The following is a 55719-nucleotide window of genomic DNA, read 5'->3' as shown; positions in this document are numbered from 1 at the left end:
GATATTTCCCGCCACCCCGTATGGCTTTCGAGAAAGCGGTCGGTCTGGTCGCCGCCCTCTGCATCAAGAAGCGAGCACACGGCGTAAATCAGGCGTCCGCCCGGTTTTACCAGCGCGCTGCCGAGCGCGAACAACCTTTGCTGCAGTTCTGTCGTATGTTCCAGTCGCTTCGGCGTCATCCGCCAGCGCAGTTCGGGATTGCGCCTCCAGGTTCCTGTCCCGCTGCAAGGGGCATCGACCAGAACCAGATCACAGCGGCCTTTCAGATGGTCCAGCGATTCCATTTCCTTGCCCGGACCGAGCAAAATCGTCTCGATATTGCGCGCGCTGGCCCGCCGCTTGCGGGGTTCGATCCGGCTAAGCCGATTGCGATCGGTATCCGCCGCGATCAGCTTGCTTTCGGCCGGCAGCATGGCCGCCAGCGCCAATGTTTTTCCACCGGCACCGGCACAGAGGTCCAGCGTCAGCGCCGGTTTCGCAGCGGCGCCCGCCATTGCAATCGCCTGACTGCCGAGATCCTGGATTTCCACGGTCCCTTCGCGGAACAGCGCCTTGTCTTCCAGCTGGGTCCCGGCGGGCAGTTCATAGGCGTGCGGCAGCGCCAGGCCGACGGCTTCCGGCCACGCGGCCTCGACGTCTCCATCCGCGGCGCGCTGCCCATTGATCCGGATATGCAACGGCGCGCGGTCAAACAGCGCCTTGCGTTCATTCTCGTCGATCGGACCGGCAAACCGGTCGGTCAACCACGACGGAACCTGTGGGCCGCTGGCGACCGGTTCGTCCGCTGAGATCACTGCGGGACCATAATGGGCTCCGCTAAAGAACTCCCGTAATTCCGGCTGTTCATCGACCAGTCCCAGCATCGCCTGCCTGCCGCTTTCCGGCCGGTCGCCCCAGCGCCGGATGGCGGAATAGACCAGCTCGCGAATGGCCCGGCGGTCACCCGATCCGGCATAGCGCCGTTCCTTGAAGAATTTCTTGGCGATATTGTCCGCCGACGCTCCATTGTCCCGCGCGGCGGCGATGATCCAGTCCAGCATCTCTATCGCTGCCTGCAGTCTCGCTGCCGGGGTCATGCGTCCACCCGATCGTCCAGATGCATGCAATGATGCTCCATCCGGGTGGCCGGTCCGTATTTCGCGCCAATTCTGGTCTTCAGCACCACAGCATCCTCTTCGCAGCTTGCAACGGTCAGATAGGCGTCGCTTGTCCAACGCGGCGTATCGGGCCCCGGCCCCGCAGGCCAGATGAATATCATCAGGATTATCTTGGCCCCGATCATGAGAGACCGCCCGAGGCGCTATCGGGTGGGATAATTGGGCGCTTCCCGGGTGATCGCAACATCATGGACATGGCTTTCCTGCAGACCGGCATTGGTGATCCGGACGAATTCGGCCCGTTCGCGCAAATCCTCGAGCGTGGCCGAGCCGGTATAACCCATCGCCGCTTTCACGCCGCCAACCAGCTGGTGAATGACATCGCGTGCCGGCCCCTTGAACGGCACCTGCCCCTCGATCCCTTCCGGCACCAGCTTCATCTGGTCCTTGATATCCTGCTGGAAATAGCGGTCCGCCGAGCCGCGCGCCATCGCGCCGACCGATCCCATGCCGCGATAGCTTTTATAGGCGCGGCCCTGATAGAGAAAGGTTTCGCCCGGGGCTTCTTCGGTTCCTGCCAGCAAGGACCCGATCATTACCGCCGACGCGCCGGCCGCCAGCGCCTTGGCGACGTCGCCCGATGTCCGCAGGCCACCATCGGCGATCACCGGGATGCCGGATTTCTCTGCTTCTTCCGCACAATCCATGATCGCGGTCAGCTGCGGGACACCCACACCGGCGACCACCCGCGTGGTGCAGATCGAACCCGGCCCAATGCCGACCTTGATACCGTCTGCGCCTGCATCAATCAGCGCGCGCGTGGCCGCGGCTGTCGCCACATTACCGGCAATGATCTGCGCGCTGTTCGAGCGTTTTTTCACTTCTTCGACGGCCCGCGCGACCATCGCGCTGTGGCCGTGAGCGGTGTCGATGACGATCAGATCGCATTCCGCATCGATCAACGCCTGCGTCCGCTCCAGTCCGCTGTCGCCGACGGTCGAAGCCGCGGCGACCCGCAGCCGGCCGGATTCATCCTTGGTCGCGTTCGGATAGGTCACGGCTTTCTCGATATCCTTGACCGTGATCAGCCCGACGCAGCGATAATCATTATCAACGACGAGAAGTTTCTCGATCCGCCGCTGGTGCAGCGTCCGCCGCGCCTCTTCCTGGCTGACGCCCGCCGGGACCGTCGCCAGATTGTCCTTCGTCATCAATTCCGAAACCGGCTGCTGCGGATTTTCGGCAAAGCGGACATCGCGGTTGGTCAATATGCCGACCAGCTTGCCCGACTTCTCGACCACCGGAATGCCCGATATCCGGTTCTGTTCCATTGTCGCCTGTGCTTCGGCCAGCGTTGCATCGGGCGCGATGGTGATCGGATTGACCACCATGCCGGATTCAAAACGCTTCACCTGTCGAACCGCGGCGATCTGCTGTTCAACGGTAAGATTCCGGTGCAAGACGCCGATTCCGCCCATTTGCGCCATGACAATGGCCATGTCGGACTCCGTCACCGTATCCATGGCAGAGGACAGGATCGGGATATTCAGGCCGATAAGCTTCGACAAGCTGGTCTTGGTATTGGCCTGACTGGGCACGATTTCGGACGCCGCAGGCTGCAGCAGGACATCGTCAAAGGTCAGTCCCAACCGAATTTCTTTATGCTTGCCTGACCTGCTCATGATCGCCACTTTCCGATGTCGTGAATTTGATTCTGTGGCGGCCCATGTAATCAGTTATCCGGCTCGCCGCTAGAGGCTTTTCCCGGATATGTCGCCGTCGAGGCAAAATAACGGCCCAGCGCCACGTGGAAATCGGCATCTGCCGCCGCCCCCGCGAGCAAAAGACTGTCGTTCACTTCGTCGCTAACGTCATGATAAGGCCCGTTGATGAAGGCTGTGACCCGCTCTTCGTCGGCGAAGGCACTGGTGATCATATAGGCGGGAATGCCTCGCTCCAGAAAAACATAGCCGTCCTGCCGCTCGAGATAGACATCCGCCTTGCCGCTACGGTCGATTTCGCGTCCCTCTTGCGCGGCGACGATCTCGATATCCCGGTCCAGCTCATTTTCGCCCAGCCCGATCACCGCAATTCGCTTGCGATTATCGGAAAGGGCGACGCTATCCGCATTGAAGGCAACGACAAATTTATCGAGCGCAACCGGCGGGTCCCGGACAAAGGCCCGCGCGCCCAGAAGTCCCTTTTCCTCTGCAGTTGTGGCGAGAAAATAGATATCGCGATCCGGGCGCTGACCCGCCAGGCGCGCGGCGGTTTCAATGAGCAGCGATATGCCGCTCGCATTGTCGACGGCGCCATTGCAGATCCGGTCCCGCTCCAATTCCTTCGGGTCTTCGGTCCGGCAGATGCCGAAATGATCCCAGTGCCCGAGATACAATATGGCTCCGCGCGCCGGATTGCTGCCGGCAATCTTTCCGATGACATTGTGCGATAGATAGCTGCGGAGAGCGGTATCGACCGCGGCATTTGCCTGCAGGTCGAGATCAATAAGGTCGATGCCACCGCTCGTTAACAGCAGCTTTTCGGCATCCCGGCCAGAGCGCAGGAGCAGTTTCCGGAACTGGTCGTATCGCATTAACCCCTCGACCGCCGCGTGTTGCTCCGGGCCGGCCAGCATCGTCGTGCCGCGCTCGAAGGACCGTCGATATCTCGGCCATAGCCACTCATCCGCAACGATGCCGATCACCCCGATTGCACCCTCGCGAATCAGTTGCAGCTTGCGGTCGCGATAATCCGGCAGTTCCTCAGCGGACTCCGGTGGATTACGCGGCAGGAACACCAGTTTACCGGCAATCGAAACGCTACCCTGACCGGAATCCGGACCGGCATAGCCGGCGAAGACCATCGGCATATCCAGCTTGCGGAACGACGCATCGCGGCTGCGCAAGATGATCTCATCCTGCGCCACGCGCACGAACTGTCGGGAACGGCTATCAGCGACCTGAAGGCGATAGATTTCCGGCGTGCGCTCGACCAGAGACACCGGCGCGTACCACGAGCCCTCGTCGCCTGCGGACACCAGCCCGGCCGCTGACCATTGGCTGGCGATATAGTTGACGGTCTTGTTTTCGCCGGTCGTCCCCGGTTCTCGTCCCTCGAACTTATCGCTGGCCAGTATCTCGATATGCCGGAGCAGATCAGCCTCGCCGATCGGCTGCGCGCCGGCACTACCTGCGGAAAAAATAGCCGACAAAAGCAGAACTGCAACAAAACGCATCGCAACCACAATCCCTATATTAACCTGAACAATTCGCTTTTTCCTTGGCAATATACCGCAATTAATCAATGATAATGCGACGGTTTGCGGAGGAGAATGGAAATGGACGTTTCACTATTGTTATTGGTGCTGCTGGTCACCATCATCTATCTGTTTGCAAGCATCAAGATCGTCCGGCAGGGCTATCATTATACAATCGAATATTTTGGTCGCTTCACGACGATCGCCCAGCCGGGGTTCAACTTCTATCCGGCTTTTCTTTACCGCGTCGGCCGCAAGGTCAACATGATGGAGCAGGTGCTGGACATTCCGGGCCAGGAAATCATCACCAAGGACAATGCGATGATTTCCACCGACGGCGTGGTATTCTTTCAGGTCCTTGAAGCGGCCAAGGCGGCCTATGAAGTCAATGACCTGTATAATGCGATTCTCAATCTCGTCACCACCAACCTGCGCACGGTCATGGGCTCGATGGATCTCGACGAGACCCTGTCGAAACGCGACGAGATCAACGCACGGCTGCTGACCGTGATCGACGATGCGACCACGCCCTGGGGGATCAAGATCACCCGCGTCGAGATCAAGGACATCCGTCCGCCGCAGGATATCGTCAATGCGATGGCGCGGCAAATGAAGGCCGAGCGCGAGAAACGCGCCAATATCCTCGATGCAGAAGGCGCCCGCGCCTCAGAAATCCTGCGCTCGGAAGGCGAGAAACAGGGTCAGATCCTGCAGGCCGAAGGTCGCAAGGAATCAGCCTTCCTCGATGCCGAAGCCCGCGAACGGGAAGCCCAGGCCGAAGCCAAGGCGACCCAGATGGTGTCCGAAGCCATTGCCGGAGGCAACGCACAGGCGATCAACTATTTCATCGCCCAGGACTATGTGAAAGCGGTTGAAAAATTTGCCACCTCGCCCAATGCAAAAACCATATTATTCCCGGTAGAGGCAACCCAGCTGATCGGATCACTCGGAGGCATCGGCGCGCTCGCCAAGGAAGCGTTGGGCGAAGATGGCCACGCCATCACGCCACCTCCCCGGCGCAAGGGACCGTTCGACAATCAGGATCAGTGAGACCGGCAACCGGCGGAGCAAGAGCCATGGATGATATCGCACTGAACAACCCGGAATATCTCTGGCTCGGACTGGCCGCCTTGCTGGCGCTGGCGGAATTGTTCGTGCCGGGCGTTTTCCTGATCTGGGTGGCCGCTGCGGCCGCGTTGACCGGCGTCCTGTCGCTCTTTATCGATATGACTGTCGCCGGTCAGCTTACCGTATTCGGACTTGCCACCATTGCCGCTGTGCTCGGCGGGCGGCGCTGGTATCTGGCGCACAAGGTCGAAAGCGAAAATCCGCTGCTCAACAATCGCGCGGCGCAGCTGGTAGGCAGAACCGTGACCGTTGTGGAAGCGGTTTCAGCGACCAGCGGGCGCGCAAAAGTCGCCGATGGCGTATGGCCGGCGCGAGGCCCGGATATGGAAGAAGGCACGGTCGCCAAAGTCATATCCGTAGAAGGCGGGGTTCTGGTGCTGGAAGCGCGGGAGAGCCCCGTTCAACTGGAAAACAAAACTATTTCCTGAAGAAACCCTTCGCCATATCGGTGAGGTCATTGATCGGATTGCCATCACCGTCGCGATCCAGAAAGCCGGAAACCTTGCCGAGCAGCCCCTCGTCACCGCCCAACTTGTCCATCAGACCACCCTCGCCATCCAGGCCTGCTTTTTCGGCCATGGCGGGCAACAGCCCCTTCAGCTTTTCGGGATCGACACCGGCTTCGGCAGCGGCTTCCTTGATCGCGGTCATATTGTCGGTGCTGCCGTCGCGCAATTTTGCGAACAGCGCTTCCCCGCCTTTTTTCGCTTCGTCCGCCGACATTCCGGCCTTTTCGGCGATTTCCTCAATGCTGAAATTCTCGGGCAGCATCGCCATCACTTTATCAAGCATGCTCATAATCCTTTTCCTTCCAATCAGATAGATTCTAGCGGACCAGTTTGCCGGCCATGCCAATGATATCATCCAGCGGGTTGCCGTCACCGTTCAGGTCGAGCAGCGAACCGATGCCGCCCATCCCACCGGAAGAGGCATTGTTGCCGCCGCCAAGCAGACCGCCGATCAGTCCACCAAGTCCGCCGCCATTGCTGGCACCGCCTGTGCTGTCCCCGCTTTGCTTGGCCATATATCCGGCCACCATCATCGCCACGACCGGCAGCATCTTCTTCAGCAGGTCGCTGCTGATCCCGGTCTGTTGTTCCGCGCCTGCGGCAACCGTCCGGCTGACTTCCTTGGAACCGAATATCTGGCCGAGCACTTCATTGCCCTTGCTAACAGGGGTCGGCTGGGTGCCAAGCACGCTGTCGAGCAGTCCGCCCCCGCCGAGCTGACCGAGCAATCCGCCCAACCCGTCCAGACCGGCTGGCTGGGCCTGGGTTGTTTTCTTGAACCCGCCCAAAATGGCGGGCAGCAATGCTGCGGCTCCGGCTTCGGCGACATTTTCGTTGATGCCCAGTTCCTTGGCCATAGTTCCGATGCCGCCCGACTGTTGCAACGCATCCATGATATTCATCGTCGATCTCCTTGTTCGCCACATTGGCACGTTCTGATTCTTCGCTTGCGAAGTCCCTAGCATATTTTCCGGCCAGAAACCGACTAAACGGAGGCGTTACCAGTGTTTACAAGGAATTGGCGGCTTATAAGCGTGCCAACAGAAGAAGGACAATTGACTCGCAGAACACTTGCTCCGAAACGATTAGCAAGGGTGTGGCTGGACATAGCCAAATTTAAAGTCCCCGCAAAAGTATAGAGGAGCATAATATGAGTATTTTCGGAAAGATTAAGAACGCGATTTTCGGTGGCGAAGCCAAGGCCGCAGAACCGGAAGTCAAGCCGGCGGCTGAACCCGTTGCAGCCGCGCCGGCCAAACGCGCCGCAATCAGCGAAGTAGACGTGGCATCCCGGCTCGACAGCATCCCGGGCTCCGACAAGCTCAACTGGCGCACGTCGATTGTCGACCTGATGAAGCTGGTCCAGATCGATGCCAGCTATGGCAACCGCAAGGAACTGGCGCAGGAACTCGGCAACAGCGATTACAGCGGTTCTGCCGAAGACAATATCCTGCTGCACAAGCAGGTCATGAACAAGATTGCCGCCGCTGGCGGGATCGTTCCGGCTGATCTGAAAGACTAAGCCGCTGGACGATATGTCCGTTTGAATTTAGGCGGGGGCTGTGAGCGATCATCGCCCCCTTCTTTTTGCCCCGCTTCCCGCTGCGGAAGCCCCGAAAGGCTGCCGGCGCTGTCCGCGACTGGTCGGCCTGCGCAAATCCTTGCGCAAGGACCATCCGGACTGGTGGAACGCCCCGGTTCCGGCCTTTGGCGACCCGGAAGCATGGCTGGCCATCGTCGGCCTCGCGCCGGGCACGGAGGGCGCCAACCGGACCGGCAGGCCGTTTACCGGCGACGCATCGGGCGAAACGCTGTTTGCCACTCTCACCAAATATGGCTTTGTCGACGGTGTGTTCGCCAATGACCCCGCCGACGGGATCACATTGAACGGCGCGATAATCCTTAACGCGGTCAAATGCCTGCCCCCGGAAAACAAGCCGACCGGGGCAGAGATCAACAATTGCCGCGATTATCTCAAGAAATCCATCCGCGCCCTGCCCAAACTACGCACGATATTGGCTCTGGGAAAAATCGCTCATGACAGCATCATCCGGATGGAAGGGCTCAGACTAGCGGATCACAGGTTCGCGCATGGCGCGGAGCATAAGCTTTCTGGTGGCCGTGTGCTGATCGACAGCTATCATTGCAGCCGCTATAATCTGAATACGCGGCGCCTTACCGTGGCAATGTTTGAAGAAATATTCGACATGGCCATCGATATGCCGCCTGATCAATAAACCTCCGGCCGCCAGTTTCGCGTCACCAAAACCTTGTCGCCCTTCCGCACATTGGCAAACAGCTTGCGCGCAAAGTCCAGTGGTACGCCGATGCAACCGTGGGTCGCCGAGACGCTGTCCACCTCTGCGCCATGGATCGCGACACCCTTCCAGGTGAGCCGCAGATTATAAGGCATCGGAGCATTGTCATACGTGCTGCTATAATGGTCCGCGTCTTTTTCGAGGATCGGAAAAATGCCGGTAGGCGTGTCATATTCTTCCCATCCGCGAGTAATTCTCGTGCGGGCAATCTCGATGCCCTCGCGATAGACATAGAGCTGCTCCGCCTCCAGATCGACGACGATCTGTGCAGAACCGCGTGCGTTGTTCGCCCGGGCAAAACTTTCGTCCCAGAAATGTTCACCAAAATCGAGCGGCCGGTCGAGTTCGATATAATGCTTCACAGCAAACAGCGAGCGCGGTTCTTCCGGAGCAGCAGCGCGGGGCGTCGTTACCAAGCTCCCGGACTCATATTCAATAATAAATTCAGTCTGCGCGAAGGACGGCGCAGAAAGGGCGATCATGGCAAGAATGAGGGCTGCGACCAGACCATGAAGCCGTATCCGGGCGCGCATGCCTATATATCCTCGGCCAGCCGCCCATAGAGCTCCGGCCGCCGGTCCCGGAAAAATCCCATGCCGGCGCGATGCTTGCGCGCCTGTTCCAGATCGAGTGATGCCGTCAGAACGCCCGTATCCTGCGAGCCATATTCGGTTACCAGATCGCCCCATTCATTGGTGATGAAACTGTGGCCGTAGAAAGCCTGCCCCGCTTCGACGCCGATGCGGTTGCTGGCGACCACCGGCATGCAGTTGCTCACCGCGTGGCCCTGCATCGCCCGGCGCCACATGCGGCTGGTGTCGAGGTCCGCGTCATAGGGTTCGGACCCGATTGCGGTGGGATAGAAGAGCACTTCCGCGCCCATCAGCGCCATTGCCCGCGCGGTTTCCGGATACCATTGGTCCCAGCAGATGCCGACGCCGATCCGCGTGCCGCACACATCCCAGACCTTGAAGCCGGTATTGCCGGGGCGGAAATAGAATTTCTCCTCATAACCGGGTCCGTCGGGAATATGGCTTTTGCGATAGACGCCCATGATCTCGCCATTGGGATCAATCATTGCGAGACTATTGTAATAATGCTGGCCGTCGCGCTCGAAAAAGCTGGCCGGGATCGCCACTCCATATTGCTTGGCGAGCTTCTGCATCGCCAGCACCGGCGCACTCTCGCCAACCGGCTGCGCCAGCGCGAACAGCGCTTCTTCCTCGGTCTTGCAGAAATAGGGACCGGCAAACAGTTCCGGCGGCAGGATGATCTGCGCGCCCTGTTCCGCTGCCTCGGCAACGAGGCCGCTGACGGCAAAAATATTCGTCTGTTCATCGCCGCCCAGAGGCAGCTGCAGGGCCGCTACGCTTAAATCGGTCATAGCGGCCCTGATAGCGGTTTAAGGAAGCTTCTTAAACAATAATGTCATCCGGTCGGATTCGCCGATCGCTTCATATTTCGCTTTGTCGGCATCACCCTCGGCAAAGCGCGGCGGCAGGGTCCAGACGCCTTTGGGGTAATCCGCGCTATCCTCGGGATTAGCGTTCACCTCGGACTGTTTGACCAGTTCAAAGCCATGCGCTTCCATGAAATTTACCACCGTATCGGTCCGGAGATAGCCGCGACTGCCATTGGCATAGCTGAATGGTGCATCATCCTTGGCCCGGTGCTGGACAATGCCGATTGTGCCATCCTCTTTCAGCAATCGGCGCAGCGCCTTGATCTCGCTGTCGGCGACATTCCAGCGCATCAAATTATGCATCATCCGCGGGATGAAGACAAAATCGACACTGCCCGCCAGTTCGTCGCTAATCTCGCCCGTGGTCAGGCCCTTGAATTTGTCTGCCGGGATCCCGGTCATTTCGGCAACCTTGACCGGGAATTCCGCTCCCCATTTGGTCATTTCCGCCTTGCGGTCTTCCGGAAAGGGAAGCGGAGCCGGATCATAGTTGATGCCGATATATTGTCCTTTATCGGCCAGATAAGGCGCGAGAATTTTCGTATACCAGCCGCCGCCCGGAGCATATTCCGCGACCGTCTGATCCGCTGTGACACCAAAGAAAGCGAGCGTCTCGGCCGGGTGACGATAGATATCACGGGCCTTGTCGTCCGCGCGCCGTTCATGATCCAGAACTGCCTGCAGGCTGGCGTCGGTCATTGCAGCGCTGTCTTTTTCATGATCATTGGCGACAGCCGGAGCAGCGGCGCCCAGCATCGCCAGTGCCGCGCTTGCCATCAGTAAGTTCTTCATTTTGTCATTCCTCTCTGATTTCCGATACATTTCCCAGCCTTCAATCCTAAGCGAGGCCGATCAGGACACAATATATATTAACCGGTATTTTCCATAGACCGCCTGTATTGCGGCAAAATGTCGGGTCGCGGATAGAGCTCGTCATAGGGCACCGACCTGCCGGTATCCTGGACGATCCGGACATGCTTCCGGCCCAGCTTCCGCGGCTCGTCGACACCGCAGCTATGGGCAATCACTTCGACCTCGTGAACGATATTTCTGCAGTAATTGGCCACCTTGACTTTCTTGTCCTGCGGATCGAGCCCGCGCTGCAGCCGGGGATTGTGCGTGGTCACACCGGTCGGACAAGTGTTCATATTGCATTTCAGCGACTGGATACAGCCGAGCGAGAACATGAAACCCCGGGCGGTGTTGACGAAATCGGCGCCCGCACAAATCGCCCATGCCACACTGGACGGAGTGATCCGCTTGCCCGAAGCGATAATCTTTATCCGGTCGCGCAGTCCATAGCGGTGGAAAATATCGGAGAGCATCGGCAGGCTTTCCTTTAACTGCAAGCCGACATTGTCCATCAGCGGCATCGGGGCAGCGCCGGTTCCGCCATCCCCGCCGTCCAGCGTGAAGAAATCCGGCGCGCTCTCGATTCCGCGCCTGTGGATCGCCGCGCACAAGTCTTCCAACCAGCCATAGGCGCCAACCACCGCCTTGATCCCGGTCGGCTTTCCGGTCACCTCGCGAACATGATGGATGAAGTTGAGGAGATCATCGACATTCTTCACTTCGGGATGGCGATTGGGCGAGATGCTCGGCTGCCCTTCAGTGATCCCACGGATTTCCGCGATCATCCGGTTTACTTTCTCACCGGGCAGTATCCCGCCCTTGCCCGGCTTGGCCCCTTGCGACAATTTTATCTCGAACATCCTGACCTGCTCGTGCGCCGCCACGGCGCGCAGTTTCTCGTCGCTCAGACTGCCGTCGGTATCGCGCACGCCATATTTCGCGGTGCCGATCTGGAAGACGATATCGCAGCCTCCCTCGAGGTGGAAAGGCGAAAGGCCACCTTCCCCGGTGTTCAGCCAGCATCCGGCCAGTTTGGCTCCGTGCGACAGGGCCCGGACCGCGGGTACCGACAAGGCGCCGAAACTCATCGCGGAAATATTGAAAAAGGAGCGTGCCTCGTAGGGGTTGCGCGAGTGAGGCCCGATCGTGGATGTTGTGGTGGCAGCAGCATCGCTGTCCAGTTTCGGGAACGGGGCATTGACAAAAATCGCCGTGCCCGGAGGGTCGAGATTCTTGGTTGAACCAAAGGCAATCGTATTGTCGATGCCCTTGCCGGCGCGCTCGACCCACTCCCGCTCGGCCCGGTTGAAGGGCATTTCCTCGCGATCCATGGCAAAGAAATACTGCCGGAAAAACTCGCCCTGTTCGGAGAATATGTGCCGGAAACGTCCGATTACCGGATAATTGCGGCGCACCGCGTCCTGCTTCTGGTTGATGTCGATGATGAACATGATGACCACAGCGGCCAGCCCCAGCCCGAGCAGCAGGATGAATATATAGGTCAGTGCGCTCAATACGCCCAAAATTCCGTCGGTCATCAAACATCCCTTCGCTAGGCGTCCGAGACTAGCATCTTGCACCGCCCCGACAAGGGTTCGTACAAATTGGAGCTAGGGTTACACGGACAGCGGAATCTGTTGCGAGATGCAGTGAAAACTGCCTCCTCCGCGCAGCAACGCCTGACTGGACAGGCCAGCAACCTTGCGGTCGGGAAATAGCGCCGCAATCTGTTCGACCGCCCTGGCGTCATTTTCGGCCCCATATTGCGGCACCGCCACTATTTTGTTGCCGATATAGAAGTTCATATAGCTGGCAGGCGCAATATCGCCATCCACCTCATATCTGCCGGCCGAGGGCAAGCGGATCACCTCGAGACCGGATGAGCGGGCGCGCCGCGCCGCATCTTCGAATATCACCCTGTTCGGATCGTCGGCGCTATCGGCCTCGGGAATGACCACCGTGCCAGGGGCAACAAAACGGGCGAGATTATCGACATGGCCATCGGTGTGATCGGCGACCAGCCCGTCTCCCAGCCAGCAGATATCCGCCGCCGCCAGAGCTTTGCGCAACCGCTCGGCGACCTGCTCCCTGATCAGATTGGCATTGCGATTGGGATTGAGCACGCATTGTTCGGTGGTTATCAGACGCCCCGCACCGTCGCCATCGATCGCGCCACCTTCCAATATCCAGTCCTCGTCACTGATCGGCAGATTGAAGCGCTGCGCCAGCCGCTCCGCGATATCCTGGTCGCCCGCCATGTCGAATTTTCCGCCCCAGCCATTGAAACCGAAATTGCGGCCCTCAGGACCACCCGGACCCATGACAAAAATCGCTGCCGTATCGCGCAGCCAGACATCGCCGAAAGGCTCGACCACGACCTCCACACAGGATGGCACCAGATCGCGCGCGATCTCCGCGTCGGCAGCGTCCCGGCACACCAGAACCACTTGCTCTCCAGCGCCCTCGGCAGCGACGGCATCGGCAAAGGCAGCCACTTCCTGCTGCGCTGCAGCCCTGCCCACCGGCCATTCCGCCGGATCACCGGGAAAGCCGATCCAGACCGCCTGATGCGGTTCCCACTCTGCGGGCCATCTTGTCATGCGTGGCGTCCGGAATCAGTTGCCAGCGCGGCTTTCGTCCCGCGCTGCGCGGAATTCGTCGCCTTCATTCCAGTTCGGCCAGTCTTCGGTCATCGCCAGCATCCGCGCGACCGTATAATAGATTTTCAGATCGCTCATCACGCCGTCCCAGTTCCAGTTCGGATCATATTCGTCCTTCGGACCGTGATAACGGTTCTCGCCATAATCTTTCGAAATGGCTTCCCCGGCTTCCCGGCCACCATCGACCAGATCCTCGCCGCCTTCGAAATAGATCATTGGCACGCCCAGTTTGGCGAAGCTGAAGTGATCCGAGCGGTAATAGAATCCCTTTTCAGGTGTCGGCTCGGCTTCGGCCACCCGGCCATCACCGGTCAGCGCCGCTTCGAGATAACGGTCCAGTTCCGATTTGCCTTTTCCGACTACGATCACATTCTTGGCGGGGCCTGCCATGCCGAACGCGTCCATGTTCACACCGCCAACGGTCTGGCTGAGCGGATAAATCGGATTTTCCGCATAATATTTGGAACCCAACAGGCCCGATTCCTCGGCCGTCACGGCGAGGAAGATGAGGCTGCGGTCCGGTGCGCCGGCTTTCACATGGGCTTCGGCCAGAGCGACCAGAGCAGCCGTGCCGGTAGCATTATCGACAGCCCCGTTGCAGATATCATCCCCGTCGGGTGCCGGCTTGCAGCGGCCAAGATGGTCCCAGTGCGCGGTGTAAAGCACATATTCGTCGGGTCGGGTCTTGCCCTTCAAGATGCCGACGACATTCTTGCTGTCCATCTTGCTGATCGTATTTTCAAGCGACGTCGAGACTTTCAGACCGAGGTCGATCGCCTTGAATCCCTTTTTCTTGGCCGCTTTCATCTGTGCTTCGAGATCCTTGCCGGCAGCGGCAAAAATCTTAGCCGCGACATCCTTCTGGATCCAGCCGTTGATTTTCGTCTGGTCGGCTCCGCCATTGGCCGACTGCGCGTAGAATTGCGGCCCGCTCCAACTCGATTCGACCACGTTCCAGCCATAGGCTGCGGGGTCGGTATCGTGAATGATCAGGGCCGCCGCGGCACCCTGGCGCGCCGCTTCTTCATATTTATAGGTCCAGCGTCCATAATAGGTCATCGCCCGGCCACCGAATTCGCCTTCGAGACTTTCGGTACCGAAATCGGGGTCATTGACGAGAATGACGACGGTCTTGCCCTTGACATCGACGCCCTCATAATCGTTCCAGCCGCGCTCCGGCGCGTTCACGCCATAGCCGACAAAGACCATATCGCTGTTGGCAATGTCTATTTTCGGTTGCTCCTGATAGCTGGTGACCACCATCTCGGAGCCGTAGGCAAAACTGAGATCCTCGGTTCCGCCGGTCACCGTCAAAGGAGAAACATTCTTGGCTTCAATTGATACAAGCGGCACATCCTGAAACCAGCTCTCGCCATTGCCCGGCGACAATCCGGCCTCTTCGAACTTGCTGGTCAGCAGCGCCAGCGTCTTTTCCTCACCCGGCGTACCGGGTGCACGGCCTTCAAAGGCATCGGAAGAAAGCTCTTCGGTGATAGATTTCATCGTCTCGACCGACAATTCCGGCGCTGCGACTTCGGGGATTGCTACCCCGCTATTGCCCTCTTCAATCTTCGTGCAACCGGACAGTACCAGCGACGGTACCAGCAGCATCCAAAGAGACCGTTTCAACATCATGCTTTTCCTTCTGAAATCTTCAGTTCCGAAAATCCTTCTGTACTCAATGGCAGACGATATTCGGCAAGGCAAGGAGCGTTAGGATGCGCGCTCTTGGGCTGGCACTAGAACCGACATGTCACCAAAACGCCGGGCAAAAAAAAGGCGGCTGTTAAAAGCCGCCTTTTTTGAAACTGGTTTGAAACCAATCAGCGCGAATAGAATTCGACGACCAGATTGGGCTCCATGGTCACCGGATAAGGCACTTCGTCCAGGGTCGGAACACGGACATAAGATACTTTGTCGGTACCTTCAGGGTTCACATATTCTGGAATTTCACGCTCTGGCAGGCTCTGTGCCTCGATGACCAGCAGCATTTCTTTGGCCTTGTCGCTGAGCGAAATCTCGTCGCCCGGAACAACTTTGCGCGATGCGACATTACATTTGACACCGTTCACGCGAATATGGCCGTGGCTGACAAGCTGACGGGCAGCAAAAATGGTCGGCGCAAATTTTGCGCGATAGACTACCATATCGAGACGCTGCTCGAGCAGGCCGATCAGATTCTGGCTGGTATCGCCTTTCATCGCAGCGGCTTCTTTATAAGCGCGACGGAACTGTTTTTCCGTCACGTCGCCATAGTAGCCTTTCAGCTTCTGCTTGGCGCGCAGCTGGATACCGAAGTCGGACAATTTGCCCTTGCGGCGCTGACCGTGCTGGCCCGGACCATAGTCGCGGCGATTGACGGGAGATTTGGGACGACCCCAGATATTCTCGCCCATACGGCGATCAAGCTTATATTTGGAACTGGTACGTTTGGTCATATCAATGACTCCTAAATTTGCTGTTTCTAAGTCTTCCCGGAGCGCACCATCAAAACCTCTTGTCGTCCGGAGGTATGATGCGGCCGCCGCTTCACCGGGATGCGGGGCCAATTGCTGACGCGCCTTGATCAGATTTTTTCAAATCTGTCAAGGCGCGTGAATCTATATAGTCTGGAAAAGCCGAAGCTGACCAGATAACCTGTCAGGGGTCGTTGCGGTTCTGCGTGCCACGGCTGTAGCTTGAACGGTTCTCCAGCTGACGGGCACTTTCCTCTTCATACTGCTTCCATTCCCGCGTCGTACGACAAATACGCTCGGGAATCTTTGAACCGAGAACCGCCTCAGAACGGCAAACAACTTTATCTTCTTTTGCAGACCGCTCATCGCTCGCCGCTGCCGACGCATCGCCAGCCAAGGCCAGTGATAAAAATAGTGTAAGCATGATTACTCCAAAAATATGAATGTTGGCCAGAATATAGCCAGCGGCGCTCTGAAAAGCTACTTGAAACAGCCTTCCTGCTCGACATTTTGATCATAGTAAATTATCGGCCCTGCCATGACCATAAGCAGTGAATCCATCAGGACAATCGACGATATGACGCAATTGCGGGAGTCTGTCGACCGACTCGACGCCGAGTTGATTGATCTTTTCCGGCTCCGCTTTGCCTGCATGGATGCAGCTGCGCGAATCAAGCAAGACCGCGGGGCAGTCAGGGACGAAAAACGCAAGGCTGAGGTTCTGGCGAATGTGAAACGCCTGTCAGAAAAGGCGTCGATCCCGGCACCAACCATGGCGGCGATCTGGGAATTGCTGGTGGAAACGTCGATCAGTTATGAACTGCAGAAATGGGACCAGCTGCGCAAATAGCATATTTGTGGAAATAGCAGTTTTATGGGCTATTTTTCCGCCTTGTCTTTACGCGGCGGACGTTCGAGCGACGAGACAATCCCGCGCCATGTCTTCACCTCTTCATTGGTCCATGCCGGCTTGGTCAACATGTTGCGCAGAGTGACCTTCGTCGCTGCGGCGCGCTCTGGCGGATAGAAATAGCCGTTCTTGTCCAGCGCCTGCTCGAGATGTTCGTAGAACATATCCAGCTCTTTCTGCGGTGCCGGTTCGGCCTTTTTCTTTTCCAGTGTCGGCTGGACATTGGCGGCGCTGTCCATTTTCGATATTTCATAGGCCACCAGAATGACCGCCTGCGCCAGATTCAGCGACCCGAACTCGGGGTTGATCGGCACCGTGATGATCTTGCGCGCCAACTCGACATCGGAAACTTCGAGACCGGACCGCTCCGGGCCGAACAATATCGCGCATTTGCCGCTGGCCTGCGCCATATCTTCCGCCGCTTCCCACGGTGCCAGCACCGGTTTGGTCATGCCGCGTTTGCGCACGGTAGTGGCGTAGACATGGGCACAATCCGCAACCGCTTCGGCTGTGGTCTCGAACACCTGCGCCTCTTCCAAAATCTGATCCGCACCGGACGCCGCCGGTCCGGCATCGGGATTGGGCCAGCCATCGCGCGGCTTGACGAGACGCATTTCCGTTAGCCCGAAATTCAGCATCGCGCGCGCCGCCTTGCCGATATTCTGACCGAGCTGCGGGTTTACCAATATGATGGCGGGCTGGTTGCTCACGCGCCGCCGACGTCTTTGACGCTGCCGGCAAATTCCTTGAAATCCTTGGCTTCGGTGAAATCTTTATAGACTGACGCAAAGCGGATATAGGCGACGCTATCGAGCGTCTTCAGGCCTTCCATCACCATCTCGCCAATTCTCTGCGAGGGAATCTCGCTCTCGCCGCTGGTTTCCAGCTGACGCTGGATTCCGGACACGAGCTGATCCATCTGCTCCTGCGCCAGACCGCGCTTGCGACAGGCGAGCGCCACCGACAGATCAATTTTCGACCGGTCGAACGGTTCCTTGCGATCCTCGCTCTTGACCACCGTGATCTCGCGCAGCTGCACCCGTTCAAAGGTCGTGAAGCGCGCGCCGCAGCTTTCGCACTGCCGCCGGCGCCGGATCGTCGTATTGTCCTCGGTCGGACGGCTGTCCTTCACCTGGCTATCGTCATGGGCACAAAAGGGGCAACGCATGGCCTGGCTTTCCGATCAATCCTGATAAATCGGGAAACGGTCGCAAAGCTCCTGCACCCGTTCACGAACATCGGCTTCCACAGCCGGGTCGCCGGCCTCGCCCTTTTCGCGCAGTCCGTCGAGCACATCCGCGACCATGTCACCGATCAGCCGGAATTCCGCCGGGCCGAAGCCGCGGGTGGTGCCGGCAGGGGACCCAACGCGTATGCCGCTGGTCTTCATCGGCGGCTGCGGATCATTGGGGATGCTGTTCTTGTTGCAAGTGATGCCGGCCCGCTCCAGCGCTTCATCTGCATCACGGCCGGTGATACCCAGCGGCGACAGATCGATCAGCGCCAGATGAGTGTCGGTGCCACCGGCGACCACATCGGCGCCGCGTTCCTTGAGCGTCGCCGCCAGTACTTTCGCATTTTCAATGACCGCCGCACAATAGCTCTTGAACTCTGGGCGCAACGCTTCGCCAAAGGCAACCGCCTTGGCCGCGATCACGTGCATCAGCGGACCGCCTTGCAGTCCGGGGAAAACCGCGGAGTTGATCTTCTTGGCAATGGCTTCGTCATTGGTCAAAATCATGCCGCCACGGGGCCCGCGCAATGTTTTGTGCGTGGTGGTGGTAACAACATGGGCGTGATCCAGCGGGCTGGGGTGCAGGCCAGCAGCGACCAGACCGGCGAAATGCGCCATGTCGACCATGAAGATCGCACCGACAGCGTCGGCAATCGCGCGGAACTTGGCGAAGTCAATCTCGCGCGGATAGGCAGAGCCACCGGCGATGATCAGTTTCGGCTGATGTTCCTTGGCCAGCGCTTCGACTTCCTCATAATTGATCAGATGATCATCATCATTGACGCCATATTGGATAGCGTTGAACCATTTGCCCGATTGCGCCGGTTTCGCGCCATGGGTCAGGTGACCGCCCGCATCCAGCGACATGCCGAGGATCGTATCGCCCGGCTTGACCAGCGCCAGCATCACCGCGCCATTGGCCTGCGCGCCCGAATGCGGCTGGACATTGGCGAAGCCGCAATCGAACAATTGCTTGGCGCGTTCGATCGCCAGCGTCTCGACATCGTCGGATGGCGCACAGCCCTGATAATAGCGGCGGCCGGGATAGCCTTCGGCATATTTGTTGGTGAAGACCGACCCCTGCGCCTGCAGCACCGCCCGGGAGACGATATTTTCAGAAGCAATCAGCTCGATCTGGTTCTGCTGCCGGGCCAGTTCGGCGTTGATTGCTCCGGCAACCGCAGGATCGCTCTCGTCCACCGAAAAGTCGAAGAAACCGGTCTGGCGGATATCCTGAATATCGGCGACGTTGCTCATGCGCTTGCTCCTTGGGCTTGGGGGGCGGACAATTTATCGACCCGGCGCTGATGCCGGTCGCCGCCAAATGGGGTATTCAGAAAGATGTCGAGACAGTCTTTCGCGATTTCGATGCCGACGAGCCGCGCGCCCATGGCGATGACATTGGCATCATTATGTTCCCGAGCCAGCTTAGCCGACAGGCCTTCGGAGACCAGTGCACAGCGGCAAGCAGGATTGCGGTTGACCGCCATCGAGATGCCGATGCCCGAACCGCACAGCGCGACGCCGCGCTCGACCCGGCCGGAAGCCACTTCATCAGCCAGCTTATAGCCAAAATCGGGATAGTCCACGCTGTCGGCGGTCATCGGTCCGAGATCGCTGACTTCGTGCCCTGCTTCCTGCAACCAATCCACCAGCGTGGCCTTCATATCGAGGGCGGCGTGATCGGAGGCAATGGCAACGCGCATGGGCTGTTCCTGTCGTTAGAATCGAATGGCCGCTATTTAGTAGAGACTTCCCGGATAGGCCACCAAATATTTGACACGCCGCGTCTTGCGCAGCGTGACGAAGCGTCAACCCCGGCGAAGGCTGGGGTCCCTTTCCGGCAGAAAAATATATGCGGCCTTAATCACGTCCAATAACGTCCTGAAATAGCATCAGGATACCGGTCTATCCACCGGTCAGATTTCCATCTGGCTGCCAAGTTCCACCACGCGGTTGCTGGGCAGTTTGAAAAATTCCATCGCAGTCGCGGCGTTGCGCAGCAGCCATGCGAAGAGTTTTTCTCGCCAGATCATCATCTCCGGTTTCTTTGACGGCAACAAGGTCTGCCGCGACAGGAAGAAGCTGGTGGTCATCATGTCAAATTCCATGCCACACTCCTTGACCTGTTTCAGCGCCTCGGGAACGTCGGTTTCCTGCATAAATCCGAAATGGAGGATGAGGCGATAGAAGCCATGACCCAGATCCTTCACCTCGCAGCGCTTGTGAGCCGCAACGGTCGGCACATCCTTGATATTGACGGTCAGGATCACGACCCGCTCGTGGATGACTTTGTTATGCTTGATATTGTGGAGCAGCGCCGAGGGCACGCCTGCGGAAGAGGAGGCCATGAAAATGGCTGTGCCCGGCACGCGCGTCGCGCTATTTGCGGCTGATTTTGTAAAGATTTCGATCGGCATCGCCGCTTCCGCCATATTCTTCCGCATGATCTGGCGCCCCTTGGCCCAGGTCGTCAGGATGATGAAGGCAACGCCGCCAACTGCCAGCGGGAACCAGCCGCCATCGGGAACCTTGGTCAGATTGGCGGCAAAATAGGCACCGTCGACGATGAAGAATACCGCCAGCAACGGGATGGTGAACCATAATTTCCATTTCCACAGCACGATCATCACGATGGCCAGCAGGCAGGTGTCGATGAACATCGCGCCGGTGACCGCAATGCCATAAGCCGAAGCCAGATTGCTCGAGCTCTGGAAGGTCAATACCAGCAGGATCACCGCAATCATGATCGCCCAGTTGACGAACGGAATGTAAATCTGCCCGGCTTCCGACGCGCTGGTATGCTTGATCGTCAGACGGGGAATGAAACCGAGCTGGATGGCCTGATGGGTGACCGAAAAGGATCCGGATATGACCGCCTGGCTGGCAATGAATGTCGCCATGGTCGCAAGGATGACAAGCGGCAGGCGAAGCACTTCGGGCGCCATGATGAAGAATGGGCTTTGAATAGCGGCGGCCGCTCCGGCGGGATCGAGCGAAAGGATCATCGCGCCCTGCCCGAAATAATTGCACAGCAAAGCCGGCATGACGAAGCCATACCATGCAACGCGCATCGGCTTTTTGCCGAAATGGCCCATATCGGCAAACAGCGCTTCCGAACCGGTAACAGCCAGCACCACTGAACCGAGCGCCAGAAAGGCCTTGATACCGTCGGTGATGAAAAACTGCACCGCGTACCAGGGGTTAAACGCCATCAGGATCGAGGGGTGGCCGATAATCTGGATGACCCCCAATGTGCCGATCACGGTGAAATAGACGAACATCACCGGCGCGAACAAAGCTCCTATTTTGGCGGTTCCCCGCGACTGCAGCAGGAACAGGAAGATCAGCAAAGCAAGCGCGATCGGAATGACCAGATGGCCAAGACCCGGCTGCACTACCGTCAGCCCCTCGACCGCCGAAAGCACCGAAATGGCCGGGGTAATCATGCTGTCGCCGTAGAACAAGGCGGTTGCGAAAACGCCGAGCAGAATCGCCAGCCAGCCGAATTTCGATCGTCGCATGGCGCCGGAAATCAGCGCCACCAGTGCCAGACTGCCGCCCTGCCCCTTGTTGTCCGCGCGCATCGTGATGCTGACATATTGGATCGTCACCACGAGGGTCATCGACCAGAATATCAGGCTGACGACGCCCAGTACATGGATACGGTCCAGCTCGAGCGGATGGGCGCCGACAAATGTTTCCCGGAAAGCATAAAGCGGACTTGTGCCGATATCGCCGAACACAATGCCGATTGCACCGGCCGCAAGCTTGGCAATCGCCGTGTTGCGCTGGGGTGAGCCATGGGTCTGCACCGTGTTCGGGGCATCTGGATTTTCGGTTGCTTCTGCGGACATTGGTGGGCCGGTCAGGCTTCCCCGTTCATAATGGACACAATAGTCTGTTTACTGACATTGCTTTCAGCAAGCGCGTGCGCTTAGCACCAGCATTTAGCAGGTGCAACAAAGCGACAAGTCCGGAATATCAACCCATTCATATTGCAAGACTTTTACTCGGCTTCCGGCTGATCTGGTACCATCGGCAGCGATGGTTGAGCCCGTTCCATGGCCGCCAGCCGCGACTCGAGATCGGCACGCCATGGAGCGTCCTCGCTGCTTCTTTCCAGCAATTCTTTCCAGATCGCCCGGGCCTGATCGATCTTGCCCGACTGTGCATAGGCCAGGCCGAGAAAAAACGGCGGACCGGGATGCTCGGGCGACAGGTCAGCTGCTTTCTGGAAGGCGAACTGAGCGGCGGGCGTGATCACGCCATCGGCGTGGACGACCAACGCGTTGCCCAGCCCGACCCACAAATCGGGATCTTCGGGATGTTCTTTCACCCCGTTGCGCAGATAATTGGCGGCCGCACCGTGCTTCCCGGCGCGATTAAGAGAATCGGAAAAGACCAGCCAGTCGCGTGCGGTGCCGAAACGCTCGCCCATCTCGTTGCGCGCCTCGATGCTGTCCCCATCAAAACTAATGGGTTTTTCCGTCGGCTCGACCGACACGCCCGCCATGCCGGGATGGCCCTGCCAGGCATAGCCGGCGACGCCGAGCAACAGCGCGGCAGCGGTAATTTCAAAGGTTTGCCGGGACAATTTGCCCAAAATGATCAACGCACCAGCGCAAAGCAGCACCAGCAAAAGAAGGATGATCCAGCCCATTATTGCTCACCCCGATATTTGCGAAAACGCCCGCGCGCCAGCCACAGGGCCGCCAGCAACAAAATAATGGGAGCAATCCACAGCGGCCAAGTAACCGCAGAGGATATCGGCGGGTCATAGGATACCCAGTTGCCATAACGCTCGATCAGCCAGCTTCTAACCTCTTCCGGCGTTTCGCCGGCGGCGATGCGTTCCCGCACCTGGCTGCGCATGTCACCGGCCATCGGCGCATTGCTGTCGGCAATCGACTGGCTCTGGCATTTCAGGCAACGCAATTCTTCCATCAGGTCGCGGGCGGCCGCTTCCTGCTGCGGATCGTCCAGTTGCCGGTCGGCATAAGGAGCAGGCGGCAGGCCGGTTTGCGCCGCGGCAGGAGCAGCAAGACATACAAGCAGAAAGACCAGAACTCTCTTCATTCCGCATCCTCCAGCAGTTTCAGCAGCATATCGACATCTTCCTGCCGGATATCGCCAATATGTTGATGTACGATAATGCCATTGCCATCGATGACGAAGGTTTCCGGCACCCCGGAAGATCCCAGTTCGAGTTGCACCTTGCTGGTCGTGTCGGTGCCGATCCGTGCATAGGGGTTGCCCCAGCGGTTCAGGAAGTTGGCGATATCTTCCGGTGTGTCGCGGCTGGCGATCGCGTTGATTTCGACACCGGCCTGCTGCAGCGCCAGCAATTGCGGCGCCTCAGCGATACAGGGCAGGCACCAGCTGGCGAAAATGTTGAGCAAGGTCGGCTTGCCCTTCGCCAGATCGGCGCTACTCAAGCCGGGTCGTTGTTCGATGGCCGCTGGCAGGGCAAAATCCGGCATCGGCTTGCCGACCATCTTGCTCTCGATAATATTGTCTTTCGGCAGGATAAGGCCGGTCGCGAAGGTGGCGAAAAGCAGGCCGAACAGCGCAAGCGGCAACCAGAGCAACCAGCGGTTCATAGCATCATCTCGGCATATTCGCGTTGTTTGCGCTGCTTGTAGCCACGCTGCAACCGGCCGATCATCGCCAGAAAGCCACCCAACGCAACCAATATGCCACCAAACCAGATCAGGGTAACGAACGGCTTCCACCAGACGCGTATCTGCCAGCGTCCTTCGCTGTCGCCTTCACCGAGTACGACATAGAGTTGCCCGTTCCAGCGGGTCAGCAGCGCGGCTTCGCTGGTCTGCGTCTGGGCCGCGGCAAACATCCTGTTCTGCGGGGTGATTTCGTGAATCACACCATCGCCATATTGCGCGGTCATCCGGCTTTCAAGCGCGGTCCAGTTGGGTCCTGCCATCGGTTCGATCGCCTCGAACTGCAATCGCCAGTTGTTGACGACAATCTCGTCACCCGGCTTTGCTGCCACAAGCTTCTCCTCGGTAAAGCTGCTTTCGCACGCCATGCCGACAAGCGCGACGGCAATGCCGAAATGGGCAAAGACCATGCCATAGATATGCAATGGCGTCCGGCGCAGATTGCGCTTCCACAGCGGCGCGAAACTGGCGATGGCGACACCGACCGCCAGCGCCAGGCCGAGCAGGGCCAGAATCGACATGCCGGTTGTGAACAACACCAGTACGAAAAGCGTTGCGGCCGTGAGGAGGATCGGGATCGATATGCGGTTCAGCAGCGCCTTCGCATTATCGCGCCGCCAGCGCAGCAGGGGCCCGGCCGCCATGACCGCGACCAGCAGCAGCGCCAAGGGTCCGGTTGCCAGATTGAAATAGGGCGGCCCGACCGACAGCTTGTCCCCGGTTACCGCTTCGACCAGCAACGGATAAAGCGTGCCGATAAAGACCAAAGCCAGGATCACGGACAGCAGCAGATTATTGGCCACCAGCGCGCCTTCCCGGCTGACCAGTTCGAACCTCTTGCCTTCTTTAACCGTGCCAACCCGCAGCGCGAACAAGGCCATCGCACCGCCGATATAGAGGGCGAGCAGGGCCAGAATGAAGCTGCCGCGTTCGGGATCTACAGCGAAGGCATGAACGCTCGTCAAAATGCCGGAGCGGACCAGAAAGGTACCGATCATTGACATGGAGAATGCGACCACCGCCAGCATCAATGTCCAGGCGCGCAGGCTGTCGCGCGTCGCCAGGACTGTTACAGAGTGCAGCAATGCCGTCGCCGCCAGCCAGGGCATTAGCGAGGCATTTTCAACCGGATCCCAGAACCACCAGCCGCCCCAGCCGAGCTCGTAATAGGCCCAGTAGCTGCCCGCCGTGATACCCAGTGTCAGGAATATCCACGCGCCCAGCACCCATGGCCGCATTGCTTTTGCAAAAGCTGCGCCGACATCGCGGGTGATCATCGCGCCGACCGCGAAGGAGAAAGCCACGGACAGTCCGACATAGCCGAAATAGAGCGTCGGCGGATGAAAGGCGAGACCGGGATCCTGCAACAGCGGATTGAGACCCTGCCCGTCTGCCGGCACCGGGAACATGCGCTCGAACGGATTGGACGAGACCAGCAGAAAAGCATAGAATCCCAAGCTGATAAAGGCCTGTGCCGCCAGTGTTGCCACCAGGGTGCTGGTGCGCAACGACCGTTCGAACAGCGCGATAAAGGCACCGGCCAGGCCCATGACCGTAACCCAGAGCAGCATCGATCCTTCATGATTGCCCCAGGTTCCGGCAAATTTATACAGCAGAGGCTTCACCGAAGCGCTGTTCATTACCACCAGCTTGACCGACATGTCGGAGCGCAAGAACAGCCATATCAACAGCAGGAAGGACAGGCTGACAAACAGGCCCTGTGCTACCGCGACCGGCCGGATTGCGGCGTAATAATCGTCCCGCCCCATCCGCAGGCCAATCGCGCCCAGCGCAAATTGCAGCAGCGCCAGCGCGGCGGCCAGCCAGAGCGCGATCAGACCGGTTTCGGCGATCATTGGACCAGCGTCTCGGTTTTATGCTTGCCCGATGTCATATCAATGCCTTCCAGCTCGCGCGGGATGTAATTTTCGTCATGTTTTGCCAGCAAGGTCTCGGCACCGAATATACCATTGGCATCCAGCCGGCCATCGGCCACCACGCCCGATCCCTCGGCGAACAGGTCCGGTGTAATGCCGGTATAGGTGACCTTTTGCCGGGCTCCTGCATCCATGACCACAAATTGTACCGTGACCCCGTCGGCCGATCGCTGGATCGAACCTTCCTCGACCATGCCACCGAGACGGATGGCTGTACCCGGCGCAGGCTTCTGTTCGACAATATCCGACGGCGTATAGAAATAGCTCGCCTGATCCTGCAACGCATAGGCTGCCAGCAGGCCAGCGCCAACCAGCGCAACCACCGCCAGCAGCGCCAGCGTCAGCCTTTGATGTTTTGCCTTCATTTCCGTTTGCTCAACTGTTGTGCCTTCGCTTCCGCCTTGCGCATCGCCAGATAGCTATGCGTCACGACCAGAGCTGTGCCCAACAGCACAAACGCGTAGGAAGCAATGATAAAGGACCAATGGTTCATTCTGCTGCCATCCTTTTCAGCCGGGCATCGACCTTGGTTTGCGCGAGGCTTGCCCGCATCCGCATAAGCACAATTGCGCCAAAAAGCAGCGAGAAACCGACCGCCGAAATCAATAGAGGCCATAAATAGAGCGGATCGATCGTCGACTTGCCCAGAATATTGATGCTGGTGCCCTGATGCTGGGTCTCCCACCATTCGACCGAAAAGCGGATGATCGGCAGATTAACGATGCCGACAACTCCGAAAATGGCGGCAATACGGCTCTGCCCCCTGCCCTTGCCGGTTTCGTTGGCCAGCACGATATAGGCGAGATAGAGAAAGAACAGCACCAGCATCGAGGTCAGACGGCCATCCCATACCCACCAGGTCCCCCAAGCCGGTCGTCCCCAGATCGATCCTGTCACCAGACACAGAAGCGAAAACAACGCTCCCGGGACCGCAATCGCGCGCGCTGCGTGTGAGGCGAGCGGATGCCGCCAGATCAGTTCGGAAATGCTGGCGATCGCGATGCCGGACCATCCTGCCATGCCGAGCCATGCCATCGGCACATGGACGAAGATGATCTTCACCGTATCGCCCTGCAAGCGCTCGGCCGGCGTCGCCAAAAGTCCCCAGATGCAGGCAATCGCTACCATGGCGATACCGCCGAACAGCAGAAACGGCGTCAGCGGCCTGGCGAGCGACAGGAAGCGGGTGGGGTTGGCATAGGCGTGCATGGGTAAAGCGATATTGCCTCGGTTGCGGATGTTCAACATCAATCGCGGCTTTCGATGGCAGAAGCGTGGCAAGGCGACAAGCATTTTTCCGAATTGCAACCCGTCGTGCGGCCGCAGGTCCGTCTTAGGGCCGTTGCCCACAGGCCATCCGCCGCGGCTGTTCCCAAGCGCCTAGTGAATGGTGACCAGTGTTAATTTTTCGGCGAGTTCAAGCGATGCCTTGTAATCGGCTTCAAAATAGATGCCCGCGACATCATTCTCGACCAGACCGATCCGCCCGAGCATTTCGCGCGGCTGTGGCTGCACGCCCGACAGGATGATCTTGGCGCCGGACACGCGGGCCTGCTCGATAAATTCCTCGATCATCGTCACCCCGCTGGCGTCGAGCATCGGCACCAGTCGCATGCGCAATATGATCACTTTCGGCGTCCGTCCGATCTTGCGCATCGCATCGAGCAATTCACCGGCGACGCCAAAAAACACCGGGCCATTGATCCGGAACACTTCCACCCCGTGGGGAAGATCGTCCCGCTGGCTCGGATCATCGCCGGCAATTTCCGCATCGGGATCGGGTGCATTGCCGTTTTCCAGCTCTACCGTCTCGCTCATCCGCGCCATGAACAACAGCGACGCCAGCGTCACCCCGACACCGATGGCCACGGTCAGATCGACCAATATCGTCAGCCCGAACGTGAGCAACAGAACCGCGCGGTCGCTGTTTGGCATGCGCAGCAGCGCGATGAACCGGTCGATCTCGCCCATGCCCCAGGCAACCACGAACAGGATCGCGGCCAGTGCCGCCATCGGCACATAGGCCATCAGGCTGCTGCCAAACAGGATGAACAGAAGAACGAACAGCGCGTGCATCATGCCGGCTACCGGAGTTTTTGCCCCCGCCTTGATATTCGTCGCGGTCCGCGCGATCGCCCCCGTCGCGGGCAGGCCGCCAAAGGCAACCGAACCGAGATTGGCAATCCCCTGTCCGATCAGTTCCTGGTTGGAGCGGTGGCGGGTACCGGTCATTCCGTCGGCGACTACCGCCGAAAGCAGCGCCTCGATGCCGGCGAGAAAGGCAATAGTAAAGGCCGATGGCAACAGTTCGACCATATGGGTCCAGCTCAGGATCGGCAGCGATGGCGCCGGCATCGTCACGGGCATATCGGGGAAGCGGGTGCCGATCGTGTCGACGGGAAGCTTGAGCAGCGCGACCACGATCGACGCCAGCACTAGCGCAATCAGGAAGCCCGGCAGTTTCGGCGCGTATCGTTTCAGCGCGATGATCACGAAAAAGGCGCCGACACCGACCAGCAGGGTCGCTAGCTGCACCGTCGATATGGCTCCGAAATAGGCCTGCCATTTCGGCAGGAACTCGGAAGGGACCTCATCGAGCGACAGGCCGAGAAAATCCTTCACCTGGCTCGAGGCAATGATCACCGCGATGCCGGCGGTAAAACCGGTGACGACCGGATGCGGGATGAACTTGATCAGCCGGCCGATCCGGAACGCGCCGGCGGCGATCAGAATCAGCCCCGCCATCATTGTCGCGATCAGCAGGCCGTCATAGCCATGCTGGGCAATGACATTGAACACGACCACGACAAAGGCGCCCGTCGGCCCGCCGACCTGCACCCGGGATCCGCCGAGAAAGGATATCAGGAAACCGGCGATGACTGCGGTGATCAGCCCCTTGTCGGGAGAAGCCCCGCTGGCGATTGCCAGTGCCATGGAAAGCGGCAGGGCAACTATCGCTACGGTCAGTCCTGCGACGGCATCGGCCTTGAACAGGGCGAGGTCATAGCCTTCGCGCATGGTGGTGATGATCTTGGGCGTTAAACTGTTCATGGCAGGCAGCCTATTGCCTTTCCGGATCCGAGCCTGCCTGGTCAAACAGGATCGAACCCACACCCGTTGCCGCCTTACCTTCTATGGTCTCCCGCATCCGGACGCCGCGCCCGATGCCGGTACTGGGAGCATTTTCTCCGATCAGTTCGATCCCCGCGCGTTCAAGCGCGCCGATAACCTTGACCAGAGTGTCGACCACGCCGCGCACCTGTCCGTCCGACGCTTCCATACGCTGAATCGTCGGCAATGACAGGCCGGCCAGTTCGGCCAGCTGCCGTTGGTCAATCCCGAGCAGGGCCCGCGACGCCCGCATCTGTTGTGACGTGATCATCCATCAATCTCACATGATATATTAAACATCAAATATCAGTATTAACAATTTACCTTGATGGTGTATAGAGAATATTCAATGACGATGGCTTATTCGGCCCCGCGATCCTGATCGACCAGCGGACAGAATATATATCACCACCGAGACAGCGCCTGCCCGAAACCGGCGCGCTCACTTTCCCGGGGCCTGCTGACGGAATTTTCCGAGCGGCTGCAATCGAGAGGCGGCCGTGTTGGCGGCCTGGATATCCAGAGATGATTGGACAGGACAAAAAGACAGATGGCCGGATTTGAAACCTTGCTCGACAGGATCGTCGACGACATGGGCACCAGCAAAGGTGCAAAGGAACAGCGGATGGACAAATATAGTGCTCCCAGTCTGCCGAAATCGGCGTTCGAAGCCTTTATCCGCGGCTTGCTTGGCCGCTGCCCCAGCTGCGGCAAGGCCAGGCTGTTTCCCCGCCTGCTCAAACCGGTCGATCAATGCCCGCTATGCGGCCAGGACTGGACCGCGCAACAGGCTGACGATTTCCCAGCCTATGTGGCGATTATTGTTACCGGTCATATACTCGCGCCGATCATCATCTTCATGATCAACGAACTCGGCCTGTCAATGTGGACCAATCTGACGATCATAATCATCATGGCGCTGATCCTGATTGCCGCCCTGCTGCAGCCTGCCAAGGGCGCGATCATCGCCATGCAATGGTGGATGGGCCTGAACGGGTTTGAAAAGCCGGCAAGGCCGGCCGCGCACCCATTGCCCGAAAATCGCCAGGATCACTGAAAGCGGGATTGCTCGCCCGGCAAAACAAACATCTGCGCAATGATAGCGGCGCCCCGCCCCTGTAATGAAACCGTCAATAAAGATTCACCCCGGAGTCTTCAAAACCGGCAATTCCCTTCACAATTCAGGCCTAGAGGCCCGGTACATCAGATTTACCGGAGGGCATCATGGCCAGAATATCTAAGTTTCGCAAAGAGTTACTAATCGGATCGGCGGCAATTCTACTTGCTCTTCCGGGCGCTGCATGGGCCGGTACGGTCAGCGGCGTGATCAGTGACCCCAGCGACACCAGAGGATTGCAATCCGCCCAGGTCCGCATCGTAGAACTGGACCGCGTGGTTACCACCGGTCGCGACGGCAGCTATCGTTTTCCCGATGTTCCCGCCGGCACCTATACGCTGGAAACGCGCTATATTGGCGCAGACACCAGCCAGACCAGCATCTCGGTTAGCGAGACCGCCCCGACTGTTACCAATATCGTGCTGAAGAGCGGCGGGGGTTCGGAAATTCTGGTGATCGGTCAAAGCGCCAACCAGGCGAGTTCCCTGTCCCGCAAGCGTGAAGCGGATGGCGTTTCTTCGGTCCTGACCCGCGACTCAATCGGCCAGTTTCCCGACCAGAATGTCGCCGAATCGCTCCGCCGCGTCCCGGGCGTCAATATTCTCAATGACCAGGGCGAAGGCCGCTTTGTATCCGTCCGCGGGCTGGACCCCAATCTGAATGCCTCTTCACTCAACGGCGTGCGCATCCCCTCCCCCGAAAGCGATGTTCGTTCTGTCGCTCTCGACGTTATTTCCAGCGACCTCATCGAATCGATTGAAATCAAGAAATCGCTGACTCCCGACATGGACGCCGACACCATTGGCGCATCCATCGAAATCAAAACCGTAAGCGCTTTTGACCGCAAGAAAGACCTGCTGACCGGCAAGCTCGAAGGCAGCTATAATGACTATGCCGACCATATCTCGCCAAAGGGTAGCATCGATTTCTCCACCCGCTTGACCGACAATATCGGCGTCGCCGGCGGCCTGTCTTATTACAAACGCAAGTTTGAAACGGATAATATCGAAGCCGACGGCTGGGACATCAATGACGATGGTGTCGTCTATGCCGAAGAGCTCCAGTATCGCGACTATGATGTCGAACGGGAACGGATCAGCGCTTCGCTCTCTTTCGACTTCCGCGCCAGCGACAGCACCGAACTCTATGTGCGCGGCATCTACAGCCAGTTCGACGATCAGGAATTTCGCGGACGCACGACCTTCAAGCTCGACGAGGAAGCGAGCAGCGGTGATGCCAACAGCGCCCTGTTCGACGACGCCGATGGCGAAATCGAGATCGAACGGGACATCAAGGATCGCATGGAAAGCCAGAAGATCCGCTCTGTTGTGCTCGGCGGCAAGACCGAAACCGGCCCCTGGAAAATCGAATATTCGGGCAGCTGGTCGAAATCGAGCGAATATGAGAATGGCTCTCTCGATCCCAGCACCTTTTCCAACAAGTTCGAAGATGACGGCGTCAGCGTCCTGTTTGACTATAGCAACCCCCGGGTCCCGCTTTACAGCTTTGCCTCAGGTGGCGCGATGGCCAATGATGCCAGCGTCTACGAACTGGACGATGTCGAGCTGACCAGCTTGTCGGATGCCCAGGACGAAGAATATTCGGCCCGTCTCGACGTATCCCGTATTTTTGCCATGAATGGCGGCGATTTCACCGTACAAGGCGGCTTCAAGGGGCGCTGGCGCGAAAAGAGCCACGACAATAATGTCGAATTTTATGAAGACAGCACCGGCAATTACACGCTGGCCGATGTGCTAGGCACCCAGACCTATCGCATCACCAATCTCGGTCCGGTTGCCAGCCATACCGGTCCGACCGAATATTTCCGCTCCAATTTCGGCGATTTCGAATTGCAGGAAATTGACAGCCAGTTTGATTCCGCTGTTTCCGACTATGTGAACCAGGAAGATATTTACGCCGGCTATCTGCTCGGCCGCTGGGACAGCGACAAACTTCGCGTGATCGGCGGTTTGCGCTTCGAACGCACCGAAAATGTCATCTCGGCCAATACGGTGACCCTGGTCGAGGAGGATGCCACGTTCGGCGGCGTGCTGTTTACCGAAGACACGGTGGTCGTTGCCCCCAACAGCTTCTCACGCAGTTATGACCACTGGCTGCCGAGCCTCAACATCCGCTTCGAACCACAGCGGAACCTGGTCCTGCGCGCCGCTGGCTATCGCAGTGTCGTGCGCCCCAACCTGTCCGATCTGGCCCCCCGCTTTGCGGTCGAGCAGAATGATGACGATGAGCGCGAAGGCGAATTCGGCAATCCGGACCTGCTGCCTTACGAGGCTTGGAACTTCGACGCTTCCGCCGAATTCTACTTCAGCTCGAACGGTGCGCTGACAGCGAATATCTTCTACAAGGACATCAAGAATTTCATTGTAGATTCGCTGGAAGAAAACGGCACCCGCTTCGGCATCGATTTTGACGAGGCGACCATACCGATCAACGGCAGCAGCGCCGAAGCGTTCGGTATCGAACTGGGCTTCGCGCAAGCACTCAACTTCCTGCCTGATCCGCTCGACGGCTTCCTGGTCAATTTCAACTATACCTATACCGATGCCACCGGCACGGTTCCCACCGACGGCGACATCACGGACCTGCGCAGCATCTCGCTGCCAAGCAGTTCCAAGCATACGTTCAACGCGGTGCTGGGGTACGAGAAGGGCCCGTTTGATTTCCGTCTGGCAGGCACCTATCGGGATCGCTATCTGGATGAACTCGGCGCGGAAGCCAGCGAGGACCGCTATGTCGACAATCATTTCCAACTCGACGCCAGCATCAAGTTCAAGCTGAACAAGAATGTGCGGCTGTTTGCGGAATGGATCAACATCAACAATGCCAAATATTTTGCCTATCAGAGTTTTGAATCGACCCAGCGGCTGCTGCAATATGAAGAATATGGCTCGACTTTCAAATTTGGCGCAAAGATAACGATGTGATGAAACATATAGTCTCTCCTCTCCTGCTCGGCAGCCTGACACTGTCCGGTTGCATGACCACCACTGCGACGGTCTCATCGGCACCGACCCTGGAACTGACCGCTGATGCGGAAACGGTTCCGGTCGGTACGGTCAACCGCGACGCTGCGGATGATCCGGCAATCTGGCGAAATGCTGCAGATCCCGCGAAAAGCCTGATCATCGGCACCGACAAGCGTGCGGGCCTCTATGTCTACGGGCTGGACGGATCGAAAAAATCCTTCCTTCCCGAAGGCGAGCTCAACAATGTCGATCTTCGTGAAGTCGTGATCGGCGGCGAAAAGACCGTTCTGGTAGGGGCAAGCATCCGCAACGATCGCGCCAATGCCCATGTCGGCCTCTACAAGCTCGACACGGAAACCGCGGAACTGTCGCTGCTGGGCAAATATCCGGCGGGGCCCGGCGAAGCCTACGGCTTCTGCTTCGGACAGGACAGCGGCGGAGAGACATTTGCCTATATGATCGAAAAAAGCGGTTTTGTCCGCGAAATCACCCTGTCCTTTGACGGCGGCACGCCAGCCGCAACCATCGGCCGGGAACACAAGTTGGCAACCCAGCCGGAAGGCTGCGTCGTCGATGACCGGACCGGGCGGCTCTATGTCGGTGAGGAGAATAGCGGCATCTGGCTGTTCGATCTGAACACCGACAATTTCGTCCCGCAACGCTTCGCCAATATCAATGGCCGCGAGCTGGTCGCCGATGTTGAGGGTCTGGCCCTCGCGCCCGAAGGCGTCAATGGCGGCTATCTGGTTGCCTCCAGCCAGGGCGATAACGCGTATGTCCTCTACGATCTGACCACAGGCGCCTATGTGAACCGCTTCCGGCTGGTCGACGGCGCCATAGACGGCACGTCGGAAACGGACGGCATCGAAGTCATATTGGGTGACTTTGGCCCGGCCTATCCCGAAGGGCTGATGGTGATGCAGGATGGCGCAAACGAAGGCGGCACGCAGAATTTCAAGCTGGTAAGCTGGTCGAAGATCAAGGCTGCCGTAGCGCCATAATATTGACCAATGATACGGAAGGGAGCGCATCTGCAGCCCCTCTTCCGTCTCGCGTCAAAACCATTTTCCTACAGCCGACCCTTTCCTCTATCGTCCGGCCTGTCCTTCGCCATGCGCGGGACAGGTTGTTTGATATTTGAACGGAAGGAGGACGCTCATACAAGCTTTGAGATCCCGCGCATCGGGGCGGAAAATCCAAAGGTTACACTAAGCGCCGGCATGGCGGCCAAAAAATGGCAGAAACCTGAGACTCTCAGGAAAAGGTCACAGAAAATAAAACCATTGAACTGTGTAAAGTTCGGCCTGGGCCTAGCCCCGGCCGATCAACGCCATGGCCATATTGTCGGCGACATCTGAATCCGGCAGTTTCTGTGCCGCGCTCTGTTCCCAGATCTCGGTCAGCCGCTGTGGAATCATCGCGACCCGGCGATTGACTTCCTGGACATCGCCTTCGCCGAGATATTCCAGCCCAACGCTGATGATGCCGCCCGAGTTGATGACATAGTCCGGTGCAAACAGGATGTTGCGATCAAAAATCCGCTGTCCGTCTTCGGGAGTCGCCAGCTGGTTGTTGGCGCCACCGGCAACGATCGGAACATTGAGATGGGCGATAGAGACTTTGTCCAGTATAGCGCCCAGGGCATTGGGACTGAACACATCCGCCTCGATCCGCATGACCTCGTCCAGGCCGACGACCGTTGCACCAATCTCTCCGGCCAGTGCTGCTGCATGGTCCTTGTTGATATCGGCGATGCTCAGCTTCGCGCCATCCTTGGCGAGCAGGCCGGCAAGACCGCCGCCGACACTGCCGACGCCCTGGATCGCGACATGGACGCCGTCCATGGATTCGCGGCCCAGCTTGTGCGCCACAGCAGCTTTCACGCCGAGATAGACACCCATCGCGGTAAAGGGCCCGGGATCGCCGCCGGCTTCGCCGCTGTTGCTGACCGGCAGGCCGGAGACATATTTGGTTTCCTTGGTCAGAGCGACCATGTCCGCCGCGGTGATCCCGACATCTTCCGCGGTCACATATTGGCCGCCGAGTGATTCGATCATCCGGCCGAAAGCGGTGAGCATTTCCGGTGACTTGGTACGGTTGCGGTCGGCCAGAATCACCGCCTTGCCGCCGCCCAGCGGCAGACCGGCCATGGCGTTCTTGAAGCTCATGCCGCGGGAAAGGCGCAGCGCGTCGGTTACCGCGGTTTCGCGATGTTCATAGTGCCAGAAACGTGTTCCGCCGGCACCGGGACCAAGATGGGTGCTGTGCAGCGCGATAATCGCACTGAGGCCACTGTCGGCATCATGGAAAAAATGGACCGCTTCATGGTCATCAAAATCCGGCAAATCCCACATCACGCTCATAGCGGTTATCCCTGGCAATTGGAGTAATTAAATATCCCATAGCTGTAATTTAATTACAAATAAAGAAAGACTTTGCAGCCCGGCCATGTGGTGATGGCCTGGTAACGCATCGTCGTCTTCAGGGAAAAATGGGGCGATCGAGGGGTCTCGAACCCCCGACCTCCGGTACCACAAACCGGCGCTCTAACCAACTGAGCTACGATCGCCACAAGCCGCGCACTATATAGCCGCATTGCGATGGGGTCCATAGGGATAGGCGGTAGCAATCGTCAAGCATTTAGCGGACCGTTCGCCAATTAAAACGCATCACCGCGCTGGCGATGGACAAGACGGGCCGGTCGCAGCGCAGCATCGATCAGCGCGCGCTCCTCGACCAGTGCACTTTGCATCTCGACGGCCAGATCGACACGGAACCAGCGGGTGGTCAGCTTGACCTGGCTCTGGACTTCGGAATTGGCGGCCAGACTCGCCGGATAGGACTGCGCCCAGAAATCATTGAGACTGGCATAGCCCAGTTCCGGCCGGCGGCCGAGAAACTGGCGGGCGGGCGTCAGGTCGGACGGCATCTCGCCGAGCATCGCCAGCAATATTGCCTGCTCCGGCCGCAGCGTATTGATATTGATCGGCGACAGATCTGTGGTTGGCAGAGCGCAAAGCCACGGCGCGATCCGGACATAGACATCATCGGTCACGCCCTTGATGGTGCGCAATTCGCTGATATCGACGATCAGCGCATTGGCCGTGCGGTAGGGAGCCTCCTGCTGCATATAATATTGATCCTCCGCGCCACGGGGCGCGGCCACCAGATCGCTGTCAATCCAGTCCGCAACCGACTCCGCAATATCGGCCGCATCGCCGTCCAATAGGCCCAGCATGACCATCAACCGCGAGAATTGCGCCAGCCCTTCCGGGCGTGCCGTCAGGACCTCCTGCTGCTGCGTGACCAGACTATTGATATTGAAGCAATTGCCTCCGTCGGACAGCGATGCCGTAATGATTCCGCCCGGTACGGGAAAACTTTGCTCTTTGCCGTTCCAGCCGTCCAGGTTGATGGTCCGGCCCGGTGACAGAGACACGATATCTTCGGCCGACCGCATGCCGATGGATTCGGCCGCGATCAGATAGGCCTTCGCCTGTGACAGTTCGCGCGCGTTGGAGGCCAGCTTGGTCGCGCCAGCCAGCCGGTCGATCCCGTGCGCCGCCAGTATCGCGATGACCGCAACCAGCAGCAGGACCGTCAGCAGCGCGGCCCCCCGTTCCCTGCCGGCTCCTATTTTCCGGATCTCGCTCACAAGTAACCCGCACCGACCAGAAACAGATGGCGGTAGCGACGCCCTTGCTGCTCGAATCGGATCTCGATCGCCCGGGGCAGGTCCGCCAGTCGCTCCGTTGCCCAGCGATCCGACCACAGGCCCCGCTTGTCGCGGATGCGAACCGACAGCGTTTCGACATTCGAAACCAGAACTGCCGGCTGGTCGATCGAACCGCCATCGGTCATCCGGTATCGCCAGCGTTCGAGACTGCCATTCGACAGCCGGTATTCGACCCGTTCCAGATTTGATCGGGCCTGCCCGTTGATATTGCTCTGGCCACCGCGCGTGAACTTCAGAAATGCCGCCTTCGCTCCGCTGGTCTCGCTCGCAAAGGCCGGCATCCGGTCACCGCGATCATCACGATAGGTCCGTGGCAAGGCCTGACTCAGATCGGCCTCCATCAGCGAAACAAAACGCTGCATCTCTGCCATCTGCCCCAGATTTTCTGCCGTTATCTCATCGCTGTTGACCGCAGAGCGGAGCATGATCACACCGGCCACCGACAATATCGCAAAGATGAAAAGCGCCACCATCATCTCGACCAGAGTGAAGCCGTTGCGATCGCGGGAATTGGCGGCAATTCTGTCCATCGTCCTCGCTTATATTGCAATTGGCAGAACCCGCAAACAGCGGTTGCGATCAACGCGGATTCATTTATCGTGAGTCAGGTCGGTTAGGTACAATTTTGGACGGTGTTATGACAGAGGCCAATAATACTTCGGCTGACTATCTTGTCGCATTGGGAAAGGTGCAGCGCTTTCCGCGCAAGGAAATCGAATTGTGCATTGTCAGGAATTTCCTGCACCCTGACGAATGTCGCAGACTGATTGCATTGATCGACGATCAGCGGCGCCCGTCGACCATTGCAGACCCCAATGGGGATGACTATTTCCGGACCAGCGAAACCTGCGACCTTGATCATCAGGACGATTTTGTTGCCGAGATTGATGCAAAAATCTGCGGGTTTGCCGATATCGACAAAAAATTTGGCGAACCGCTGCAGGGGCAACGCTATGCGGTCGGACAGGAATTCAAGGCCCATACGGATTTTTTCGAGCCTCAGGGTCAGGATTTTGAAAAATATTGCGCAACCTCCGGCCAGCGCAGCTGGACGTTCATGATATATCTGAACGAGCCCGACGCTGGTGGAGCGACACGCTTCACGCAGTTCAAGAAAAGCTTCACACCGGAAACCGGAACGATGCTGTGCTGGAATAACCGCAACCCCGACGGTTCGGTCAATAATGCAACTTTGCATCACGGCATGAAGGTCCGCAAAGGGACCAAATATGTGATCACCAAATGGTTTCGCGAGAAACCCTGGCCATGGAGTGGGTGAAGCCATTGCCTCGAAGACGATGAAGCTCGCGCGCTATCACCCCGGCCCCGGCATGATGGTTTCCGCCGCCTTCATCGGTCCGGGCACTGTAACCGCCTGCACTCTGGCCGGTGCAAATTTCGGATTCGCCCTGCTCTGGGCGCTCGTTTTCGCTACCATCACGACGATTGTCCTCCAGTCCTTCGCAATCCGGATCGCGCTGGTCACTCGGCTGGGTCTGGCCGAAGCCATGCTCAAATCTGTCGATTCACCAGTCATCCGCGCGCTTGCCGCCCTGCTGCTGATGTCCGCGCTGGTCCTTGGCAATGCCGCCTATGAAGCTGGCAATATGTCGGGTGCAGCGCTCGGTCTGGAAGCTGTATATGGCGGTTTTCTGCCCTTCGGCTCGCCCCCCCGTGATCATCGCCATCGCGCTGTTCGCATCAACCATGCTGATATTCTCGAAACCGAGATGGGTGGAGAATGTCCTGATCGCACTGGTGCTGCTGATGAGCGCGGCCTTCATCCTGACCTTTCTGCTCATCAGACCTGATTTCGGGGACGTGCTGGCGGGATTTGTGCCTTCCATTCCCGACGGCGGTCTAATGACTGCGATCGCGCTTATCGGCACCACCATCGTACCCTATAACCTGTTCCTGCACGCCGGCAGTGTGCGCAACCGCTGGGACAAGGAATATTTGCCGGAAGCGCAACTGGACAACACGGTGTCGATCGGAATTGGCGGTCTGGTGTCGATGACGATTCTGGCAACCGCAGCAGCGAGCCTGTTTGGCAGCGGCAAGACGATAGAAAATGCAGTCGACATGGCACAGCAGCTCACCCCCCTGTTCGGAAATATGGCAACCGCCACTCTCGGTGCCGGCCTGTTTGCAGCGGGTCTGACCTCGGCGCTCACCGCGCCTCTGGCCACAGGCTATATCGTACAGGAAATTTTCAACGCCCCCGCATCGCGCTGGCCCTTCCGGATTGGTGCCCTGATCGTGATCCTGTCTGGAACATTCGCAGCCCTGCTCGGCTATCGCCCGGTTGAGCTGATTTTTGTTGCCCAGATCGCCAACGGATTGCTGCTCCCGATCATCGCGATTTTCCTCCTCAGACTAGCGAATAGCAGCAAGTTGCTCGGAACATATGCCAATGGCCTCAAAGCCAATATCCTCGGGGTGGTAATTTTATTGATCACAACCACTTTGGGTTTTCGGTTGATTGCCCGCGCGCTAGGATTCTGGCCATGACGCAGAAGATCGATTTGAATGCCGACCTGGGCGAGGACGAAAGTCCCACAGGTATCGCGCGCGATATCGCGATCATGGATATCGTCTCCAGCTGCAATATCGCCACCGGCGGCCACGCCGGCTCATCGGAAAGCATGCGGACGATGCTTATGGCTGCGCAGACCAATGCCATCGCGCCCGGTGCCCATCCCTCGTACCCCGACAGGGCCGGTTTCGGCCGGCAATCTCTCGATATCGCACTGGCGGATCTGGCAACCAGTCTGACAGAGCAGTTGCACGCCATTTCAGCAATAGCGGCAGAGACCGGCGTTTCGCTCACCCATATCAAGCCGCACGGCGCATTGTATAATGATGCCCAGGACGATCCGGAGCTTGCCGGCCTGCTGGCCGAGATCGCGGCACGATATAGACTTCCGCTGGTCGGCATGGACGGTTCGATTGTCCAGCAGAAGGCCTACGCAAGAAAAATCGGCTTTATCGCAGAAGCTTTCATTGACCGACGGTATACCGATACGGGCAGACTGGTTCCTCGCAGCGACGAAGGGGCGGTAATCGCGGAAGAAGAGCAGCGGATCCGGCAGGGCCTCGATCTGGCAAGCGGAAAGGCATTGACCACGCAGGAAGGATCATCACTGACGGTCTATGCGCAAAGCCTCTGCCTCCATTCGGATAGCGACGGTGCCCTCGAAACCGCAAAAAGGATGCGCATCGCGCTGGAACAGGCCGGTATCGTGATCGGACCAGTCCGGTCGTGACAGGCGAACTACCATCCCTTCATATCTGTGATGACTGGATCAGTATACCATTGTCCGACTGGGAAATGGTTCTGGCCGCGCAGACAGTCTTTGGCGCCAGCAATGACTGGACGGAAATCGTCCCGGGTCGCGATAGTATAGCGCTACAATTCGACCCTGCCGCTGTGACACCGGACCAAGCCGGGCAAATTGTCCTCAAACATCTGGCTAATCTGGAGCGCGCGAGTGGCACCTCATCCGCAACGGTGGTGATTCCCGTCTGTTACGACACGGTCTTTGCTCCGGATGGCGAGCATGTCGCCCGGAAACTCGGGATCGCCGTCGAAACATTGCCTGCCTGGCATGCATCCCAGGTTCAGCGGGTTGCCATGCTCGGTTTCATGCCCGGCTTTGCCTATCTCGAAAGCGAGGCAGAATGTAACGAAATCGGGCGACTGGCCAATCCGCGGCAGTCGGTCGGAGCGGGGTCGATCGGTATCATCGGCCGGCAAAGCTGTATCTATTCCTTCGACAGTCCGGGCGGTTGGCCAATTATCGGCCGCACACCGCTACGCCTGTTTGACCCGGTCAGAGATCAGCCGGCGATACTGTCCGCCGGAGATATCGTCCGTTTCGAAGCCATTGCGAAAGATACGTTCGACCATTGGCTGCAGGACGCGACCAAATGAGTATCACGATATTGAAAGCCGGGCTGCAAACGACTTTGCAGGGCGCCCCCTTCTCCGCTCATCGCCATCTGGGCATGCCCGCTGCTGGCGCTGCTGATTGTCTTTCGCTGGCCTTGGCCAATTTCCTCGTTGGCAGACCATCGGGTGCCATCGCATTCGAAATCACTCTTTCAGGCGCTCTTTTCCGGTTCAAGGGACCATGTTCCATCGCGCTTGTCGGTGCAGCTGAATATCTCCGGATCAATGATCAGCAACAGCCCCGGCATCAGACCCTCACAGTGAAGGCGGGTGACATGGTCGATATCGGCCCGAATCGCCTGGGATGCCGGACCTATCTGGCAATATCGGCTGCTTTGCAGGCCGATAGCTTGCTAGACGGCCAGTCTACCTATCTTCCGGCAGGGCTCGGAGGCTTTCATGGTCGGGCTCTGAGAGATGGTGACAGCGTGCCCTTCGTGCCTGATTCGCCGGTCACGGCATTGCAGCGTACCACGCCGGAGAGCCTCCGACCGCATTTCAGCAATGACTATATGTTGCGGATCACGCCGGGTCCGGAAGCGGCCGAAAGAAACGAAAGCGCCCTCGATGCTCTGTGTCTCGCACCCTACGCTGTAGGCATGCGGGCCAACCGCATGGGACTGGCACTTGAAGGAGAGCCACTGAGCGCATCTGATTCGTCAAATATGCCGAGCGCGCCGGTTTTCCCAGGCACAATCCAGCTGCCGCCCAGCGGTAACCCTTACCTGCTCGGACCGGATGCGCAGACGACCGGCGGCTATCCCCGGATTGCACAAGTCATCAGGGCCGACCGGCACCTGATCGGACAACTGCGTGCGGGTTCCCGCATTCAGTTCGTGCAGATCACAACCGACCGGGCCACGGAAATCTACAGGGAAAAGCTATCCCTGCTAACGTCCTGGCTGGGCCAGATTACAATGTGGTGAGGTATCGGAACTATCTGATAGTCCCGACAGCCATCAGCTCTTTTTGAGCGACAGACCACCAAAACGCTTGTTGAAGCGCGCCACCTGGCCGCCCTGATCGAGCAGACGCTGATTGCCGCCGGTCCATGCAGGATGCGAGGTAGGATCGATATCCAGTTGCAGCGTGTCGCCTTCCTTGCCCCATGTCGAACGGGTCTCAAAGGTCGTGCCATCGGTCATCTGAACGGTGATCATGTGATAGTCTGGATGCGTATCGGATTTCATTTTCGGCTCCTAAACAGGCTGGTTACCGACCAGACCCAAAGCGAATAAATTTAACGGAAGCGGCCCATTAACCGCCGAAGGACAAAAGGGCAAGATTCTTTTGCAAAAGCCTATGCTGCGGGAGGATCGGCTATCATTGCAGTAAAGCTTGCTTCGGCCGCCAGCTTGTCACCAATCATCGCCTGTCCTGAAAATTTGCAGACACGCGCGCGTTTCTGCTCGAATTTCACGTTCAGGGACAGAAGACAGCCCGGTTCCACCGGTTGCCGGAATTTCGCTCCGTCAATCGCCATGAAATAAACCAGCTTGCCCGACCCCACCATGTCGAAGCTTTCCATGGCGAGAACGCCGGCGGCTTGCGCCAGCGCCTCGACAATCATCACCCCGGGCATGATTGGCCGCCCCGGGAAATGACCCTGGAAGAAGCCTTCGTTGATCGTGACAGCCTTGACCGCACGAATGGACTCGTCCTTTACGAGCTCTTCCACCCGGTCAACCAGAAGCATGGGATAGCGGTGCGGAAGCACCGCCATCACCTTGGTTACATCATAATCGAGAAGCTCGGTCATCAGCGGTCAACTAGCGGCTGGCTGGCTGGGCTGCCGGAGGCTGTTGCTGCTGCTGAGCTGCCTGATTACGGGCACTGGCAACCAGCAGTTGCTGTAGTTGCTGGTGAAGCGCCACGGTGTTGCGCTGCGGTTGCCAGTCGGCGCCAGGGGTCGTGCTGACCGACGGAAGTCTCGCATCCAGCGCAGCGGTGATGTCATTGGTAACGTCAGCCTGAGCCGGAGCATAAAGAAAGGCTTCCGGGTCGAGAATCACACTGATCTTTTTGTCCGAAACCACTTTCTGCTGGGCATTGCCATATTCGGCAAAAATAGCTTCCACTGCAAACATCTGCGCTTTTACAGCCGGCGTCTGCAGTCTCTGGATCTCCGTTTCCTCAGTCTGGATGCTCTGCAAAACGGGGTTTTTCGCTTTTACCGCAGCATCAAGCTCTTCCTGCGTCAGTTGCTTGTCATTGTTGGTGTCCAGCTGCGCGCGCAATCCGTTCAGGGTTTTGTTGCGGGCATCAATCTGGTCAAAATAGGATTTGAACTGCGTGCCGATCTGCGAATAGGCAGTCGAGAAAGCCTTGGATTTCGCAATGGCCAGGGTCGGGTTTGCGGTTGCAATGCCGGAAACCTGAGCCTGCGCAACAGATCCAGAAGCCAATGGCGCAGCGGTAACGGCGAGAACAGCGAGTGCGGTTTTGAAATAACGTTTCATCAGAATTGTGTTCCTACGTTGAAAGTGAATAATTTGGTGTCGTCGCCCGGCTCTTTCAACAGAGCCTTGGCGATATCGATCCGGAAGGGACCGAATGGTGAGTTCCAGTTCACACCGAAGCCCACGGACAGCCGCGGACTCATTGTATCACCAAAGAAGCGTTCGGTGAAGCTGGTAGCAATCGGATTGGCAACCCCGTTGGTTGACGCATCGAATGTAGTTGCCGCGGCACCGGTACTATCGGTGGTGAGGTAAAGCGGTGCAGAAGCCCCGGTCGGTGATGCGTTGCCCTGACTGTCAACGGTGCTGAATGCCTGAGTCTGGGCATCGGTCAGCAGCAATGGCTGGGTTACATTGAAGACCGCACCGACATCAACGAAGATCGAAGGCCGCAAGCCAAGTTCGCTGGCACCGGAACCGAGCGGAATCTCCAGTTCTGCGCGGCCCAGATAATAGGCACGGCCACCGATTGCATCGTCCGTCTGGGTGCCGTTGGTCAACTCAACAATCTCGTTGATCGGATTGCCGTTGGTATCCAGTCCCGGAATGGTGGTTGAACGCACGACGCGTGGCCCGACACCGCGGATGTCGAAGCCGCGGATCTGCGGTTCTCCAAGAAAGAAGCGATCGGTCAACCGCACATCGTCAATGCCGTCCGCTGCGCTGCCGCGATTTTCCAGCGGGTAGATATATCCGCCTTCTGCCTTGGCCGTGAAGATGAAGTCACCCAGCACGCGCCAATGTTTGGAAGCATTCAAACGGCCGCGAAGATATTTCACGCTACCGCCCAGACCAGCAAAATCGACGCTGCCAACGATAGTCTGGCCGCGGGTCGGTCGGATACGATTGTCGCGATCATCATAGATCAGCGACGCCCCCAGCGAAGATGTCGTGCGGGTACCGAGCGCGTCACACAGGTAGCGCCCTGCCAGCAACGGATCGCAATCATCCGCTTCGCTGTTGCCACGGATGCCGTCCGAATTGCTGTCGGTGAAAAACAGGCTTGGCTCCAGCGTCACGTCATCCTGGCTGAGGCCATAGCGGAGCGATGCAGACAGATACTCGGTAATCGGCACACCGGCACGGATCTGGAAACCCGTGGTGAGCTGCTCGAAGGTGGTTTGCCGGTCGCTGTTGACATAGTTGAAGCTGTTCAGATCGCGCCGGAAGATGTCCGCACCAACGGCAATATTCCGGTCAAAAAGATAGGGTTCGGTAAAACCAAGCTCTATCGACTGGGAATAGCTCGAATAGCTGACGCTGGCGCGCAGTTCCTGACCCTTCCCGCGGAAGTTTCTTTGCCGCACGGATGCCTGGAGAATGAAATTCTCGACACTGGAGAAACCCGCCGAAAGCTGCAGTTCGCCGGTTGCCTTTTCCTCGACATTGGCTTCCAGGATGATGCGGTCCGGCGCGCTTCCCTGCTTCTGCTCGATTTCGAGATCTTCCTGGAAGAACCCGAGCGACTTGATCCGGTTGGCGGAACGCTTGACCTGGAAGCTATTGAACGCATCGCCTTCGTTCAGACGAAATTCCCGACGCACGACCTTGTCCTGGGTCAGGGTATTGCCGTTGATATCAATCCGCTCGACATAGACCCGGTCGCTCTCCGCGACCTGGAACAGAATGTCCATGGTTAGCGTTTCTTTGTTCCGCGTGAATTGCGGGCGGACATCGGCAAAGGCATAGCCGAACAGGCCGGCGGTTTCCGACAAGCGTTCGACCGTGTCTTCGACCTGCTTGGCGTCGTAAAAGTCTCCGGTTTTCATCGGCAGCTGTGGAGTCAGGAACTCGGGGGTGAAATCACGGATATCGCTTTCAACCGACACATCGCCGAACTGGTAGCGTTCGCCTTCTTCAAGCACATAGGTGATGATGAAGTCGCGCTTGTCGGGTGTGAGCTCGGCCACTGCCGAGATCACGCGGAAATCCGCATAGCCTTCGGTCAGATAGAATTGACGCAGCTTTTGCTGGTCGAAGGCCAGGCGATCCGGGTCATAAGTGTCGCTGGAGCTGAAGAAACGGTAGAAGCGCGACTGCTTGGTGACCATTTCTCCGCGCAGCTTGCCGTCGGAAAATTCTTCATTGCCGATGATGTTGATCTGCTGAACCTTGGACTTGGGTCCTTCGTTGATCTCGAAAACGATATCGACGCGATTCTGGTCCAATTGCACCATTTTCGGCTCGACATTCGCCGCAAAACGGCCCTTGCGCTTGTACAGCTCGACAATCCGGGCCACATCGGCGCGGACTTTCGAACGGGTGAATATCTGTCGTGGAGCCAGCCGGATTTCAGGATAGATCTTGTCTTCCTTGATCCGCTTGTTGCCTTCCAGCAAGATACGGTTGATCACCGGATTCTCGACAACTTCGATCACCACAGCACCCTGGTTGTTCCGGATGCTGACATCCTTGAACAATTCGGTCTCGAACAAGTCCTTCAAAGCCTGATCGGCAGATTCCTGCGTATAGGGCTGGCCGGTCCGCAATTTCATGTAGGACAGGACCGTGGTCGGCTCCAGTCTCTGGGCGCCGGTAACCGCAATCGAGCGGATAATATTATCGGCGGGGGCCGCCGGAACGGCTTGCGCCGCTTCCTGCGCAAGCGCTTGCGAAGAAACCGCTGCGCCACTCAAAATCGTGCCGCACATTAACAAGGGCAAAAGCCGCTTTTTATGATTCACAGACAAACTCGCTTTCACACCATAAACCGAAATAAAAATGAAACTGACACCAAGGCATCAACTTCGCCAACCCCCTGCCCCAATGCGGCCTGTCAATCAATGGCCAATCAGCCAGAGATAGCCCGGAACAGGCCAAATGACGTTAAATCGTTGAATGTCACCACCAGCATGAACACCATGACCAAGGCAAAGCCGGAACGGAATGCCCATTCCTGTACTTTCGGGCTGGCAGGCTTCCTCCGAACCGCTTCCAATGCATAGAACATCAAATGCCCTCCATCGAGCATCGGAATTGGCAGGAGGTTGATGAACCCCAAGTTAATTGAGATCAGCGCAACAAAAAGAATGAAACTTTCCAGACCCAGCTTGAACTGTTCGCCGGAAGCCTGCGCAATCTTCAGCGGACCGCCGAGTTCCTTGATCGAACGCTTGCCGGTAATCACCTGCCCGAGCGTGGTAATGATCTGGTCGACGATGCCGATTGTTTTTTCGACAGCTACGCCAGGTGCTTCGAGCGGCGTGACTTCGCGCCACTCTACCTTGCTCGATGACATGCCCAGCATACCGAGCCGATATTCATTGCCGAACCGGTCTTTCATCATATGGACACCGATTGTGGCCTGCTTGGCGATCTGCCGGCCATCTCGTTCATAGACAATTTCGACAGTCTCTTCCGGGATCATGATCATTTTCTGCCGCAGATCCTCGAACAGGTCGATCTTGTCCCCGTCGACCGAGATGATCCGGTCACCCGGCTCCATACCGATCGCAGCGGCAGTCGAGTCAGGCGCGATGGCACTGGCAACCGGGAGGGTTGCGCTGGTACCATAAGCGATAACGAAACCCATGATGATCAATATTGCAAAGATGAAATTGATCGCCGGCCCGGCAAACACGATTGCGGCGCGCTTCCAGAGGGGTTTGGACTGGAAGGTCTGATTGCGCTCCGCCGCCGGCAGGCTGAGCCATTCCTTGCTCTTCGTCCCGGCCGGATCCATGTCTCCGGCGAACTGGACATAGCCACCGAGCGGTAACATGCCGATTTTCCAGCGGGTCCCGCGCTTGTCGGTCCATCCCGCGATTTCCTTGCCAAAACCGATGGAAAAAGTCTCCGCCTTGACGCCACACCAGCGCCCGACCAGATAATGTCCCATTTCGTGCACGAATACGAGCACGCCGATGACAATCAGAAAGGAGAATAAATAAATCAAAAAACCGGGATTGTCCGTCAAACCTTCAATTCCTCAACCAGCTGTTCGGTGCGAATGCGGGCTTCCTTGTCTATCGCAAAAATATCCGCCAATTCGCTCGGATCTGGCGGGCTATAACTGTCTAGCAGACGCGATACAATCTCTGTGATGTCCAGAAACTGAACCGTTCGGTTAAGAAATGCCGCGACGGCCACTTCGTTGGCCGCATTGAGCATCGCCGGCTTGGCACCACCCGCCACGATAGCAGCCCGCGCAATCCGGGTGGCCGGGAAGCGGGTTTCATCGGGTTGCTGGAAATCCAGCCGGCCGATTTCTGCCAGATTGAGCGGTTCGCAGTTGCTGTGCATCCGGTCAGGCCAGGCCAGCGCGCTGGCGATCGGTATCCGCATATCCGGAGACCCAAGTTGCGCCAGTGTTGAGCGGTCGTGATATTCGACCATCGAATGAATGACCGACTGCGGATGTACCAATATCTCGATCTTGTCGAGACCGACCGGGAACAGATGATGGGCTTCGATCAGTTCCAGCCCCTTATTCATCATCGTCGCGCTATCGACGGAAATTTTGGCACCCATGTCCCAGTTGGGATGGGCAACCGCCTGCTCGGGTGTGACACCGGCCATTTGTTCGTGCGTCCATGTACGGAACGGGCCGCCGCTGGCAGTCAGGGTAATCTTGCTGACCTGATCGATCCGTCCGCCCTGCAGGGCCTGAAATATCGCATTATGTTCGGAATCGACTGGCAACAAGGTTGCACCGGCTATGCGGGCCTCCGCAATCATCAGGGCACCGGCGGAAACCAGCGCCTCCTTATTCGCAAGCGCGACCGTCTTGCCACAGCGCAGAGCCTCAAGGGTTGGCGGTAATCCTGCACAACCGACAATCGCTGCCATTGTCCAATCGGCGCCCAGCGCCGCCGCCGCAATCAGCGCATCGGGACCGCTAGCCGCCTCGATTGACGTCCCCGCCAGTTGCTGCTTGAGTGCGGGATAGGCGGCATCATCTGCCACCACAGCGATCCGGGCAGAGAATTCCTTGGCCAGAGCGGCAAGCTCCGCTGCGTTTCCGTTGGCAGTCAGAGCGAAGACCTCATATTGATCACGATGCTGACGAACAAGATCCAGAGTCGACAGGCCAACCGATCCTGTCGCACCGAATATGGAGATGGATCTGGTCATGACAGAGTGGACCAGCTATCGACCAGCATGATCAGCGCAACGACCGGTGCGACCGGAATCAAGCCGTCGAGCCGGTCCATTACACCGCCATGTCCCGGAAATATCGTTCCGCTATCCTTGGCACCGGCTTTTCGCTTGAGCCAACTTTCGAACAGGTCGCCCATTTGTGCCAGCACCGCCAGAGGGATGCTGAGCAGCACCATATAGAAAGACAGTCCCCAATGGACATGCAATGCGAAACTGAGCGCCGCTGTCAGGATAACGCCGCCAACCAAGCCAGCCCAGGTCTTGTTCGGACTATATTGTGGTGCCAATTTGGGTCCGCCGATCGCGCGGCCGGAGAAATAGGCACCTATGTCCGTGGCCCAGACCAGCGCCAGCGTCCACAGCATGACAAGAATACCCTTATCAATCTCGCGTAAATAGAGAACCGCAAGAGCTGGAAGGCCAGCGTAAACTACCCCTGCAGCAAGCTTGATCGACCGATCAAATACAGCGACGAACATCGCCGCGCCCAAGATCAGGCCGAGCGCCAGAAACGATGGCCCCGCTGCCCAGGGAGACATGATCGCTAGTGGAACCGACAGCGCATACATAGCCAGCAACCGTTTGTCGCGACGACCGGTCAGCCCTGCCCATTCGCTCATGATCCCCAGCGACATAAGCACCGCCAGCAACCACAGAAGCATGCCGCCGAAATAGCCCGCCAGCAAAGCAACTCCGATCAGGAGGATGCCCACGATAATGCGGGTTTGCAACTCGTTGGCCTTTCCGGGCACCGGTACAGCGGGATCATTCATGTTCAGCGCCCACCAAAGCGGCGTTCGCGTTCACCGAAGGACTGCAGCGCTTTCTCAAGCTCGGCCTTGTCGAAATCGGGCCAGAGCGTATCGGTAAAATATAATTCCGAATAAGCCGCCTGCCATAGCAGAAAGTTCGACAGACGCAATTCGCCGGAGGTTCTGATCAGCAGATCGAGTGGCGGCAGATCGACAGTATCCAAGGCCCCCGCGATATGCTCGAGACCGATCGCCTCCGGCTCCAGTTCGCCCTGCTTTACCCGGCTCGCGACATGCTGAACCGCGCGGCGCATTTCATCCTGCGCGCCATAGTTGAGCGCAACGGCCAGCGTCATCTTGTCATTTCCGGCCGTTTTCCGGATCGCATTATCGATCATCGTGACAATATCGGAATCGAGCGCCCGGTAATTGCCGATGACCTTCAAACGCACGCCGTTTTTGACAAATTCGTCAATGTCCGACTGGATATATTGCCGCAGCAATCCCATCAGGTCGCTGATTTCTTCTTCCGGACGGCTCCAGTTTTCGGATGAAAAAGCATAGAGCGTCATCGCTTCCATTCCCATTTCACCGGCCACACGGACGATGTTGCGAACCGCTTCGACGCCCTTCTTGTGGCCCAGAGCACGGGGAAGATGCTTGCGCTTGGCCCAACGGCCGTTGCCATCCATGATGATGGCAATATGACGCGCCCCATAGGTCGGGTCTGATTTTCCGGCGGCACCTTGCACTGCCGCTCCGGAACCGATTTTGGAACGCGAAAGCTTCACTGGGTCAGGATTTCCCGCTCTTTGGCCTCGGACAATTTGTCGGCCTCGGCAATCATATCATCGGTCAGCTTCTGGACTTCAGTCTCGAGCCGCTTTTTCTCGTCCTCGCTGATTTCCTTCTTATTCTCGTCGGCCTTCAGATCATCCATGCCGTCTCGCCGGACATTGCGAATGGCTATACGGGCTTTCTCGGCAAACTGACCGGTTAGTTTCGCCAGATCCTTACGACGCTCTTCCGTCAGATCTGGTATTGGAAGCCGGATATTGGTGCCATCGACCATCGGGTTCAATCCGAGATTGGCCGACCGGATCGCTTTCTCTACGGGCTGGATATTGCTTTTGTCCCACACCTGTACGGACAGCATGCGCGGTTCCGGCACCGAGACCGTAGCGACCTGGTTCAGAGGCATATTGGATCCATATACTTCCACGGTAATCGTATCCAGCAGGGCAATATTGGCCCGGCCCGTCCGAAGTCCGCTCAAATCATGTTTGAGCGCCTCGAGGGTGCTATTCATTCTCTTTTCCAGATCGGCTTTGTCATATTTTGCCATTGCTGTTTCCTCTAGATTTTATTTGGTTGTCCCAACCATGGTCGCGGTTCCGCCGCCCCCCAATACGGTTGCGAGATTGCCCTGCTCGCGGATCGAGAAGACCACAATCGGTATCTTGTTTTCCCGGCACAGCGCCACTGCACTGGCGTCCATGACCTGCAGATTATCGCTCAAGACCTGGTCGAAGCTCAGTTCATCATAGCGCGTCGCATCGGGATCAAGCTTCGGATCGGCATTATAAACACCGTCGACACTGGTGCCCTTGAAAAGGGCTTCACACCCCATCTCGGCGGCCCGCAGTGCAGCGGCGGTATCGGTGGTAAAATAGGGGTTTCCGGTGCCCGCGGCGAAAATGACGATCCGCCCTTTTTCGAGATGGCGCACCGCCTTCCGGCGGATATAGGGCTCGCACACACTCGCCATCGGGATCGCCGAAAGAACCCGCGTATCGCAACCCATCTGTTCGAGCGCATTCTGTACGGCCAGCGCATTCATCACCGTGGCCAGCATGCCCATATAATCGGCACTGGTCCGCTCGAAGCCTTTGGCCGCCGCCGCGAGCCCGCGGAAAATATTGCCGCCGCCAACGACCAGACAAAGCTCGAATCCCGCCTCCTTGGCAGATTTTACTTCGGTGGCGATGCGGTTGACCGTCTCCGGGTCGATCCCAAACTCGCTGGAGCCCATCAGGACTTCACCGGAAAGTTTCAGCAAAATACGCTTGAAGGCGGGTCGTTTCATGCAAATCCTATCCCGCCGGAATCAATGCCCGGCCCCAAAAACAACAATGGCGCAGACCATAGATAGTCCGCGCCATGCTGCCAAGCGTTACCGCCTGAATTATTCAATCGACCGCTCGATTAGCCGGCAACTGCGGCGGCTACCTCTGCGGCGAAATCATCTTCTTTCTTCTCGATGCCTTCGCCAAGCTGGAAACGGACATATTCCGTAAGCTTGATTTCCGCACCGGCATCTTTGCCGGCCTGCTCGACAACCTGGGCAACAGGTGTCTTGTTGTCCATCACGAAAATCTGGCTGAGCAGCGCATTTTCCTTGGCAAATTTTGCCATCGCGCCATCGACCATTTTCTCGACGATATTTTCCGGCTTGCCCGATTCAGCAGCCTTTTCAGCAGCGATAGCGCGTTCACGCTCAAGCATCTCCTGATCCAGACCGTCGGCGTTCAGCGCCAGCGGGAATGCCGCAGCGATGTGCATGGCGATCTGCTTGCCGAGGGGCTCCAGAACATCCGCGCCTGCGGTGCTTTCCAAGGCAACCAGAACACCGATCTTGCCCATCGAAGGGGTGACGGCGTTGTGGATATAGGGAACGACAAGACCGCTGGAGACCGCAACGGTCTTCATCCGGCGAATGGCCTGATTTTCGCCAATGGTAGCGATATTGTTGGTCAGAACTTCCTGAACGGTGCCGCCGGCAGGGTAAGCCGAAGCCGACAGCGCTTCCACGTCGTCGCTGTCCATGCCAAGAGCGACCTGCGTCACATTGGCGACAAAATCCTGAAACTGATCGTTTTTCGCAACGAAGTCGGTTTCGCTGTTCACTTCGACGGCAACGCCGCGAGTGCCTTCGACGGCGACGCCGACAAGACCTTCGGCAGCCGTGCGGCTCGATTTTTTCTGCGCCGCGGCAAGGCCCTTGGTCCGCAACAGGTCAACCGCTGCTTCCACGTCGCCATTGGTTTCGTTCAGTGCTTTTTTGCAATCCATCATGCCCGCACCGGTGCGTTCGCGCAGTTCTTTCACTGCTGCTGCTGTAATAGCCATTGTTCGTTCCTCAATTTCTTGATCGGGAAATTTGAAATCGGGGCGACAAAATGCCGCCCCTTATATTCTATTACGGTCAATATATGACCGCAGAAAGAAGCTTCAAGCTCAGGCTTTTTCGTCAGCCTTCGGTTCTTCTGCCGCGATTTCCGCGATATCGGCAACTGCCGCTTCTTCACCGGACGTCATTGCGCTTGCATTGGCTTCGCTCGAAACAATCTGTTCGACCGGAGGAGCAACTGCTGCGCCGAGATCTTCGCCGGCTGCTACCGAAGCGTCCTGGCCGCCCTTGGTTGCTGCCGCAGCAACGGATTCACAATAGAGACGAATGGCCCGTGCGGCATCGTCATTGCCCGGAACCGGGAAAGCGATGTTGCTGGGATCGACGTTCGAATCGAGAATTGCGACAACCGGAATACCCAGAACATTGGCTTCCTTGATCGCGAGTTCTTCCTTGTTCGCATCGATCACGAACATGACGTCTGGAATGCCGCCCATGTCGCGAATACCGCCAAGCGACAGTTCGAGCTTGGCATGTTCGCGGGTCATCTGCAGGACTTCTTTCTTGGTAAAACCAGCGGTGTCGCCACCAAGCTGCTCTTCCAGGGTCTTCATCCGGCGGATCGAGTTGGAAATCGTTTTCCAGTTGGTCAGCATGCCGCCGAGCCAGCGATGGTTTACGAAATGCTGGCCGCTGGCGCGCGCTGCTTCAGCGATAGGCTCCTGCGCCTGACGCTTGGTTCCGACAAACAGGACCTTGCCGCCGGCCGAAGTGGCATTGGCGATAAAATCGAGCGCCCGTGCGAACAAAGGCACGGTCTGCGAGAGGTCAAGAATATGGACGCTGTTGCGGGCGCCGAAGATATATGGTTTCATCTTCGGGTTCCAGCGGTGGGTCTGGTGGCCGAAATGCGCTCCGGCTTCAATCAATTGCTGTAGGGTGACGACAGGGGCCGCCATAATATTTCTCCTTATCCGGTTATGCCTCTGGAAAGCTGAGAACCTCGAACGACCTGAAAGACCGCTGTCAGCACCGGTATGGGCGCTTTCCATGTGGAATATCGGGCGCGTTAGAGATGTCGCTCCGGAAATGCAATGAAAAAATCATGGCGGAGGACAGTCTGCCCGAACGATCTGCCATTATTTGTGCCGCAGGCAAAGATTGTTGTTGACAATGAGAACAAATATGGAACATTAAGGGTTCATCAAAAGAACAAACGGGATCGTCACATGCTTGCTATCGCCATCTCAACCTTTTTTGCCCTCGCCTTTCTGGGCGCCGTCGCCGTCATTGCAATGATGTTTTCCCAATATCGCGGCAGGATTTCGCGGGTCATCCAAAGCGAGTTTCGTGGCAAGCGCCCCGCCACCGTTATCCGGACGACTATCTGTCACCAGTGTTCGGTCAAGGCGCCGCAGCCTACGCTCCGGCACTCCCCGATTCGGCCCGTTCCGCTGCGCGCTGCCGCTTGACTTTGGCATAGCTTCTGATGCTGAACGGAATGAGTATCAGATAGCCAATGCTTATGGCCGAAAGCATGATCCAGGGTGAATTGATCAAGGCAACACCGACCAGCGCCACCACGGCAATCCCTTCCAGCCTGATATTCTTCCGCAAACGCAGCGATGACCAGCTGAAAGTCGCCGTATTCGATATCATCAGAAACGCGATCAGCACAATCCACGGTGCCACAAGCGCATAGTGACGGAAAATTTCCTCTCCCGTAATCATCCACAGATACAGCGGCAACATCGCCAGCCCTGCACCCACCGGCGCCGGAATGCCCGTAAGGAAGCCAGCCGACTTGTGCGGCTGGTCCTGGTCATCGATCAACGCATTGAAGCGCGCCAGCCTGAGCGCGCAACCGACCACCATCGTCAGCGCCAGCACCCAGCCAAATTGTGGCATATATTGGGTCGACCATAGAAACATGACAAGCGCAGGCGATACGCCAAAGGCGATTACATCGGATAGAGAATCCAGCTCCGCGCCAAACCGGCTCTGCGCGTTCAGCAAACGAGCGATCCGGCCATCCAGACCATCCAATATTCCTGCCAGAACAATCGCCGCTGCTGCCAGCACCCAATTATCCAGATAGGCGAAGCGAACGCTGCTCAGGCCAACGCACAATGCTAGCGCGGTCACCGCGTTCGGAACAAAAGCGCGCAGCGGAATACCGCGTTCGGGACGCTTCATCGAACCTTTTCCGGCCATCAGCGTTGCTCCATCAGGCAAGGGGGCAGTGCGGAGATCATTGCCCTACACCCTCAATTTCCTTCGTCTGGCCAATCACGGCAAGAATTGTTTCGCCGGCAATGGCCCGCTGGCCCAGCACGACATTCGGCTCCGTTCCCTTTGGCAGGTAGATATCCACCCGGCTACCGAAGCGGATCAATCCGATTCGCTGTCCGGCGGCGACAAAATCGCCTTCCTTGACGAAGGCCATGATCCGTCGGGCGATCAGCCCTGCTATCTGGGTGAAGCCAACCTTCAGTCCGTCATTGCGCTCAACCATGAAATGCTGCCGTTCATTTTCTTCACTCGCCTTGTCGAGGTCGGCGTTGAGAAATTTTCCGGAAATATAGGCCTGACGCCGAACCGTTCCCTCGATCGGTGTGCGGTTGATATGAACATCGAAAACGCTCATGAAGATCGAGACACGGATCAGCTCTTCGCTACCGAGGCCCCCCTCGCCCTGCAACTCTACCGGCGGCGTGACCGGCATGATCAGATTCACCAGCCCGTCTGCGGGCGAAACGATATAATTTTCACCCAGCGGCGTAACCCTTTTCGGATCGCGGAAAAATGCCAATACCCAAAGGGTGATACCAGCCATTGGCCAGGCCAGCGTCTCCCATGCCATGACCGCAAAAAGCGCGGTGATCGCTCCGGCGATGACAGCAAATTTGCGCCCCTCGGGATGGATCGGCGGGAAAGACCATTTGGCTTCACCCAGCCCCTTGTTGGAATATTTTTCGATTGCCATGACCGCTACTTAGTGGCGGGCCGTTGGTCTGACAACTCTCCCGTTGATATATCGGAAATTCTATATCGCGATTAGCCAAGCCACATCAAATCATCCCCCGCAACTCTGGGTTGAACAAATGGCAATCTTTGCTAAGAGGCTCGCAACATCATTCCTCCCTATTGTTCCCGTTTCAGGAAAGAAATATACGATATGTCGAAAATTAAGGTCAAAAACCCGGTCGTCGAAATTGATGGCGACGAAATGACGCGCATCATCTGGCAATGGATTCGCGAACGGCTGATTGAACCTTATCTCGACATCGATCTGCATTATTATGACCTCTCGATCGAGGTCCGCGACGACACTAACGATAAAATCACCGTCGATGCAGCCAATGCAATCAAGAAACACGGCGTTGGCGTCAAATGCGCCACTATCACGCCGGACGAGGACCGGGTCGAAGAATTCGGTCTGAAGCGGATGTGGAAATCGCCGAACGGCACGATTCGTAACATTCTGGGCGGCGTCGTATTCCGTGAACCGATTGTCATCGACAATGTTCCCCGCCTCGTTCCGGGCTGGACCGACCCCATTGTCGTTGGCCGTCATGCCTTTGGCGACCAGTATCGTTCAACCGATTTCAAGGTTCCCGGCCCCGGCAAGCTCCGTCTCGTCTGGGAAGGCGACAATGGCGATTCGATTGACGAGGAAGTGTTCCAGTTCCCGTCCCCCGGCATTGCCATGGCCATGTATAATCTGGACGATTCGATCCGCGATTTTGCCCGTGCGTCGATGAACTACGGACTGAACCGCGAATGGCCGGTGTACCTGTCGACCAAGAACACGATCATGAAAGCCTATGATGGCCGCTTCAAGGATCTGTTCGAAGAAGTCTTCCAGGATGAAT

The 55719-nt window shown here is 57.9% G+C and carries 61 protein-coding genes and 1 tRNA gene (2 of these 62 running past the window's edge); 16 read left to right on the top strand and 46 right to left on the bottom strand.

Annotated elements, in window-relative coordinates:
* The 4 genes in view from BOSE62_RS02140 to BOSE62_RS02125 are tightly spaced (at most 50 nt apart) and all read right to left on the bottom strand, a layout consistent with a single transcriptional unit that may run on beyond the window.
* A protein-coding gene (locus BOSE62_RS02140) for an RsmB/NOP family class I SAM-dependent RNA methyltransferase (protein ID WP_159641077.1) crosses the window boundary here: on the bottom strand, window positions 1-1076 show its 5' portion. The gene continues 103 nt to the left of window position 1, outside the view; the window shows 1076 of its 1179 coding nt (coding positions 1-1076); the start codon lies at window positions 1074-1076; its stop codon lies off the left edge, out of view.
* A complete protein-coding gene (locus BOSE62_RS02135; protein WP_159641074.1) occupies window positions 1073-1282 on the bottom strand; it encodes a hypothetical protein in 210 nt (69 codons plus the stop codon). Before BOSE62_RS02135 ends, BOSE62_RS02140 begins: the two co-directional genes overlap by 4 nt.
* A gap of 18 nt (window positions 1283-1300) precedes the next feature.
* The gene (gene guaB / locus BOSE62_RS02130) at window positions 1301-2779 is read right to left on the bottom strand and encodes an IMP dehydrogenase (protein ID WP_159641071.1); all 1479 of its coding nucleotides are present in this window, start codon (window positions 2777-2779) and stop codon (window positions 1301-1303) included.
* Window positions 2780-2829: 50 nt separating this feature from the next.
* Window positions 2830-4332, bottom strand: coding sequence for a M28 family peptidase (locus tag BOSE62_RS02125; RefSeq protein WP_159641068.1), 1503 nt, complete (start codon window positions 4330-4332; stop codon window positions 2830-2832).
* 102 nt (window positions 4333-4434) lie between these two features.
* On the opposite strand from BOSE62_RS02125, the gene BOSE62_RS02120 reads away from it, so the two are divergent.
* Both BOSE62_RS02120 and BOSE62_RS02115 read left to right on the top strand, forming a co-directional pair.
* Complete coding sequence (locus tag BOSE62_RS02120) at window positions 4435-5403, top strand: SPFH domain-containing protein (protein ID WP_089134718.1); 969 nt, start codon at window positions 4435-4437, stop codon at window positions 5401-5403.
* 26 nt (window positions 5404-5429) lie between these two features.
* Window positions 5430-5909, top strand: a complete 480-nt coding sequence (locus BOSE62_RS02115) for an NfeD family protein (RefSeq protein ID WP_159641065.1) — start codon at window positions 5430-5432, stop codon at window positions 5907-5909.
* Here BOSE62_RS02115 and BOSE62_RS02110 read toward each other — a convergent pair.
* The gene (locus BOSE62_RS02110; protein ID WP_159641062.1) at window positions 5899-6279 is read right to left on the bottom strand and encodes a hypothetical protein; all 381 of its coding nucleotides are present in this window, start codon (window positions 6277-6279) and stop codon (window positions 5899-5901) included. The genes BOSE62_RS02115 and BOSE62_RS02110 overlap by 11 nt on opposite strands.
* 28 nt (window positions 6280-6307) lie before the next feature.
* Complete coding sequence (locus BOSE62_RS02105) at window positions 6308-6892, bottom strand: DUF937 domain-containing protein (protein WP_159641059.1); 585 nt, start codon at window positions 6890-6892, stop codon at window positions 6308-6310.
* A gap of 248 nt (window positions 6893-7140) precedes the next feature.
* On the opposite strand from BOSE62_RS02105, the gene BOSE62_RS02100 reads away from it, so the two are divergent.
* Window positions 7141-7512, top strand: coding sequence for a DUF3597 domain-containing protein (locus BOSE62_RS02100; RefSeq protein WP_159641056.1), 372 nt, complete (start codon window positions 7141-7143; stop codon window positions 7510-7512).
* A gap of 40 nt (window positions 7513-7552) precedes the next feature.
* Window positions 7553-8227 (top strand): uracil-DNA glycosylase, encoded by a 675-nt coding sequence (locus BOSE62_RS02095; RefSeq protein WP_159641053.1) that lies wholly within the window; start codon window positions 7553-7555, stop codon window positions 8225-8227.
* On the opposite strand, the gene BOSE62_RS02090 is transcribed toward BOSE62_RS02095, so the two are convergent.
* From BOSE62_RS02090 to BOSE62_RS02055, 8 genes are all read right to left on the bottom strand, one after another.
* Complete coding sequence (locus BOSE62_RS02090; RefSeq protein WP_236553777.1) at window positions 8221-8841, bottom strand: L,D-transpeptidase family protein; 621 nt, start codon at window positions 8839-8841, stop codon at window positions 8221-8223. The two genes, BOSE62_RS02095 and BOSE62_RS02090, sit on opposite strands and share 7 nt — an antisense overlap.
* 2 nt (window positions 8842-8843) lie before the next feature.
* Window positions 8844-9692, bottom strand: a complete 849-nt coding sequence (gene aguB / locus BOSE62_RS02085) for an N-carbamoylputrescine amidase (RefSeq protein WP_159641050.1) — start codon at window positions 9690-9692, stop codon at window positions 8844-8846.
* Window positions 9693-9710: 18 nt separating this feature from the next.
* Entirely contained in the window at window positions 9711-10562 is an 852-nt protein-coding gene (locus BOSE62_RS02080; RefSeq protein ID WP_159641047.1) for a class I SAM-dependent methyltransferase, read from the bottom strand.
* Window positions 10563-10639: 77 nt separating this feature from the next.
* A complete protein-coding gene (locus BOSE62_RS02075; RefSeq protein WP_159641044.1) occupies window positions 10640-12160 on the bottom strand; it encodes an FMN-binding glutamate synthase family protein in 1521 nt (506 codons plus the stop codon).
* 78 nt (window positions 12161-12238) lie between these two features.
* Window positions 12239-13222 carry an agmatine deiminase family protein gene (locus BOSE62_RS02070; protein WP_159641041.1) on the bottom strand — a complete coding sequence of 328 codons (984 nt, stop codon included), beginning with the start codon at window positions 13220-13222 and terminating at the stop codon, window positions 12239-12241.
* A 15-nt stretch (window positions 13223-13237) separates the two neighbouring features.
* The gene (locus BOSE62_RS02065; RefSeq protein WP_443028797.1) at window positions 13238-14917 is read right to left on the bottom strand and encodes a M28 family metallopeptidase; all 1680 of its coding nucleotides are present in this window, start codon (window positions 14915-14917) and stop codon (window positions 13238-13240) included.
* Between the two features lie 188 nt (window positions 14918-15105).
* Window positions 15106-15720, bottom strand: a complete 615-nt coding sequence (rpsD, locus tag BOSE62_RS02060) for a 30S ribosomal protein S4 (RefSeq protein WP_159641035.1) — start codon at window positions 15718-15720, stop codon at window positions 15106-15108.
* Window positions 15721-15922: 202 nt separating this feature from the next.
* Entirely contained in the window at window positions 15923-16162 is a 240-nt protein-coding gene (locus tag BOSE62_RS02055; protein WP_159641032.1) for a hypothetical protein, read from the bottom strand.
* A gap of 114 nt (window positions 16163-16276) precedes the next feature.
* Here BOSE62_RS02055 and BOSE62_RS02050 point away from each other — a divergent pair, with 114 nt between their 5' ends.
* Window positions 16277-16588, top strand: coding sequence for a chorismate mutase (locus tag BOSE62_RS02050; RefSeq protein ID WP_159641029.1), 312 nt, complete (start codon window positions 16277-16279; stop codon window positions 16586-16588).
* A gap of 29 nt (window positions 16589-16617) precedes the next feature.
* Here BOSE62_RS02050 and BOSE62_RS02045 read toward each other — a convergent pair whose 3' ends face one another.
* From BOSE62_RS02045 to BOSE62_RS01985, 14 genes are all read right to left on the bottom strand, one after another.
* Complete coding sequence (locus BOSE62_RS02045) at window positions 16618-17358, bottom strand: RNA methyltransferase (RefSeq protein WP_159641027.1); 741 nt, start codon at window positions 17356-17358, stop codon at window positions 16618-16620.
* Window positions 17355-17816, bottom strand: coding sequence for a transcriptional regulator NrdR (nrdR, locus tag BOSE62_RS02040; protein WP_159641025.1), 462 nt, complete (start codon window positions 17814-17816; stop codon window positions 17355-17357). Before nrdR ends, BOSE62_RS02045 begins: the two co-directional genes overlap by 4 nt.
* A 15-nt stretch (window positions 17817-17831) precedes the next feature.
* Window positions 17832-19139 (bottom strand): serine hydroxymethyltransferase, encoded by a 1308-nt coding sequence (glyA, locus tag BOSE62_RS02035; RefSeq protein ID WP_159641023.1) that lies wholly within the window; start codon window positions 19137-19139, stop codon window positions 17832-17834.
* A complete protein-coding gene (rpiB, locus tag BOSE62_RS02030; protein WP_159641021.1) occupies window positions 19136-19588 on the bottom strand; it encodes a ribose 5-phosphate isomerase B in 453 nt (150 codons plus the stop codon). Before rpiB ends, glyA begins: the two co-directional genes overlap by 4 nt.
* A 213-nt stretch (window positions 19589-19801) precedes the next feature.
* Window positions 19802-21739, bottom strand: coding sequence for a potassium transporter Kup (locus BOSE62_RS02025; RefSeq protein WP_159641018.1), 1938 nt, complete (start codon window positions 21737-21739; stop codon window positions 19802-19804).
* Window positions 21740-21891: 152 nt separating this feature from the next.
* Complete coding sequence (locus tag BOSE62_RS02020) at window positions 21892-22545, bottom strand: tetratricopeptide repeat protein (RefSeq protein WP_159641015.1); 654 nt, start codon at window positions 22543-22545, stop codon at window positions 21892-21894.
* A complete protein-coding gene (locus BOSE62_RS02015; RefSeq protein WP_159641012.1) occupies window positions 22545-22961 on the bottom strand; it encodes a cytochrome c-type biogenesis protein in 417 nt (138 codons plus the stop codon). Before BOSE62_RS02015 ends, BOSE62_RS02020 begins: the two co-directional genes overlap by 1 nt.
* Window positions 22958-23485 (bottom strand): DsbE family thiol:disulfide interchange protein, encoded by a 528-nt coding sequence (locus BOSE62_RS02010; RefSeq protein WP_159641009.1) that lies wholly within the window; start codon window positions 23483-23485, stop codon window positions 22958-22960. The genes BOSE62_RS02015 and BOSE62_RS02010 overlap by 4 nt, the downstream gene beginning before the upstream one ends.
* Window positions 23482-25419 (bottom strand): heme lyase CcmF/NrfE family subunit, encoded by a 1938-nt coding sequence (locus BOSE62_RS02005; RefSeq protein ID WP_159641006.1) that lies wholly within the window; start codon window positions 25417-25419, stop codon window positions 23482-23484. The genes BOSE62_RS02010 and BOSE62_RS02005 overlap by 4 nt, the downstream gene beginning before the upstream one ends.
* A complete protein-coding gene (gene ccmE / locus BOSE62_RS02000) occupies window positions 25416-25865 on the bottom strand; it encodes a cytochrome c maturation protein CcmE (protein WP_159641003.1) in 450 nt (149 codons plus the stop codon). Before ccmE ends, BOSE62_RS02005 begins: the two co-directional genes overlap by 4 nt.
* A complete protein-coding gene (locus BOSE62_RS17485) occupies window positions 25862-25993 on the bottom strand; it encodes a hypothetical protein (RefSeq protein WP_268893891.1) in 132 nt (43 codons plus the stop codon). The genes ccmE and BOSE62_RS17485 overlap by 4 nt, the downstream gene beginning before the upstream one ends.
* Complete coding sequence (gene ccmC / locus BOSE62_RS01995; protein WP_159647849.1) at window positions 25990-26709, bottom strand: heme ABC transporter permease CcmC; 720 nt, start codon at window positions 26707-26709, stop codon at window positions 25990-25992. The genes BOSE62_RS17485 and ccmC overlap by 4 nt, the downstream gene beginning before the upstream one ends.
* A 171-nt stretch (window positions 26710-26880) precedes the next feature.
* Entirely contained in the window at window positions 26881-28551 is a 1671-nt protein-coding gene (locus tag BOSE62_RS01990; RefSeq protein ID WP_159641000.1) for a SulP family inorganic anion transporter, read from the bottom strand.
* Window positions 28552-28561: 10 nt separating this feature from the next.
* Window positions 28562-28882 carry a helix-turn-helix domain-containing protein gene (locus BOSE62_RS01985; protein ID WP_159640997.1) on the bottom strand — a complete coding sequence of 107 codons (321 nt, stop codon included), beginning with the start codon at window positions 28880-28882 and terminating at the stop codon, window positions 28562-28564.
* 279 nt (window positions 28883-29161) lie between these two features.
* Between BOSE62_RS01985 and BOSE62_RS01980 the strand changes: the two genes are divergently transcribed.
* From BOSE62_RS01980 to BOSE62_RS01970, 3 genes are all read left to right on the top strand, one after another.
* Complete coding sequence (locus tag BOSE62_RS01980; RefSeq protein ID WP_236553776.1) at window positions 29162-29668, top strand: DUF983 domain-containing protein; 507 nt, start codon at window positions 29162-29164, stop codon at window positions 29666-29668.
* A 167-nt stretch (window positions 29669-29835) separates the two neighbouring features.
* Window positions 29836-32673 (top strand): TonB-dependent receptor, encoded by a 2838-nt coding sequence (locus BOSE62_RS01975; protein ID WP_159640994.1) that lies wholly within the window; start codon window positions 29836-29838, stop codon window positions 32671-32673.
* Complete coding sequence (locus BOSE62_RS01970; RefSeq protein WP_159647847.1) at window positions 32673-33716, top strand: phytase; 1044 nt, start codon at window positions 32673-32675, stop codon at window positions 33714-33716. The genes BOSE62_RS01975 and BOSE62_RS01970 overlap by 1 nt, the downstream gene beginning before the upstream one ends.
* Before the next feature lie 309 nt (window positions 33717-34025).
* Here the strand turns inward: BOSE62_RS01970 and BOSE62_RS01965 are convergent, their stop codons facing one another.
* The 4 genes from BOSE62_RS01965 to gspJ all read right to left on the bottom strand — a co-directional run bounded on the left by BOSE62_RS01965 (window position 34026) and on the right by gspJ (window position 36981).
* Window positions 34026-35078, bottom strand: a complete 1053-nt coding sequence (locus tag BOSE62_RS01965; protein ID WP_159640991.1) for a Leu/Phe/Val dehydrogenase — start codon at window positions 35076-35078, stop codon at window positions 34026-34028.
* A 129-nt stretch (window positions 35079-35207) separates the two neighbouring features.
* A tRNA-His gene (locus tag BOSE62_RS01960) sits at window positions 35208-35284 on the bottom strand.
* A gap of 90 nt (window positions 35285-35374) precedes the next feature.
* Window positions 35375-36370: a type II secretion system minor pseudopilin GspK gene (gspK, locus tag BOSE62_RS01955; RefSeq protein WP_236553774.1), complete on the bottom strand. Its 996-nt coding sequence runs from the start codon at window positions 36368-36370 to the stop codon at window positions 35375-35377.
* Window positions 36367-36981 carry a type II secretion system minor pseudopilin GspJ gene (gspJ, locus tag BOSE62_RS01950; RefSeq protein ID WP_159640988.1) on the bottom strand — a complete coding sequence of 205 codons (615 nt, stop codon included), beginning with the start codon at window positions 36979-36981 and terminating at the stop codon, window positions 36367-36369. The genes gspK and gspJ overlap by 4 nt, the downstream gene beginning before the upstream one ends.
* A gap of 107 nt (window positions 36982-37088) precedes the next feature.
* Between gspJ and BOSE62_RS01945 the strand changes: the two genes are divergently transcribed.
* From BOSE62_RS01945 to BOSE62_RS01920, 6 genes are read left to right on the top strand one after another with little or no spacing between them, the layout of a single operon-like run.
* Window positions 37089-37730, top strand: a complete 642-nt coding sequence (locus BOSE62_RS01945; RefSeq protein ID WP_159640985.1) for a prolyl hydroxylase family protein — start codon at window positions 37089-37091, stop codon at window positions 37728-37730.
* Entirely contained in the window at window positions 37723-38262 is a 540-nt protein-coding gene (locus tag BOSE62_RS17480; RefSeq protein WP_201295630.1) for a divalent metal cation transporter, read from the top strand. The genes BOSE62_RS01945 and BOSE62_RS17480 overlap by 8 nt, the downstream gene beginning before the upstream one ends.
* Complete coding sequence (locus BOSE62_RS01935; RefSeq protein WP_201295629.1) at window positions 38159-38962, top strand: NRAMP family divalent metal transporter; 804 nt, start codon at window positions 38159-38161, stop codon at window positions 38960-38962. Before BOSE62_RS17480 ends, BOSE62_RS01935 begins: the two co-directional genes overlap by 104 nt.
* A complete protein-coding gene (gene pxpA / locus BOSE62_RS01930; protein WP_159640982.1) occupies window positions 38959-39717 on the top strand; it encodes a 5-oxoprolinase subunit PxpA in 759 nt (252 codons plus the stop codon). Before BOSE62_RS01935 ends, pxpA begins: the two co-directional genes overlap by 4 nt.
* The gene (locus tag BOSE62_RS01925; RefSeq protein ID WP_159640979.1) at window positions 39714-40385 is read left to right on the top strand and encodes a 5-oxoprolinase subunit B family protein; all 672 of its coding nucleotides are present in this window, start codon (window positions 39714-39716) and stop codon (window positions 40383-40385) included. The genes pxpA and BOSE62_RS01925 overlap by 4 nt, the downstream gene beginning before the upstream one ends.
* Window positions 40382-41329 carry a biotin-dependent carboxyltransferase family protein gene (locus BOSE62_RS01920; protein ID WP_159640976.1) on the top strand — a complete coding sequence of 316 codons (948 nt, stop codon included), beginning with the start codon at window positions 40382-40384 and terminating at the stop codon, window positions 41327-41329. Before BOSE62_RS01925 ends, BOSE62_RS01920 begins: the two co-directional genes overlap by 4 nt.
* A 33-nt stretch (window positions 41330-41362) precedes the next feature.
* Here BOSE62_RS01920 and rpmE read toward each other — a convergent pair whose 3' ends face one another.
* The 12 genes from rpmE to rpsB form a co-directional block, all read right to left on the bottom strand.
* Window positions 41363-41593, bottom strand: a complete 231-nt coding sequence (gene rpmE / locus BOSE62_RS01915) for a 50S ribosomal protein L31 (RefSeq protein WP_089132806.1) — start codon at window positions 41591-41593, stop codon at window positions 41363-41365.
* A gap of 110 nt (window positions 41594-41703) precedes the next feature.
* Window positions 41704-42162 carry a 3-hydroxyacyl-ACP dehydratase FabZ gene (gene fabZ / locus BOSE62_RS01910; RefSeq protein ID WP_100095224.1) on the bottom strand — a complete coding sequence of 153 codons (459 nt, stop codon included), beginning with the start codon at window positions 42160-42162 and terminating at the stop codon, window positions 41704-41706.
* A 10-nt stretch (window positions 42163-42172) separates the two neighbouring features.
* On the bottom strand, window positions 42173-42862 hold the full coding sequence (locus BOSE62_RS01905) for an OmpH family outer membrane protein (protein ID WP_159640973.1): 690 nt from the start codon (window positions 42860-42862) through the stop codon (window positions 42173-42175).
* Entirely contained in the window at window positions 42862-45513 is a 2652-nt protein-coding gene (gene bamA, locus BOSE62_RS01900; RefSeq protein WP_159647845.1) for an outer membrane protein assembly factor BamA, read from the bottom strand. Before bamA ends, BOSE62_RS01905 begins: the two co-directional genes overlap by 1 nt.
* A gap of 140 nt (window positions 45514-45653) precedes the next feature.
* Entirely contained in the window at window positions 45654-46778 is a 1125-nt protein-coding gene (rseP, locus tag BOSE62_RS01895; RefSeq protein ID WP_159640970.1) for an RIP metalloprotease RseP, read from the bottom strand.
* Window positions 46775-47935, bottom strand: a complete 1161-nt coding sequence (locus tag BOSE62_RS01890; RefSeq protein WP_159640967.1) for a 1-deoxy-D-xylulose-5-phosphate reductoisomerase — start codon at window positions 47933-47935, stop codon at window positions 46775-46777. The genes rseP and BOSE62_RS01890 overlap by 4 nt, the downstream gene beginning before the upstream one ends.
* Window positions 47932-48735: a phosphatidate cytidylyltransferase gene (locus tag BOSE62_RS01885; RefSeq protein WP_159640964.1), complete on the bottom strand. Its 804-nt coding sequence runs from the start codon at window positions 48733-48735 to the stop codon at window positions 47932-47934. Before BOSE62_RS01885 ends, BOSE62_RS01890 begins: the two co-directional genes overlap by 4 nt.
* A 2-nt stretch (window positions 48736-48737) precedes the next feature.
* Window positions 48738-49466 (bottom strand): isoprenyl transferase, encoded by a 729-nt coding sequence (locus tag BOSE62_RS01880; RefSeq protein ID WP_159647844.1) that lies wholly within the window; start codon window positions 49464-49466, stop codon window positions 48738-48740.
* Window positions 49467-49501: 35 nt separating this feature from the next.
* A complete protein-coding gene (frr, locus tag BOSE62_RS01875; protein ID WP_159640961.1) occupies window positions 49502-50059 on the bottom strand; it encodes a ribosome recycling factor in 558 nt (185 codons plus the stop codon).
* Window positions 50060-50077: 18 nt separating this feature from the next.
* Entirely contained in the window at window positions 50078-50800 is a 723-nt protein-coding gene (gene pyrH / locus BOSE62_RS01870; protein ID WP_159640958.1) for a UMP kinase, read from the bottom strand.
* Window positions 50801-50919: 119 nt separating this feature from the next.
* Window positions 50920-51843, bottom strand: coding sequence for a translation elongation factor Ts (tsf, locus tag BOSE62_RS01865; protein ID WP_159640955.1), 924 nt, complete (start codon window positions 51841-51843; stop codon window positions 50920-50922).
* Between the two features lie 108 nt (window positions 51844-51951).
* The gene (gene rpsB / locus BOSE62_RS01860) at window positions 51952-52803 is read right to left on the bottom strand and encodes a 30S ribosomal protein S2 (RefSeq protein WP_159640952.1); all 852 of its coding nucleotides are present in this window, start codon (window positions 52801-52803) and stop codon (window positions 51952-51954) included.
* Window positions 52804-52938: 135 nt separating this feature from the next.
* On the opposite strand from rpsB, the gene BOSE62_RS01855 reads away from it, so the two are divergent.
* Entirely contained in the window at window positions 52939-53316 is a 378-nt protein-coding gene (locus tag BOSE62_RS01855; protein ID WP_159640949.1) for a hypothetical protein, read from the top strand.
* Here the strand turns inward: BOSE62_RS01855 and BOSE62_RS01850 are convergent.
* Together BOSE62_RS01850 and BOSE62_RS01845 are read right to left on the bottom strand one after the other, a co-directional pair.
* Entirely contained in the window at window positions 53264-54058 is a 795-nt protein-coding gene (locus BOSE62_RS01850) for a CDP-alcohol phosphatidyltransferase family protein (RefSeq protein ID WP_159640946.1), read from the bottom strand. The genes BOSE62_RS01855 and BOSE62_RS01850 overlap by 53 nt on opposite strands.
* Window positions 54059-54095: 37 nt before the next feature.
* The gene (locus BOSE62_RS01845) at window positions 54096-54830 is read right to left on the bottom strand and encodes a phosphatidylserine decarboxylase (RefSeq protein WP_159640944.1); all 735 of its coding nucleotides are present in this window, start codon (window positions 54828-54830) and stop codon (window positions 54096-54098) included.
* 192 nt (window positions 54831-55022) lie between these two features.
* On the opposite strand from BOSE62_RS01845, the gene BOSE62_RS01840 reads away from it, so the two are divergent.
* Window positions 55023-55719, top strand: partial view of an NADP-dependent isocitrate dehydrogenase gene (locus BOSE62_RS01840; RefSeq protein WP_159640941.1) — the 5' portion only. It continues 530 nt past the right edge of the window; 697 of the gene's 1227 nt are visible here — the first part of the coding sequence; its start codon is at window positions 55023-55025; its stop codon lies off the right edge, out of view.

It is taken from the genome of Sphingorhabdus sp. 109, from assembly GCF_902506555.1.
Classification (GTDB): domain Bacteria; phylum Pseudomonadota; class Alphaproteobacteria; order Sphingomonadales; family Sphingomonadaceae; genus Parasphingorhabdus.
Note: the sequence above shows the minus strand (reverse complement) of the source record. Positions and strands in the feature narration are given on the sequence as shown.

Bases quoted from the DNA above. Each gene is read 5' to 3' on its own strand.
- BOSE62_RS02070 (WP_159641041.1), bottom strand. From the start codon at position 13,222: ATGACAAGATGGCCCGCAGAGTGGGAACCGCATCAGGCGGTCTGGATC.
- BOSE62_RS02050 (WP_159641029.1), top strand. From the start codon at position 16,277: ATGACCATAAGCAGTGAATCCATCAGGACAATCGACGATATGACGCAA.
- BOSE62_RS02125 (WP_159641068.1), bottom strand. From the start codon at position 4,332: ATGCGTTTTGTTGCAGTTCTGCTTTTGTCGGCTATTTTTTCCGCAGGT.
- BOSE62_RS01985 (WP_159640997.1), bottom strand. From the start codon at position 28,882: ATGATCACGTCACAACAGATGCGGGCGTCGCGGGCCCTGCTCGGGATT.
- bamA (WP_159647845.1), bottom strand. From the start codon at position 45,513: ATGTGCGGCACGATTTTGAGTGGCGCAGCGGTTTCTTCGCAAGCGCTT.
- rpsB (WP_159640952.1), bottom strand. From the start codon at position 52,803: ATGGCGGCCCCTGTCGTCACCCTACAGCAATTGATTGAAGCCGGAGCG.
- pyrH (WP_159640958.1), bottom strand. From the start codon at position 50,800: ATGAAACGACCCGCCTTCAAGCGTATTTTGCTGAAACTTTCCGGTGAA.
- BOSE62_RS01905 (WP_159640973.1), bottom strand. From the start codon at position 42,862: ATGAAACGTTATTTCAAAACCGCACTCGCTGTTCTCGCCGTTACCGCT.
- BOSE62_RS01990 (WP_159641000.1), bottom strand. From the start codon at position 28,551: ATGAACAGTTTAACGCCCAAGATCATCACCACCATGCGCGAAGGCTAT.
- ccmC (WP_159647849.1), bottom strand. From the start codon at position 26,709: ATGCACGCCTATGCCAACCCCACCCGCTTCCTGTCGCTCGCCAGGCCG.
- BOSE62_RS01855 (WP_159640949.1), top strand. From the start codon at position 52,939: ATGAAAAAATCATGGCGGAGGACAGTCTGCCCGAACGATCTGCCATTA.
- ccmE (WP_159641003.1), bottom strand. From the start codon at position 25,865: ATGAAGGCAAAACATCAAAGGCTGACGCTGGCGCTGCTGGCGGTGGTT.
- BOSE62_RS01935 (WP_201295629.1), top strand. From the start codon at position 38,159: ATGCTGATATTCTCGAAACCGAGATGGGTGGAGAATGTCCTGATCGCA.
- rpiB (WP_159641021.1), bottom strand. From the start codon at position 19,588: ATGCGCGTTGCCATTGCCTCCGATCACGCCGCCCTCGATATGAAGGCC.
- BOSE62_RS02135 (WP_159641074.1), bottom strand. From the start codon at position 1,282: ATGATCGGGGCCAAGATAATCCTGATGATATTCATCTGGCCTGCGGGG.
- BOSE62_RS01945 (WP_159640985.1), top strand. From the start codon at position 37,089: ATGACAGAGGCCAATAATACTTCGGCTGACTATCTTGTCGCATTGGGA.
- rpmE (WP_089132806.1), bottom strand. From the start codon at position 41,593: ATGAAATCCGATACGCATCCAGACTATCACATGATCACCGTTCAGATG.
- BOSE62_RS02055 (WP_159641032.1), bottom strand. From the start codon at position 16,162: ATGCTTACACTATTTTTATCACTGGCCTTGGCTGGCGATGCGTCGGCA.
- BOSE62_RS01845 (WP_159640944.1), bottom strand. From the start codon at position 54,830: ATGGCAATCGAAAAATATTCCAACAAGGGGCTGGGTGAAGCCAAATGG.
- BOSE62_RS01920 (WP_159640976.1), top strand. From the start codon at position 40,382: ATGAGTATCACGATATTGAAAGCCGGGCTGCAAACGACTTTGCAGGGC.
- BOSE62_RS01850 (WP_159640946.1), bottom strand. From the start codon at position 54,058: ATGGCCGGAAAAGGTTCGATGAAGCGTCCCGAACGCGGTATTCCGCTG.
- BOSE62_RS17485 (WP_268893891.1), bottom strand. From the start codon at position 25,993: ATGAACCATTGGTCCTTTATCATTGCTTCCTACGCGTTTGTGCTGTTG.
- BOSE62_RS01980 (WP_236553776.1), top strand. From the start codon at position 29,162: ATGGCCGGATTTGAAACCTTGCTCGACAGGATCGTCGACGACATGGGC.
- guaB (WP_159641071.1), bottom strand. From the start codon at position 2,779: ATGAGCAGGTCAGGCAAGCATAAAGAAATTCGGTTGGGACTGACCTTT.
- fabZ (WP_100095224.1), bottom strand. From the start codon at position 42,162: ATGACCGAGCTTCTCGATTATGATGTAACCAAGGTGATGGCGGTGCTT.
- BOSE62_RS02010 (WP_159641009.1), bottom strand. From the start codon at position 23,485: ATGAACCGCTGGTTGCTCTGGTTGCCGCTTGCGCTGTTCGGCCTGCTT.
- BOSE62_RS02005 (WP_159641006.1), bottom strand. From the start codon at position 25,419: ATGATCGCCGAAACCGGTCTGATCGCGCTCTGGCTGGCCGCCGCGCTG.
- BOSE62_RS01975 (WP_159640994.1), top strand. From the start codon at position 29,836: ATGGCCAGAATATCTAAGTTTCGCAAAGAGTTACTAATCGGATCGGCG.
- BOSE62_RS01885 (WP_159640964.1), bottom strand. From the start codon at position 48,735: ATGAATGATCCCGCTGTACCGGTGCCCGGAAAGGCCAACGAGTTGCAA.
- BOSE62_RS02075 (WP_159641044.1), bottom strand. From the start codon at position 12,160: ATGACCGACGGAATTTTGGGCGTATTGAGCGCACTGACCTATATATTC.
- BOSE62_RS02100 (WP_159641056.1), top strand. From the start codon at position 7,141: ATGAGTATTTTCGGAAAGATTAAGAACGCGATTTTCGGTGGCGAAGCC.
- rpsD (WP_159641035.1), bottom strand. From the start codon at position 15,720: ATGACCAAACGTACCAGTTCCAAATATAAGCTTGATCGCCGTATGGGC.
- frr (WP_159640961.1), bottom strand. From the start codon at position 50,059: ATGGCAAAATATGACAAAGCCGATCTGGAAAAGAGAATGAATAGCACC.
- aguB (WP_159641050.1), bottom strand. From the start codon at position 9,692: ATGACCGATTTAAGCGTAGCGGCCCTGCAGCTGCCTCTGGGCGGCGAT.
- BOSE62_RS02105 (WP_159641059.1), bottom strand. From the start codon at position 6,892: ATGAATATCATGGATGCGTTGCAACAGTCGGGCGGCATCGGAACTATG.
- BOSE62_RS02090 (WP_236553777.1), bottom strand. From the start codon at position 8,841: ATGCGCGCCCGGATACGGCTTCATGGTCTGGTCGCAGCCCTCATTCTT.
- BOSE62_RS02120 (WP_089134718.1), top strand. From the start codon at position 4,435: ATGGACGTTTCACTATTGTTATTGGTGCTGCTGGTCACCATCATCTAT.
- BOSE62_RS02115 (WP_159641065.1), top strand. From the start codon at position 5,430: ATGGATGATATCGCACTGAACAACCCGGAATATCTCTGGCTCGGACTG.
- BOSE62_RS02020 (WP_159641015.1), bottom strand. From the start codon at position 22,545: ATGGGCTGGATCATCCTTCTTTTGCTGGTGCTGCTTTGCGCTGGTGCG.
- BOSE62_RS02025 (WP_159641018.1), bottom strand. From the start codon at position 21,739: ATGTCCGCAGAAGCAACCGAAAATCCAGATGCCCCGAACACGGTGCAG.
- BOSE62_RS02065 (WP_443028797.1), bottom strand. From the start codon at position 14,917: ATGATGTTGAAACGGTCTCTTTGGATGCTGCTGGTACCGTCGCTGGTA.
- BOSE62_RS02015 (WP_159641012.1), bottom strand. From the start codon at position 22,961: ATGAAGAGAGTTCTGGTCTTTCTGCTTGTATGTCTTGCTGCTCCTGCC.
- BOSE62_RS01970 (WP_159647847.1), top strand. From the start codon at position 32,673: ATGAAACATATAGTCTCTCCTCTCCTGCTCGGCAGCCTGACACTGTCC.
- tsf (WP_159640955.1), bottom strand. From the start codon at position 51,843: ATGGCTATTACAGCAGCAGCAGTGAAAGAACTGCGCGAACGCACCGGT.
- BOSE62_RS02080 (WP_159641047.1), bottom strand. From the start codon at position 10,562: ATGAAGAACTTACTGATGGCAAGCGCGGCACTGGCGATGCTGGGCGCC.
- BOSE62_RS01965 (WP_159640991.1), bottom strand. From the start codon at position 35,078: ATGAGCGTGATGTGGGATTTGCCGGATTTTGATGACCATGAAGCGGTC.
- glyA (WP_159641023.1), bottom strand. From the start codon at position 19,139: ATGAGCAACGTCGCCGATATTCAGGATATCCGCCAGACCGGTTTCTTC.
- gspJ (WP_159640988.1), bottom strand. From the start codon at position 36,981: ATGGACAGAATTGCCGCCAATTCCCGCGATCGCAACGGCTTCACTCTG.
- BOSE62_RS01890 (WP_159640967.1), bottom strand. From the start codon at position 47,935: ATGACCAGATCCATCTCCATATTCGGTGCGACAGGATCGGTTGGCCTG.
- pxpA (WP_159640982.1), top strand. From the start codon at position 38,959: ATGACGCAGAAGATCGATTTGAATGCCGACCTGGGCGAGGACGAAAGT.
- BOSE62_RS02110 (WP_159641062.1), bottom strand. From the start codon at position 6,279: ATGAGCATGCTTGATAAAGTGATGGCGATGCTGCCCGAGAATTTCAGC.
- nrdR (WP_159641025.1), bottom strand. From the start codon at position 17,816: ATGCGTTGCCCCTTTTGTGCCCATGACGATAGCCAGGTGAAGGACAGC.